The organism is Streptomyces agglomeratus (assembly GCF_001746415.1).
Classification (GTDB): Bacteria; Actinomycetota; Actinomycetes; order Streptomycetales; family Streptomycetaceae; genus Streptomyces; species Streptomyces agglomeratus.
This window is the reverse complement of the sequence record NZ_MEHJ01000001.1, coordinates 5,697,118-5,752,934: the sequence shown is the minus strand read 5'-3', so window position 1 is coordinate 5,752,934 and position 55,817 is coordinate 5,697,118. Positions and strand designations below refer to the sequence as shown.

Below are 55,817 nucleotides of genomic sequence, written 5' to 3'. Positions count from 1 at the left end.
ACTGACCGACCGGATTCTCTTCCTGGACGGCCTGCCGAATTACCAGCGGCTCTTCCATGTGCGGGTGGGGCAGACCGTCACCGAGATGTTCGAGGCCGACCGGCAGATCGAGGTCGAGGCGATCGACCGCCTCAAGCGCGGTATCGAGGTCATGCGGGCCAAGGGTGACATCACCTCGGCGAACATCTTCGAGGACATCCTCAAGGACGAAGAGCACCACATCGACTATCTCGACACCCAGCTGGAGCTGGTCAACAAGCTGGGGGAGTCGCTCTACATCGCCCAGCTGATCGAGCAGCCGGAGAGCTGACCGGGCGGGCCGGTCAGGCCGCTTCGGAGAGGCGTGCCCCGGCGAGGGGTGACGGGTCGGCGAGCGCCGCCGGGTCCAGCGCCGTCTCGCCCTGTTCGATCAGCGCGCGGCGCGGGCACGCGCCGCGGCCGAGAAGCCCCTGGATCGTGCGTACGCAGGAGCCGCAGTCCGTTCCCGCCTTGCTGACCGACGCTATCTGGCGCGGTGTGCAGGCACCGGCGGCAGCGTGCTCCTTGATCTGCTGATCCGTTACGCCGAAGCAGGAACAGACGAACACGCGGCACACCTCCTGACACGGGCGAGGGGGACGACTAATCGGTAAGGTCAACCTAACCTTACCCGCCGTCCCCCGCACGCAAAAGCCCCGGATACGGCTGTGGGGCGCGGATCACATTCGATCCGCGCCCCACAGCCGTTCTGTGCTTCTACGGCTTACTGATCGCGGTACATCTCGGCGACCAGGAACGCCAGGTCCAGCGACTGGCTGCGGTTGAGCCGCGGGTCGCAGGCCGTCTCGTAGCGCTGGTGCAGGTCGTCGACGAAGATCTCGTCACCGCCGCCCACGCACTCCGTGACGTCGTCACCGGTGAGCTCGACGTGGATGCCGCCCGGGTGCGTACCGAGGGCCTTGTGCACCTCGAAGAAGCCCTTGACCTCGTCGAGCACGTCGTCGAAGCGACGCGTCTTGTGGCCGGAGGCGGCCTCGTAGGTGTTGCCGTGCATCGGGTCGGTCACCCACGCCACGGCCGCGCCGGACGCCGTGACCTTCTCGACCAGCTCGGGGAGCTTGTCGCGGACCTTGTCGGCGCCCATGCGGACGACGAAGGTCAGCCGGCCGGGCTCGCGGTCGGGGTCGAGCTTGTCGACATAGCTCAGCGCCTCGTCGACCGTGGTCGTCGGGCCGAGCTTCACGCCGATCGGGTTGCGGATCTTCGAGGCGAACTCGATGTGCGCGCCGTCGAGCTGGCGGGTGCGCTCACCGATCCACAGCATGTGGCCCGATACGTCGTACAGGTGGCCCGTACGCGAGTCGACCCTGGTCAGGGCGGTCTCGTAGTCCATGAGCAGCGCTTCGTGCGAAGCGTAGAACTCGACCGTGCGGAACTCCGCGGGGTCGGTGCCGGCCGCCTTCATGAAGTTCAGCGCGTTGTCGATCTCGCGGGCGAGCTGCTCGTAACGCTGCCCGGAGGGCGACGACTTCACGAAGTCCTGGTTCCAGGCGTGCACCTGGCGCAGGTCCGCGTAACCGCCGGTAGTGAAGGCGCGCACGAGGTTCAGCGTCGAAGCGGACGCGTGGTACATCCGCTTCAGCCGCTCGGGGTCCGGGATCCGGGCCTTCTCGGTGAACTCGAAGCCGTTGACGGAGTCGCCGCGGTAGGTCGGCAGGGTGACGCCGTCACGGGTCTCGGTGTTCTTGGAGCGCGGCTTGGAGTACTGGCCGGCGATCCGGCCCACCTTCACGACGGGCACGGAGGCGGCGTACGTCAGTACCGCGCCCATCTGGAGAAGGGTCTTGAGCTTGTTTCGGATGTGGTCGGCGGACACGGCGTCGAATGCCTCGGCACAGTCGCCGCCCTGCAACAGGAACGCCTCGCCCTTGGCGACGGCTCCCAGTCGGGCGCGCAGCTGGTCGCACTCGCCCGCGAAGACGAGCGGCGGATACGACTCGAGGTCCGCGATCACATCGCGCAGAGCCTCGGTATCGGGGTACTCAGGCTGCTGCGCCGCGGGAAGGTCTCGCCAGGTGTTGCCACCCTCAGGGGTGGTCTTAGCGTTCACGGTCACCCTGACAACATTACGGGGTCAGCCCGCCAGTCCATTCTCTGGCCCACCAGATGAGACGGCACTTCCGGCCAGGGCCCGCTCCCCCGCGCTCGGCGCGGCGAGCGCCAGGCCGCGGTGGGTACGGCGCAGCATGAGGCGGGCCATGAAGGGATGCACCCTGCGGACGACGCCCCAGTAAAGACGCCCGCGCGTGGTGTCGGCCCTGGCCACCGTGCTGAGCGTCACGTACCGGTCGTCGACCAGGATGGACGCCCGCGCTTTGACGCCCGCCGTGTCGACGTTCATCAGCAGTTCGCCGCCCTCGCGCGCCACGACCGGGAAGGCGTCCCGCAGAATGCCCGTCCAGCCGTCCGGATCGCGCGGCATGCCGGGCAGCAGTTCCATCCGGTAGCCGTCCTGGTAGGACGGGCGGTCGAGGGAGGCACGGATCAGCCCGGCGCTCTCGGGGATGTCCACGGCAGCCGCTCTTCCCCAGTTCAGCCGGTGCAGCAGCCGCACCCACGCCGACCACCGCACGGGGCTCTCCACCTTGCCGGCCGCCGCCCGCTCGATGTTGTCGAAGCACTCCTCGACCACCGTGCCGTGGACCGCCTTCACGACCGCCGACCACAGCAGGAGCTGGGCGCCCCGCAGGTCCTGCTCCAGTACGTGCCGCACGACGCAGCGGCCGGGCCCGAGCGGCTCCACCGTCATCTCGTGGAACCCGTTGTCGGGCGGCGCGAAGGTGAAACGGACCCGGCGGCCCGGCTCGTACGCCGAGACGCTGTAGCGGACCGGGCCGTGGCCGCCGGCTGCCCCCACCGCGAGCGGGCCGTCGAAGCGCATGGGCTCCCAGGCCGGCGTGGGGAAGACCGGGTCGTCCGCCGCGGAGAGGCGGTCGAGCAGCGCCCCGACCACCTCGGCGGGGGCCTCGACGGTGCGCTCGTGGACATCGCGGATCTCGCTCATGACGAACCTCCATACGCTTGCGTATGGTCAACCATACGGTACCGTACGGACATGGCACAACGGCAGGACAAGAAGCAGGACAAGAGGGAGAAGAAGGCCCGGCTGAGCGCGCAGGACTGGGCGGACGCCGCGCTCACCGCGATCGGTGAGGGCGGCCTCGCGGCGGTCGCTGTGGAACCGCTGGCCGCTCGGCTCGGCACGACCAAGGGCAGCTTCTACTGGCACTTCACCAATCGGGAGGCGCTCATCGAGGCCGCGCTCGCCCGCTGGGCCGAGACCGCGACCGAGGCGGCGATCACCGAGATCGACACCGAGCCCGACCCGGCCTCCCGCATCCGCAGGCTCTTCACCGAGGCGACCGTGTCGGCCATCGACGACCCGCTGGAGGTCTCCCTGCTCGCCACCGCCTCGCACCCGCAGGTCGCGGCGGCGCTGAGGCGCGTGACCGAGCGCCGCGTCGACTACGTGGCCGGGCTCTTCGCCGATCTGGGCTTCCCGGAGCCGGAGGCACGCCGCCGGGGACTGCTCGCGTACAGCGTCTACCTGGGACACAGCCAGCTGGGGCACGCCGCCCCTTCCGTGCTGCCCGAGGGCGACGAACTCGGCTCGTACCTCGAATCGGCGCTCGACGCGCTGATGCGCCTCTGACCGGATCGCCGGGACGCTCCGGCGCCGCCCGGGTGGCGGGTGCCCGGTGATCGTGGGGGGCCGGCGTGATCGGGTGATCCGGGGATCGACTCGTGAGACACGCATGACGCCGGGCTCCGGGGTCCGCTAGGGTGCGGAGCATGTTCGCGCAGACGACTCAGAACTGGTGGTGGACCGCTCATCCGGCGGCCCACTGACATCGCGCGCACTGAATCGCGAAGGCCGCCCGAGGGGCGGCCTTTGGTGTTTCCAGGGCTGTTCCTCTCCACCCGGAAGGAACCCCACCGATGCTCATCAGCACGCTCCTCGACGACACCCGCCCCTTCGCGCTGCTGCGCCGGCGGACGCCGGGCCGTGACCACGACACCGTCGAGCTGCTGATCGGAGATGTCCACGAGGCCGCGCGCCTGGCCGACATCCCGGCCGGCGCCGACGACCTGCCCGCCCTCGCGCTGGTGCCGTTCCGGCAGATCAGAGAGCGCGGGTTCGACGTGCGCGACGACGGGACGCCCCTGAGCGTGCTGGTCGCCGAAGAGACGTACGCGCTGCCGCTCGACGACGTCCTGGCGCAGCTGCCCGCGCACGACGTCCGCGTCGAGGGCGGGGCCTTCGACATCGCGGACGAGGAGTACGCCGGGGTCGTGCGGCGGGTCGTCGAGGACGAGATCGGGCGCGGCGAGGGCGCGAACTTCGTCATCCGCCGGACCTTCGAGGGCAGCATCCCCGGGTTCTCTCGCGCCGACGCGCTGGCGTTGTTCCGGCGGCTCCTCGCCGGGGAGCGGGGGGCGTACTGGACGTTCGTCGTGCACACCGGGGAGCGCACGCTGGTGGGCGCGAGCCCCGAGGTGCACGTCCGCATGAGCGGCGGGACGGTCGTGATGAACCCGATCAGCGGCACGTACCGCTACCCCTCAGACGGGCCGAGCGCCGAGGGTCTGCTGGACTTCCTCGACGACGGCAAGGAGCGGGCCGAGCTCTCGATGGTCGTCGACGAGGAGCTCAAGATGATGTGCACGGTGGGTGACATGGGCGGCGTCGTCGTCGGCCCCCGGCTCAAGGAGATGGCGCATCTCGCGCACACCGAGTACGAGTTGCGCGGCCGCTCCTCGCTCGACGTGCGGGAAGTCCTCAAGGAGACGATGTTCGCGGCGACCGTCACGGGTTCGCCGGTGCAGAACGCGTGCCGCGTCATCGAGCGGTACGAGCCCGGCGGCCGCGGCTACTACGCGGGCGCGCTGGCGCTGATCGGCCGCGACGCGGGCGGTGCCCAGACCCTGGACTCGCCCATCCTCATCCGTACCGCCGACATCGCGGCCGACGGCCGGCTCCGTGTGCCGGTCGGCGCGACGCTGGTGCGCGACTCGGACCCGCACAGCGAGGTGGCGGAGACGCATGCCAAGGCGGCGGGGGTGCTGGCGGCGCTGGGGGTGCGTCCCGGCAGGCCGGACCACGAGGCCGTACGGCCGAGGCTCGCCGACGATCCGCGCGTACGGGAGGCACTCGACTCGCGGCGGGCGTCCCTCGCGCCGTTCTGGCTGCGGATGCGGGAGCGGTCCCGGTCCCTGGGCGGCCACGCGCTGGTGATCGACGCGGAGGACACCTTCACGGCGATGCTCGCGCATCTGCTGCGCTCGTCGGGGCTGGACGTGACCGTACGGCGGTACGACGAGCCGGGGCTGCGGACGGCCGCGCTCGCGCACGAGGGCCCCGTCGTGCTCGGCCCCGGGCCCGGCGATCCCTCCGGCGCGGGCGACCCGAAGATGCGGTTCCTGCGGGGCCTCACGGCCGAGCTGGTGCGCGGGCACCGGCACGGGCTGCTGGGGGTCTGCCTCGGGCACGAGCTGCTCGCCGCCGAACTCGGCCTGGAGATCGTGCGCAAGCGGGTTCCGTACCAGGGGGCGCAGACACGGATCGAGCTCTTCGGACGGCCGGAGACCGTCGGCTTCTACAACAGCTTCGTGGCTCGCTGCGGTGACGACGAGGCGGCCGAGCTGGCCGCGCACGGGGTCGAGGTCAGCCGCGACCCGGCGACGGGTGAGGTGCACGCGCTGCGGGCGGCGCGGTTCGCCTCCGTGCAGTTCCACCCGGAGTCGGTACTGACGCTGCGCGGCGCGTCCATGGTCACGGACCTGCTGACACCGTCCCTGCTCGGGCAGCGGTAGGCGGGCCGGGAAGGGGCGGGCCGGGAAAAGCCCCGGGCAACGGGCCCGCCCCCTCCCCCGCCCCGCTCAGCCGAAGAAGACGCCGACCTCCGCGTACAGCTCCGGGTCGACCGTCTTCAGCCGCTCCGTCGCCTCCCCCATCGGCACCCGCACGATGTCCGTCCCCCGCAGGGCGACCATCGTGCCGAAGTCCCCGTCGCGCACCGCCTCGATCGCGTGCAGCCCGAACCGCGTGGCGAGCCACCGGTCGAAGGCGCTGGGCGTACCGCCGCGCTGGACGTGGCCCAGGACGGTGGTGCGCGCCTCCTTGCCCGTCCGCTTCTCGATCTCCTTGGCGAGCCACTCACCGACTCCCGAGAGCCGGACATGCCCGAAGGAGTCGAGCGTGCCGTCCTTGAGCACCATCTCGCCGTCCTTGGGCATCGCCCCCTCCGCGACGACGACGATCGGCGCGTACGACGCCTTGAAGCGTGAGGTGATCCAGCCGCAGACCCGCTCGACGTCGAAGCGCTGCTCGGGGATGAGGATGACGTTGGCACCGCCGGCCAGGCCCGAGTGCAGGGCGATCCAGCCCGCGTGCCGCCCCATCACCTCGACGACGAGCACGCGCATGTGCGACTCGGCGGTCGTGTGGAGCCGGTCGATCGCCTCGGTCGCGATGCCGACGGCGGTGTTGAAACCGAAGGTGTAGTCGGTGGCGGACAGGTCGTTGTCGATGGTCTTGGGTACGCCGACACACTTCACGCCGTACTCGTCGGACAGCCGGGTGGCCACGCCGAGCGTGTCCTCGCCGCCTATCACGATGAGCGCGTCGACCTCGCACTTGGCGAGGTTCTCCTTGACCCGGTGGATTCCGTTCTCGCTCTGGAGCGGGTTGGTGCGCGAGGAGCCGAGGATGGTGCCGCCCCTGGGCAGGATGCCGCGTACGGCCGGAATGTCGAGCCGTACGGTGTCGCCTTCCAGCGGTCCGCGCCAGCCGTCGCGGAAGCCGGTGAACTCGTAGCCGTACTCCTGCACGCCCTTGCGGACGACGGCGCGGATGACCGCGTTGAGCCCGGGGCAGTCGCCTCCCCCGGTCAGTACTCCGACCCGCATGACTTCGTCCCTTCGCCACATCCAGCTGTGCCGTGTGGCGGACACGCTAGTGGTGACCCAGGTCACAGCGACATGGGGCGTCGGGGCGCGGAGGGGGTGAACTAGGCGTCGTCGAGGCCGCGTTCGATCGCGTAACGGACGAGTTCCACGCGGTTGTGCAGCTGGAGCTTGCCGAGGGTGTTCTGCACGTGGTTCTGGACGGTGCGGTGCGAGATCACCAGGCGCTCGGCGATCTGCTTGTACGAGAGCCCCTTGGCGACCAGCCGCAGCACCTCGGTCTCGCGGTCGGTGAGCTGCGGCGCCTTCGGCTCGTTCGAGGAGGCGGCGGGCGCCGGGTCGGAGGCCAGCCGGCGGTACTCGCCGAGGACCAGGCCGGCCAGCCCCGGCGTGAAGACCGGGTCGCCGGCGGCCGTGCGCCGGACCGCGTCGATGAGCTCGTCGGGCCCCGCGGACTTCAGCAGATAGCCCGTCGCGCCCGACTTCACCGCTTCCAGTACGTCGGCGTGCTCGCCGCTCGCGGAGAGCACCAGGACGCGCAGCGCCGGGTCCGCGCCGACCAGCTCCTTGCAGACCTGAACGCCGGGCATGCCCGGCAGGTTGAGGTCGAGGACCAGGACCTGGGGTTTGACGGCCAGGGCGCGGCGCACGGCCTGCGGGCCGTCGCCCGCCGTCGCCACCACGTCGAAGCCCGCCGCGTCGAGGTCGCGGGCGACCGCGTCCCGCCACATCGGGTGGTCGTCGACCACCATCACTCTGATCGCCTGCTGTTCGCCGCTCATCGCGCCTGTCCTGCCTTCCCCCGTGGAACCTTCAGTTCTACTTCCGTGCCCTGCCCCGGTACCGAGATCAGCTCGGCCGTTCCGCCGATGTCCCGCAGCCGCCCCCGGATCGACAGGGCGACGCCGAGCCGCCCCTCCCCCTCCGCCTGCGCGAGCCGGCCCTCCGGGATGCCGGGGCCGTCGTCCCGTACCGTCACGATTACTTCTTCCGGCCAGTCCTCGACCAGGATCCACGCCTGGGCGTCGTCCCCGGCGTGCCTGCGCACATTGTCCAGTGCGGCACTGACAGCCGCCGCCAGCTCCCTCGCGGCCGCCGCCTCCAGCAGGACCGGGGCGCCGGGCTCGGCGAAGCTGACCTTCGACCCGGCGTGCGGGGCGAGCAGCGAACGCAGGTCGCAGGGGCGGGTGTCCCGCCCGGGGCCGCCCTCGTCCTCGTCCACCTCGACCGTACGGACGACCGCACCCATCGCGGCGTCCTCCGAGGCGCGCGTCGCCGGCACGAGGCCGCTGGAGACCAGGGTGCGCAGGGCGACTTCCTGCTCGCCGGCCATCCTGCCGAGCTCGGCCGCCTCGCCGCCGAGCGCGGTGCCCCGCCGCTGCACCATGGCGAGCACCTGGAGCACGCTGTCGTGGATGTCGCGGGCGAGGCGCTCCCGTTCGCGGGTGGCCGCCTCGATCTCCAGGGCGCGGGCGAGGGTGCGCTCGGAAGCGCGGGCGACCTCGACGACGTAACCGATCGCGATGGAGGCGACCCACACCAGCAGGACGTTGTGGAACGTGTCCCGGCTGGGCTCGCCGCGCTCGACGATGTTCGCGGCGGCGACGAAGGAGGAGGCGAAGGCGGCCCAGCGCCAGCCGCCCTTGATGGCGAACGCGAGGACGGAACCCGCGGTCCATATCGACGGCAGGGTGGCGCCGTCGATCTGCTGCGCGTGCGCGTCGGCGAGCGGGGTGAGCATGATGCCGGTGAGGGCGACGGCGAGGTCGGCGACGAGGAAGCGCTTGGTGCAGCTCGCCGCGTTCGCCACCTTGGGGAGCGTGATGAGCGTCCAGACGGACATCACCGCGAGGAACGCGACGGCCACGGCGGGACGCTCGAACTTGTCCCGCGTGAAGACGAACAGCAGCACCGCGTAGAGCATCGTCAGCACGCGGTAGGCGGTGAGCGCACGCCACAGCGGCTGCTCGACCGACATGCGCACGACACGTTCGCGCTGAGCCCTGGCCATCATCCCCACCCCTGGACGGACGCTGTTACGCGCCGGACCGTTCCGCCTTGCCGGCCTGCGCGGCCTTCTCGGCCTTCTCCAGCTCCGCCTTCTCCGCCTTGGCGGCCTTCTCCGCGTCGGCGATCTGCCGCTTCGCCGCCGTCGCGTAGATGTCGACGTACTCCTGGCCCGAGAGCTTCATGATCTCGTACATGACCTCGTCGGTCACCGAGCGCAGGATGAACCGGTCGCCGTCCATGCCGTGGTAGCGGCTGAAGTCCAGCGGCTTGCCGATCCTGATGCCCGGCCGCATCAGCTTGGGCACGACCTTGCCGGGCGGCTGGATCTTCTCGGTGTCGATCATGGCGACCGGGATGACGGGGGCGCCGGTGGCGAGCGCCACACGGGCGAGGCCGCCCGGCTTGCCCCGGTACAGACGGCCGTCCGGCGAACGGGTGCCCTCCGGATAGATGCCGAAGAGGCCGCCGCCCTTGATCACGTCGATACCGGCCTTGATCGCCGCCTCACCGGCGCCGCGCGCGCCCGAGCGGTCCACGGGGAGCTGGCCGACGCCCTTGAAGAAGGCGGCGGTGAGCTTTCCCTTCACACCGGGCGAGGTGAAGTACTCGGCCTTGGCGATGAAGGTGACCTTGCGGTCGAGGACCGCCGGCAGGAAGAAGGAGTCCGAGAAGGACAGGTGGTTGCTCGCCAGGATCGCGGGACCCTCGGCGGGAATGTTCTCGAGGCCCTCCACCCAGGGCCTGAAGGCGACCTTCAGTGACCCTCCGATGGAGAACTTCATTGCGCCGTAGATCAACCGAGTGCCTTCCCTTGTCTGTCGAACAGACCATAACCCGTGCCGGGCCTGCGCTCCCGCCCACAAGGCCGCCCGACGGACCTGGTCGGTGTCGGTCCGGTCGCGTACGGTGAAGGGCATCCTGAGACTCCTCTTCGGCAGTCCTCTTTTGCAGTCCTCTTCGCAGTCCAGTTCCCAGACCCACACTCATGAACAGGAGACCCCGGTGCCGGTCCTTCCTGGAGCCGAGCCGTTCCGCCACGAGGGCGGAGAGGTCGGCGTCCTCCTCTGTCACGGCTTCACCGGTTCCCCGCAGTCGCTGCGCCCCTGGGCCGGCCACCTGGCCGAGCGCGGGCTGACTGTCTCCCTGCCGCTGCTGCCCGGGCACGGCACCCGCTGGGAGGACATGCAGCTCACCGGCTGGCAGGACTGGTACGCGGAGGTCGACCGCGAGCTGCGCGTACTGCGCGAGCGGTGCGCACAGGTCTTCGTGTTCGGGCTCTCGATGGGCGGGGCGCTCACGCTGCGCCTCGCCGCGAAGCACGGGGACGCGATCTCCGGCATCGCCGTGGTCAACCCGGCGAACAAGGTGCACGGCCTGTCGGCGTACGCCCTGCCGGTCGCCCGTCATCTCGTACGTACGACGAAGGGTCTGCGCAGTGACATCGCGAAGGCGGGCGTCGAAGAGGTCGGCTACGACCGCGTCCCGCTGCACGCGGCGCACTCCGTGCGGAACTTCTTCCGGCTCGTCGACGCGGAGCTGCCCCAGGTGACCCAGCCGATGCTGCTGCTGCACAGCCCGCAGGACCACGTCGTGCCGGCGGCGGACTCGGCCCGCATCCTCAGCCGGGTCTCGTCGACGGACGTCACCGAGATCCTGCTGGAACAGAGCTACCACGTCGCGACGTTGGACCATGACGCGGAGCGGATCTTCGACGAGAGTTATGCGTTCATCGGCCGCCTCGCTCCGAGTGTCGGGAAGAAGGGGAGCACGACCGGTGGCTGAGCACGACGCGGAGCCCGCGGGCCGCGAAGAGGAGCGGGAGCCGGAGGAGACGGCGGCGGACACGACTGCGGCCGCCGCCGCAGCCGGGGCCGCGTCAGGAGCCGCGTCCGCGGCGAAGCCCGTCGACGAGGACGCGGCGTGGGCCGCGATCGTCGCGGGGTACGGCGAGGAGCCGCCGGACCCGCCGGGCGCCAAGCCGTTCAAGTCGATAGAGGACCTCGCCCTGCCGGAGGGCGACTTCAACAGCGCCGACGGCCAGAGCACCGGCGGTGAACGGCCGGAGAAGTCGCTGAAGAAGGACGCCGAAGGAACGGCCGGGCAGGAAGGGGCCGATCCCGCGGGGCCGGCCACCGAGACCGGCGCCGCGCCGGACGGGGAGAGACCGCTCGGCAGCTCCGTCGTCTTCGCGCCCGGCGTCGGCGGCCCGCGCAACTACTCGCTGGAGGAGCCGGACGACGAGGACCTCGACGAGAGCGACGAGGGCCACTTCGTGCCACCGGAGCCGCCGCCGCTGCCGCCCGCCGACACCACGTCCCGGTTCGCCTGGCTCGCCGTCATCGGCGGCCCGGTGCTGCTGCTCGCCGCGGTGCTGCTCCAGTGGGACATGACGTGGTGGCTGACGACGCTCGGCGTCGGCGGCTTCCTCGGCGGTTTCGCCACGCTCGTGGCACGGATGGCACACGGCGACGACGAGGACGACGACCCGGGCCGCGGCGCCGTGGTCTAGGGGCCGCTGGTGCCACCGCCCTCCCCCGCCGGGGAATGCCGCCCCGGTGGGGAGGACGGAACGGGGTCAGGACGCCGGTACGCGCAGCGCCGCCAGGACCGGGAGGTGGTCCGTGGCCGCGCGTACGTCGGCCTCCGGAAGGCCCAACGGGACGCCGCAGCCCAGGACTTCGATCCCCTCGGTCGCGAAGACCGCGTCGATGCGCTGGTGCGGGTCGTCCGGGGTCGAGGTGTACTCGCCGCCCCACGGCTTCACCGCCCAGCAGTCCTGGAGCTCCCCCGCCAGCCGGCGGAAAGTCCGCCCGTCGGGGCGTTCGTTGAGGTCGCCGCCGGCCACGGCGTGCGGGACGCCCATGGCTTCGAGGCGGTCCAGCAGCATCCCGCCCTGGGCGTACCGCTCCTCGCGCTGGAGGCTGAGGTGGCAGCTCAGTACGCCGAGTCTCGCGCCCCCGATCCGCACCACCGCCGTCGCGAACCCCCGCTGGTGCAGCCCCGGCGTACGCGGCAGCAGGACATCGTCCGTACGCTCCACCGTCACCCGCAGCGAACACAGCAGCAGCGGGCCGGAAGCGGTCGCTCCACCGCCGAGCGTCACCAGGTCGCTGTGGGCGGCGAGCCACGCGGCGTGCTTGCGCCAGCGGAAGAAGCGCGGCGCCTCCTGAATGAGGACCAGGTCGGGCTCGCAGGCACCGATGACCCGGGCCAGCGCCTCCCGGTCGTCGCGCATCGAGCGGATGTTGTAGCTGAGCACACGGATGACGGCCGAACCGTCGGCCTCGGTGCGGGACTCGGGCAGCGTACTGATCGGGCTCGTCGCCATGTCGATCACGATACGGAAATGCCCGCCGCACCCCAAGGGGGCACGGCGGGCACGGGCAACGGCGTCAGCCCTGGCGCGCCAGGTCCGCCGCGCCGACCAGGCCGGCCTTGCCGCCCAGCTGAGCGGCGAGCACCTGCGCGTGCGGACGCCACTGGCCGCCGATCAGCCAGCGCCGGAATGACTTGCGGATCGGGTCGAGCACCAGCTCGCCCTCGTCCGAGACACCGCCGCCGACGATGAACGCCGACGGGTCGAAGAGCGAGGCCAGGTCGGCCAGGCCCGCGCCCGCCCACCGGGCCAGCTCGCGGAACGAGTCCACGGCCACCGGGCAGCCCTGCCGCGCCGCGGCGCTGACGTGCTTGCCCTCGATGCCCGCGGCCGTACCGTCGCCGAGGGCAAGGAGGATCTTCGCGTTCTCGGGGGTGGCGTTGGCGCGCTGCTTGGCGTACCGGACGAGGGCCCGCCCGGACGCGTACTGCTCCCAGCAGCCCTGGCTGCCGCAGCCGCACAGCAGGCCGTCGGGGACGACCCGGATGTGGCCGAACTCGGCGGCCACGCCGAAGCGTCCGCGGCGCAGCTTGTTGCCGATGATGATGCCGCCGCCGAGGCCGGTGCCGAGGGTGATGCAGATGACGTCCTCGTGGCCCTTGCCCGCTCCGAACCGGTACTCGCCCCAGGCGGCGGCGTTCGCGTCGTTCTCCACGACGACGGGCAGGCCGACGCGCTGCTCGACCTTGTCCTTCAGCGGCTCGTGCCGCCAGTGGATGTTGGGCGCGAACAGGACGGTGGCGCGCTTGTCGTCGACGTAACCCGCGGCCCCGATGCCGACCGCGTCGATCTGGTGGCCCTTGCCCGCCTCGGAGACGGCCGCGCAGATCGCGTCGACGATGCCTTCGGCGGTCGGCGGCGTCGGCACCTTGTGCGTGTCGAGAATGGTGCCCTCTTCGTCGACCACGCCTGCCGCGATCTTCGTGCCGCCGATGTCGACGCCGATGGTGAGTCCCATGTGTCCCTCAGTTTTCGGTCGAGCCCCGCTAAGGGCAACCGTACCCGAGTGGCAGCTCAGTCCAGGTCGATGTGCTTGCTCGACGAAGGGCCTTCGGGACCGTCGTCTCCGTCGTTTCCGTCGTACTTCCCGTCCTCGCGGTCCGCCGGCCGCGCGGGCCCGCGGGTCCAGCGGCCCTCCTGGCCCTGGACGGCCGAGCGGTAGGCGGCCAGCAGCTCGTTTCCGGCCGCGGCCAGGTGGTCGAAGACCTCCGGGTTGCGCTCTATGACGGGCTCGACGGCGGACTTCGCCTGGTTGATGAGCTGGCTGACCGTGCCCTGCGCGGCCATGCCGGGCAGCGACGACTGGAGCGAGGTGACCTTGTCGGCGACGGCGTCGAGGAGCTTGCGCAGTTCCTCGCCCGCGGACCCCGGCTGCGCCCCGCCGGTGTCGGCGCGGCGGCGGGCCCGCTCGGCGGCGAGGTCCTCGGCGCAAGCCTTCGCCCACGCGTCGGCTTCGGGGGCCTCGGCGGCTTCTGGACGCTCGGTGGCATCGCTCATGGCGGACTCCTGCGGCAGGCGGCGGCCCGTACGGTACGCAGGCCTCGTACCCCCGACGTTACCCGAACGGTGGCAGGCGGTTCACTTCGTCCGGGGCCACAGCCGGGGGTCGGGCGTGAAGCGCACCTTCAGTACGCCGTCGGTCAGGCCCGCGCCCGAGACGTCACAGCGGCGCAGGGCGGAGGGCAGGGGCAGCACGCGGCGGAACGGGCCCACGTCCAGGACGAGTTCGTCGCCCCGGCGGACCAGGCCGAGCTCCTCCTTGACGGCCCCGGGCAGCGGCAGGTGCCAGACGAGGAAGCCGTCCTCGGCGATCCGGTCCTCCACGGACCGGGGCTCGTCCGCGTCCTCGCGCGCCGGTTCCACCGCCAGCGTCCCGTCCGCCGCCAGCGCGTCGAGGTCGTCCAGACCGCGCGGGTCGGCGCCCAGGTGGCGGACCTCGCGGACCGGAGCCACCGGCCGCCACGCGTCGGACCACTCGGCCAGGCACTTGTGCTGCTGGGCGGCGAGCGACGCGAACCAGGTGTCCGGGGAGTCGCGCGGCAGCGTCCGGTTCGCCGTCACCGCCTCGACGCGCAGGCCGAAGAGGGCCAGGCCGGTGCGTGCGGTGCGCAGCGCGTCGGCTCCCGCCGGTCCCGGCTCGGCCACCAGCCGTACCGTCGTGTCCGCGTGCGCGAGCAGCGCCTCGACGGCGGCCAGTTCCCCGTCCCAGCGGGCGGCCGTCTCGTACAGCCACTGCGCCGGCATCGGGACCCCGGCGAGCTGGGCGATCATGGGCCGCAGAGCGCGGGCCGCCTGCCGCTCGGCCGGAAGCAGCCGGCGCAGGTAACGGCGCAGCTGCTCGGGGAGCGCGAGAGTGGCGAGGGCTGCGTGCAGCGGCGGCAGGTCGACGACCACGAGGTCGTACGCCGGACCGGACGCCGGCGCCTGAGCGCACAGCCGCAGGGCGCGCAGCAGGGCGAACTGTTCGCTGCCCGGGAGCTCGGTCAGTTCCTCGGCGGCCAGGCGGTTCGCCCCGAGCAGGTCGAGTACGGAGGCCGCGCGCTCCTGGAGAGCGACGAGTTCGGCGCGGAACTGGGCGCCGGAGTCGGCCCGCGCGGCCCACAGGCCCGGCGCGGCCTCGGCGGGCACGGGTCCGGTGGCTATGCCCAGGGCGGCCCCGAGGGTGTCCGCCGGGTCGCTGGAGAGGATCAGCACGCGCTGCCCGTCCCGCGCGGCCGCCAGGGCGGTGGCCGCGGCGACGGTGGTGCGGCCCGCGCCGCCGGGACCGGTGACGAGGACCGTACGCATCAGGGCTTCAGACCTTCGGGTGGCTCGGGTTGCTCTCGACGCGCTTCTTGAGGCCGGCCAGAGCGCGGTCGATGATGACCTTCTCGGCCTTGCGCTTGATCATGCCGAGCATGGGGATCTTGACGTCGACGGTCAGCTGGTAGGTGACCTCGGTACGGTCGCCGCCGCCCGCCGGGGCGAGGGTGTACGAGCCGTCGAGGGCGCGCAGCATCTGCGACTTGACCAGCGTCCAGCTGACCTGGTTCTCGCCGGTCCAGGTGTACGCGAGGGTGTGGTCGTCCTTGATCGCGCCGGCGTCGAGGAGCAGGCGTACCTGCTCGGCGCGGCCCTTGGCGTCGGTGGCGAGGACCTCGGCCTCCTTCACCTCGCCGGTCCACTCGGGGTAGCGGGCGAAGTCGGCGATCACGCCCATCACGTCGGCCGGTGCCGCCTCGATCGTGATGCTCGAGCTGGTGTGTTCCGCCATCGCTGTGGCTCCTCCAGTGCGGTTCCGGTCAGGGGGCAGGTGCGCGGGGGGCATGGACCCGGTGGCATGTGCTCGGGGGCATGCACCGCGTGAAGGCTACCGCGACCGGCCGGCCCGCCCTTCACCGCTCCGCGCTCACCACTCCATGGCCCAGGGCCGGCCGGAGGAGGCGAAGTGGCCGACGTTGACGCATTCCGTGGCTCCGACGCGCATGCGCTGGACCTGCGGCTGGTGGACATGGCCGAAGAGCGCGTACCTGGGACGGGTCCTGCGGATCGCCGCGAGCAGCGCCCGGCTGCCGCGCTCGAACCGGCGGGCGACGGTGTCGTACACCAGCTCGGGGACCTCCGGCGGGATGTGCGAGCACAGCACGTCGACCTCGCCCAGCGCCTCGACCTTGGCCGCGTACTCCTCGTCGTCGATCTCGTAGGGCGTGCGCATCGGTGTCGTGAGCCCGCCGCCGACGAAGCCGAACACGCGGCCGCCGATCTCGACTCGCTCGCCGTCGAGGACCGTGGTGCCCGCCTGGGCGTACTCCGGCCACAGCCGCGGGAGGTCGACGTTGCCGTACGTGGCGTACGTCGGCGTGGGGAACGCGGCGAAGAGCTCTGCGTACTGCTTGCGGACCGCCTTCTCGATGGCGGCCGAGCGGTCGACGTCCGCCCAGAGCCGGCGGGCGAGCTCCCGGGCCTCCTCGAAGCGGCGGGCGGTGCGCAGCTCGACGATGAGGTCCGCGTTCCCGGTGCCGAAGAGTTCGGGGAAGATACCTCGGGAGTGATCGGCGTAATCGAGGAAGAGCACCAGGTCACCGAGGCAGACGAGCGCGTCGGCCCCGTCTCCCGCCCTGGCCAGGTCCCTGGCGTTCCCGTGTACGTCGCTGACCACATGCACTCGCATGACGATCACCCTAGGACGCCCGCCCCTCGCCTGGGTAGAGGGGGCCGGACCTGCGGTTACTACCGGGTTTCCGCGTGGTTGGACTAGTCTGCCCGGAGCACCGCCATCGCGTGTGACGCAGCGAACATCTGGCCGGAACCCCCTATCGGGAACCGACTACTGATGGGTAACGTCCGGGCAGTCCAACCGTGCTCACCCCACTGAGCACCTGCCCGGTCTTGGACCGGAACCGACGCGCACATTGACGTGGCGCCGGCGCCCGATGAGGAGCAGCAGTCTTGCGCGAGTTCAGCCTTCCGGCCCTGTACGAGGTCCCCTCGGACGGCAACCTGACAGATCTCATCCGCCGCAACGCCACGCAGCATCCCGATGTGGCCGTCATGAGCCGCAAGGTCGCGGGCGTCTGGACGGATGTCACCGCCACCGAGTTCCTCGCCGAGGTCCGCGCCGCCGCCAAGGGCCTGATCGCCGCGGGCGTCCAGCCCGGCGACCGGGTCGCCCTGATGTCCCGCACCCGCTACGAGTGGGTGCAGATGGACTTCGCGATCTGGAGCGCGGGCGCGGTGACCGTGCCGGTGTACGAGACCAGCTCCGCCGAGCAGGTGCAGTGGATCCTGGGCGACTCCGGCGCGGTCGCCGTGATCGTCGAGAGCGACGGGCACACCGCCGCCGTCGAGTCCGTACGCGACCGGCTGCCCGCCCTCAAGCACGTCTGGCAGATCGACCGGGACGGCGTGCAGCAGCTGCGCGACTCGGGCGCCGACGTCACGGACGAGACGGTCGACGAGCGCAGCGCGAGCGCCAAGGCCGACGACCCGGCGACGATCGTCTACACCTCCGGCACCACCGGCCGCCCCAAGGGCTGCGTACTCAGCCACCGCAGCTTCTTCGCGGAGTGCGGGAACGCGGTGGAGCGCCTGAAGCCGCTGTTCCGTACCGGCGAGTGTTCGGTGCTGCTGTTCCTGCCCGCCGCGCACGTCTTCGGCCGACTGGTCGAGATCGCCGCGGTGATGGCGCCGATCAAGCTCGGCTGCGTACCGGACATCAAGAACCTCACCGACGAACTGGCCTCCTTCCGGCCGACGCTGATCCTCGGTGTGCCGCGCGTCTTCGAGAAGGTCTACAACTCGGCGCGGGCCAAGGCGCAGGCGGACGGCAAGGGCAAGATCTTCGACAAGGCCGCGGACACCGCGATCGCGTACAGCCGGGCGATCGGCACGCCGCAGGGCCCGTCGCTCGGCCTCAAGCTCAAGCACAAGCTCTTCGACAAGCTGGTCTACAGCAAGCTGCGCGCGGTGCTGGGCGGGCGGGGCGAGTACGCGATCTCCGGCGGCGCCCCGCTCGGCGAGCGCCTCGGCCACTTCTTCCGGGGCATCGGCTTCACGGTCCTGGAGGGCTACGGCCTGACCGAGTCGTGCGCCGCGACCGCCTTCAACCCGTGGGACCGCCAGAAGATCGGTACGGTCGGCCAGCCGCTGCCCGGGTCGGTCGTGCGCATCGCCGACGACGGCGAGGTGCTGCTGCACGGCGAGCACCTCTTCTCGGGCTACTGGAACAACGAGGCGGCCACCGCCGAGGCGCTGACCGACGGCTGGTTCCACACCGGTGACATCGGCACGCTCGACGAAGACGGCTACCTCGCCATCACCGGCCGCAAGAAGGAGATCATCGTCACGGCCGGCGGCAAGAACGTCGCCCCCGCGGTGATCGAGGACCGCATCCGGGCGCACGCCCTGGTCGCCGAGTGCATGGTGGTGGGCGACGGGCGTCCGTTCGTCGGCGCACTGGTCACCCTCGACGAGGAGTTCCTGGGCCGCTGGGCCGCCGAGCAGGGCAAGCCGGCCGGTTCGACGGCGGCGTCGCTGCGCGACGACGCGGAGCTGCTGGCGGTCGTCCAGCAGGCGGTGAACGAGGGCAACGCGGCGGTGTCGAAGGCGGAGTCGGTGCGCAAGTTCCGTGTCCTGCCCAGCCAGTTCACCGAGGAGGCCGGTCACATCACGCCCTCACTGAAGCTCAAGCGCAACGTGGTCGCGAAGGACTTCGCGGACGAGATCGAGGCGCTCTACCGGGGCTGACCCTCCGTGTGAACGACGGCGGCCCCCGGGAAGCATCCGGGGGCCGCCGCGCTGTCCCGCGCGGCGGGCGCGGGTGTCAGAGCAGCGTCTTGAGCTTCTCCGCGAGCAGGTCCCAGCGCCACTTCTCCTCGACCCACTCGCGGCCACGCTCCCCCATCCGGCGCCGCAGTTCGGGGTCCCCCAGCAGCGTGACTATCCGGTCGGCCGACTCGTCGGCGGCGACGGCGGCGGGCCCGCCGCGCACGACCCACCCGGTCTCCCCGTCGAGTACGGCGTCGGGCGCCCCGCCCGAGTCGCCCGCCACCACGGGCAGTCCGGTCGCCGACGCCTCCAGGTAGACGATGCCGAGCCCTTCGACGTCGAGCCCGCCCCGGCGCGTACGGCACGGCATCGCGAAGACGTCACCCGCGCCGAAGTGCGCCGGAAGCTCCGCCCAGGGCACGGGGCCGGTGAAGCGCACGGAGTCCGCGACGCCCGTCTCGGCGGTCAGCTTCCTCAGCTCCCCGGCGTACGGTCCGCCGCCGACGACCAGCAGCACCGCGTCCGGCACCTCGCGCAGGATGCGGGGCATCGCCAGGATCAGCGTGTCCTGGCCCTTGCGGGGCACCAGCCGGGACACGCACACCACCACGGGGCGGTCGGTGAGCCCGAGCCGCTCACGCACGGCGTCGCCGCCCGAGCCGGGGTGGAAGGTCTTCTCGTCGACGCCCGGCGGCAGTTGGACCATGCGCGCGGCGGCCTGCGGGGTGAGCGCCGCCGCGATCCGCGAGCGGGTGTACTCACCGAGATAGGTGATCGTGTCCGTGCCCTCGCCGATCCTGCGCAGCAGCTGCCGGGAGGCGGGCAGCTGGGCCCAGCCCGCCTCGTGGCCGTGCGTGGTGGCGACGATCCGCTTCGCGCCCGCCCTGCGCAGTGCCGGTGCCATCAGCCCGAGCGGCGCGGCCGCCCCGAACCACACGGACGTACAGCCGTGTTCGCGCAGCAGCCCGGCCGCGCGGCGGCTGACGCGCGGCGTCGGCAGCAGCATGGTCGTCCGGTCGCGTACGACGGTGAACGGCTGCTCGGCGTCGAAGTCCGCGGTCGCCTGCGCGCCCTCGCTGCCGCGCTTCCAGGTGGAGGCGTAGACGACGAGCCGCTCGGGGTCCAGGCGCAGCGCCATGTTGTGCAGGAACGCCTGGATGCCGCCGGGGCGGGGCGGAAAGTCATTGGTCACGATCAGGGTCTTGTCCATCGCCGCCGACAGTACCGAACGGCCCAGCTCCTTGGCTCGCACAGTCCGGCCCTGCATCATGACTCCCTCAGTCACGCAGGAAACGGACGAGGGTGGTCATGACGGGCGCAGCCAGTACAAAGCCCATCACGGTGGGGATGCCGGTCGCGGTGTGGGTGCTCACCCGGACCGTGCTGCTGCTGTGCGTCTTCAAGGTGCTCGCCGTGCCCGGCCCCGACGTGACGAGTGACGTCTCGGTGATCTACCAGGGCTGGTACGAGATCCTGCGCACCGGGACCTTCCCCCTGGACGACATCACCTGGCAGTACCCGCCCGCCGCCGCCCTCCCGGTCCTCTCCCCCGCCCTGCTGCCCTTCCTCGGCTACGCGACGGCCTTCTTCGTCCTGGTCTGCCTGGCGGACGCCCTGGTCACCGGCCTGCTGCTGTACGCCGGGCGACGCCCCGGCAAGCGGCTCGCGGGCGCGTGGGTGTGGGTGGCCGGTGTGCCGCTGCTCGGCCCGACGGCGTACGCCCGGTACGACGTGATGGTCACCGCCGTCGCCGTGGCTGCCCTGCTGGCGGGCGCGCGCCATCCGCGCGTCCTGGGGGCGCTCGCGGGCCTCGGCGCGCTGTTGAAGGTGTGGCCGGTGCTGCTGCTCGCGGGCACGGCACGGGGGCGCGCGACCCGCTCGGCCTGGACGGCCGCGGCCGGGGCGGGGGCGGTTCTGGTGGTGGCGTTCTGCGCGACGATGCCGGGCGCCCTCGCCTTCCTCACCTTCCAGCGCGACCGGGGCACCGAGGTCGAGTCGGTCGGGGCTCTCGTGTTCCATGTGGCCCGGCACTTCGGCTGGCGGGGCGAGGTCCTGCTGAACTACGGCTCGGTGGAGTTCGTCGGCCCGTACGTGCCTGTCGTCAGCTCGGCCGCGATGGGACTGACTGCGCTCGCCTTCGCGTGGCTGCTGGTGTGGCGGCTGCGGGCGGGCCGGTTCCGGGCGTCGACGCCCTGCGACGCCGCCTTCGCCTCGGTCCTGCTGTTCACCGCGACGAGCCGGGTGATCAGTCCGCAGTACCTGGTGTGGCTGGTGGGGCTCGCCGCGGCGTGCCTCGTCTTCCGGGGCAGCCGGATGGGGCGGCCGGCGCTGCTGGTGCTGGCCGCGACCGGGGTGACGTTCCTGGAGTTCCCGGTGTGGTTCTCGCACGTGGTGACGAGTGACGCGCTGGGTGTACTGCTGCTTCTCGTACGCAACGGACTGCTGGTGGCGGCGACCCTCATCGCCTGCCGCCGGCTGTGGCGGGACACGGTGCCCGAGCCGCGCGGCGGCGACACCGGCGCGCTGCCGGCGCAGCGCGCGGGCGTGGTGGACCGGGACCCCGCCGCCCCCGGCTCCGCTCCCCGGACGCAGGACGGGCCGGGCACCGCCGAGCTGCGGCGCTTCCTCAGGCCAGCCGACTGCGCAGGTACTCCCGCCATCGCACCGTGAAGTCCTCCGGGGTCGTCTCCAGCACCTCGTGCATCGCCTTCTCGACCGCGCCCTCGCGCCGGCCGTGCCCGCCCACCGCGCGATAGAAGGCGGTCAGCCGCTCCTCGCCCCACTCACGTGCGATCAGCTCGCAGGCCAGCCAGCCGCCCTCGTACGCCCGCGCCAGCGCCCCCGCGTCCCCGGCGAAGCCGAAGTCCTTGTCCGCCGGCAGAGCGGCGGGCACGTCGGCGGCCCGTACCGACCGCTGGAGCTCCGGCGCCGCCTGGCCCGCCGTGCGTCCGGTCCCGCGGTACGCCGCCCAGTCGGCGAAGCCCTCCGAGAGCCACATCGGGGTGGCGGCGGAGGTGTGGGCGCGGGTGGCGACGTGCGTCGCCTCGTGGGTGAGTACGATCCGCCGGCCGAAGTCGCCGAGCAGCCCGTACGCCTCCGGGTTGACGATGACCCGGTCCGCCGACGAAGCGGCGCCCGGACCCCCCGCCGACCCCGTGGTCACCGCCGCGATCCCCCGGTACCCCGCCGCCGGGGCACCCAGCAGCGCGCCCATCCCGTCGAGCGAGGCCGGCACCAGGACCACCAGCCGGCGGGACCACCGGCCCGGCCAGGCCCGCCCGGCCGCCGGCACCGCGCGGTCCGCGGTACGCGCCATGGAGCGCAGCAGCTCCGTGTCCTGGCCGACGCCGAGGACCAGGCTGCGTTCGCCCCGTACGGCGGTGACCTCGCCCTGTTCCCAGAGCCGCGCCCCGCCGCGCTCCGGCGGGCGCTCGGCGGCGACGTACCAGCGTCCGTCCCGCCGCGTCAGGTCCAGCCGCTCGGCCACCTTCACGGGGACCTCGTCGTACTCCGCGAGCCGGTACCGCAGCTCCACCCGCGCGGTGGCGCGCCCCGTGCCCGTACGGTCGAGGCCGGTCAGCCGGTACTCCCAGGAGCGCAGCGGCACCTGCGCGAGGTTCCGGAACTCCTCGCGCTCCGCCGCCCTCAGCCGCGTCGCGGCGGGGTCGAGCGGCGCCAGGTACGCCGCCTCGTCGCGGGAGACCACGGCCGCCGCCCTGCGGTCCAGCGTCCGCTGGATGTCCCGGGCCGCGACGTCCGCCGGTTCCCGCGGCGTCGCGCACGCGGACACGAGCAGCATAACGAGGGCGACGACGGGGCCGGGGCCCGTCCACCGCCGCCGGGTCCCGCGCCGTCTGTCCGCCACCCCGCCGATCGTACGGGGAAGGCGGCGGGTTCAGGCCGGGCGCGTCAGACCCGGGTCACCGACGCGACGGGCATCATGCCGACCGGGTCGTAGCGCACCGGGGCGCCGGGGTAGGGCGCGTGCACCACCTGGCCGTTGCCCACGTACATCCCGACGTGGCTCGCGTCGTCGCGGTACGTCACGAGGTCCCCGGGCTGCGCCTGGTCGAGGGGAACCTGCCGCCCTGCGTACCGCTGCGCCTGCGACGTCCGCGGCAGGGAGACGCCGGCCTGTGCGTACGACCACTGGGTGAGGCCCGAGCAGTCGAAACCGGAGGGACCGTTGGCGCCCCACACGTACGGCTTGCCCACGGCCCGCTGCGCCGCCAGCACGGCGGCCGAGGCACGCGAGGACGCGGGCGCCCCGGCCGGGCCGGACGACGGGGCGACGCCCCGGTCGCCGGAACGCGAGGAACGGCCCTCGAACTCCTCCCGCTCCTGCGTCGGCAGCGAGTTGAGCAGCCGCCGCGCCTCGGCGAGCTTGCCCTCGACCGTGCGCTTGTGGCGGGCGACGGCGGCCCGGCTGCGCTCCAGCTCCCCGAGGGTCACGGAGGCTTCCGCGCGCTGCTGCGCCAGTTTGCGCTGCGCGGCCTTGAGTTCGCTCAGGGCGCTGACCTGCCGGGCGCCGACGCGGTCGAGTGCCGCGGCCTGGGAGAGGTAGCTGTCGGGGTTCGCGGACAGCAGCAGGGCGAGGGCCGGGTCCAGGCCGCCCGCCCGGTACTGGGCGCCCGCGACCGCACCGAGGGCGCCCCGCATGCGGTTGATGCGCTCCTGGCCGCGTGCGGCCGTGTCCCGGGCCCGGCCGACCTCTTCGCGCAGCCGGTCCGCGCGTTCGTCGGCCCTGTTGAACCGCTCGGTCGCCCGCTCCGCCTGCTCGAACAGCCGGTCCACCCGCGCCCGGGTGGCCGTGACGGCGGCGGAGGAAGCCGGGGCAGCGGCCGACGACGTGTCGTGGGGGTCGGCGCTCGCCGGGGACGCGACGAGCGCTGCCGCCGCCGTCGCCGCGGCAGCGGACAGAACCGTGACCCGGGCGCTCTGCGTGAGGCCGGACTGTGAGGGACGCCGGTGGGTCGCCACAGGAAGCCGCACTCCTTCCGCTGCGGGCAGCCCCCTGCCGCCCGGACGGGCGGACCAATGGACCGGGGAGCTGCGCGAGCAGACAGTAGCGGTGCGATCACACAGCGGCCAAAGACCTCGCCGGGCGGCTGCCGGGCACAAACAGCGACGCCCCGCCGGAGAACCAGGTCACCGGCGGGGCGGGCGGTCAGCGGGAGTCACCTGAAATTCGCCCGAATGGGCGGTGTGGGCAACGGCCGTTGTGTTTGGCGTTTGTCAGACACGCACGCCGAACTGGAAGGTGCCCATGTAGTCCATCGACTCGTAACGCACGTTGGCGCCGGGCTTCGGGGCGTGCAGGACCTGGTTGTTGCCGGCGTAGAAGCCTACGTGCGCCAGGTTGTTGAAGAACACCATGTCGCCCGGCTTGAGCTGGCTCTTGCTGTAGATCTTCGTGCCGTCGTTGTGCTGGGTGAACGTGGTCCGGGAGATGGAGACACCGGCCTGGGCGAAAGCCCACTGGGTCAGCCCGGAGCAGTCGTACGCGTTGGGGCCGGTCGCGCCGGAGATGTACGGCTTGCCGATCTGGGTGGCAGCGGCGCTCAGCGCGGCGGCGCCCCGGCCGGAGGCCGGCTTCTCGTTGCCGAGTTCCACGCGCTCGCTGGAGGCGCGGCTGGCCCGCTGCTCCTTCTCCCGCATCTCTTCGCGCTCGGCGGCGGTCAGCGTGTTCAGCAGCCGCTGCGCCTCGGCGAGCTTGCCCTGGAACTTCTTCTTCTTGTCGCCGAGTTCCTGGCGTACGTCCTCGAGGTCGGCGAGCTTGTCCGTCGCCTCGGCCCGCTGCTGGGCGAGGGTGCGCTGCTTCGCCTGGATCTTCTGGAGCGACTCGGCCTGCTTGGCGCTCAACTGGTCGATCGCGCCGGCCTTGTCGAGGTAGCTGTCCGGGTCGGCGGAGAGGAAGAGCTGCACGGAGGGGTCGATGCCACCCGAGCGGTACTGCGCGCTGGCGACCGAACCGAGTTCGCCCCGCAGGTCGTTGAGGTCCTCCTGGCCGCGGGCGACCTTGTCCTGGAGGTTGTCGACCTCTTCCTTGAGCTTGTCCTGCCGCTCCTTGGACTGGTTGTACTTCTCCGTCGCGGCTTCGGCCTCGTGGTAGAGCTTGTCGACCTTGGCCTTGACCTCGCTCTTGGTCGGCTTGGGGTCGGCCTGAGCGGTCTGGGACGTGAGAGCGACGGCTGCGGCTGCGGTCGCGGTGAGCACGGTCACACGAGTGCGGCTCGGCTGCTTGGGACGACGGTGGGACGCCACGAAGGCGAGCTCCTTCTTCCTCGAGCCGCCTACCGGGGTCGGGGACGTGATCCCCGGCTCCACGCTTCGGCTCCCCCGCGGAAATAGACCGAATTGCATGGACTCGGCGGTACCTTCGCAGACACCCCGGATGGGTGGTCTACCGTTCGAAGGTTCGAGGGCAGACCTTAGTGACCTTCTTGTGATCAGTTCAAATCCTCAGGTGTAAAAACTCACCCGCTGGTCACAATCTTTACTTACATCACACTGGCAGTAATGGCCAATTGACGGTGCGTTTCCCGAATTCGGGCATTACGCCGAGAAGTCACTAGACGCGCGAAAGCCTCTTCAGCAACAAGGCGGACGCAACGGGCCTCGCGCCCGACTTGGCGACTCCGTCGGCCACTTCACGGTCGGTCGAGGCCACCACGACGGGCCGGCCCGGCGGTTCCGCCCGTACGAGCTGCCTGATGAGTTCGTCCGCCGTCACCCCCGGCTTGCTGAACAGCACCCGCACCCCGCGCGGCGGCGCGAGCAGTACCGGCGCGACCAGTTCGGCACCGTCGAAGACGCACGTCACCTCGGCGCCCGTCTGCGCGGCGAGCATCGACAGGCCGCCGAGGAGCCGCAGCCGCTGCTTGTCGAGCGGCATCTGCGGATAGCCCGTCTTGGTGACGTTGTAACCGTCCACGACCAGGTGACACTGCGGCAGTTCGAGAAGCTGGTCGAGCAGCGCCGGGTCGGTCTCGGAGAGCGCCCTGGCGGCGATGTCCTTGGGGGTCATACGTCCGGGCTCCACGGCGTCCACCGTGTCCGCGGGGTGCACGGACGCGGGCGGCAGGGCCAGTTCACGGCGCAGCCCCTGAGCGGCGTCCAGCACCGTGTCGAGCAGCAGCCGCACCCGCATGTCCTCGATACTGCGGCCCTCGCGCACGGCTCTGCGGCTCGCCTCGGCGGACGCCTCGGCCTCCCCCAGCCGGGTCCGCAGCCGCCGCGTCTCGCTCTCGGCGGCGGCGACCCGGGCGGCGGCGTCGGACTTGAGTGTCTCGGTCTCGGCGTTCGTACGGCGCAGGGCCGCCTCGCCGCGCTTCACGTCGCTCAGCGCGCTGCGCAGCTTGCGGCTGAGCACGTCGGCCTCCTTGCGGGCGGCCTCCAGCTCCGTACGCAGCCGTTCGGTCTCGCTCTTCGTCTGCTCGCGCGCGTGCGCGAGCTCCCCGCGCAGCCGTTCCAGCTCGCGCTGGGCGGCCTCGTCGGCCCGCTCGGCGTCCGCCCGCAGGGCCTCCTCGCCCGCGGCGGCCACCAGCTTGACCCAGCCGACGGGGCGCAGGACGTACGCCGCGGCCGCCACGTCGAGGGGGTCGGCGGCGGCCGGCGGAGACCCGGACTCCAGGGCGCGGGCGAGCTCGGGCTGCGCCTCGCGCAGCCGCTCGCCGATGCGCCGGCGGAACTCCGGGTCGCCCTCCAGCGCCGCCGCCATCGCGTTGCCCGCGAACTTGGCGCGCCGGGACGGCGTGAACCGGGCGTACTGCCTCAGCTGGGACGGGAGCTCGGCGACGGTGAGCCCGCCGAAGGCGTCCGAGACCAGTGCGACGACCTTGTGCCGTACGCCTTCGGGCAGCGGGCGGTCGAGCACCTCGGCGGCGTCCCCGGCCGAGCCGGCCGGTTCACCGCCGCTTGCATGCTCCACAATCCGTCACCCCACTACTCTCGGGCCGGTCCTCTCAGGAGCCGGCGCCCGGCCTGTCCACCAGTTCGATCTGGTCCACCGCGTTGCACCAGCGGCAGCGCACGGACTCGATGGTCTCACTGACCACCTCGCGTTCCTCGACCTTCGGCTCTCCGGCCAGGTCGAGATGGACGTACTCGATCACCTTCGACGAGCGGGTCACATCGAAACGGGTGAGGTTGCCGCACAGGGCGCAGCGCCACCGGGTCTCGGCAGTCGGCAGGGGAACCGTCGTCATCGTGCGTCCACGTCCTCTTTCATCGTGCCTACTGCCCGTAACCCTACGGCCTCACGCGTACCCCGTGCGGCGGACCGTCCACGCTCCGGGACGGGGCCCGGCGAGGCGCTCTGTCCTGGCCAGTCCTGTTACGGGATGATCTGGCCATGATCAATTGGCGGGAAGCGGCCCGGGGACCCGTGGTGACGTACGGCGCGATCGGCCTCTGCTGTCTGATCTTCGTCATCGGCCCCCTGTCCGGACTCAATCCGGTCTACGGCACGGGCGACTTCCTCCTCGCCGCGCAGAGCGGATACTTCGAGCGCTGGGGCGTGATCCCGGACGAGCTGCTGAGCGGCGACCCGTCCCTGCTCACGACCCCGCTCACCGCCCTGTTCGTACACGGCAGCTGGCTTCACCTGCTGGGCAACATGCTCTTCCTGTTCGTCTTCGGCGCGATGGCCGAGGAGCGCATGGGCCGCGTCCAGTTCGCCCTGTTCTACGTGGGCTGCGGGTACCTCGCACTAGTCACCTACGCCGTGGTCCACGCCGACTCGGAGCAGACGCTGGTGGGGGCTTCGGGCGCGATCTCGGCGGTGCTGGGCGCCTTCCTCTACCTCTTCCCCAGGGCGCGGGTCACGAGCCTGTTCCCCTTCCTCTTCTTCCTCCCGCTGCGCTTCCCCGCCTGGCTCGTCCTGATCTTCTGGTTCGCCCTCCAGTGGGTGGCGGCGCAGCGCGCGGGACCGGGCCCGGGGGTGGCCTATCTCGCGCACGTGGCGGGGTTCTGCGCGGGCTTCCTCTACGCCTGGGGGCGTAGTCGGCGTACGGATAGAGTGAGGTCATCAGCGCCGGCCACCGAGGGAGAAAGCCAACCGTGATCACCGCGATCGTGCTCATCAAGACCAGCGTGGACCGGATCCCCGAGATCGCCGAGTCGATCGCCGCGCTGGACAGCGTCAGCGAGGTCTTCTCGGTCACCGGTACGTACGACCTGATCGCCATGGTGCGGGTGGCCAGGCACGACGATCTGGCCGATGTCATCCCCGGCCGGATCAGCAAGATCCCCGGCGTCGAGGGCACCGACACCCATGTCGCGTTCCGTACGTACTCGCAGCACGACCTGGAAGCGGCCTTCGCGATCGGCCTCGACGCGTAGCAGCCGCCGACGCGGGCGCCCGGCCGCGGCGGCGGGCTTCTCACCGATGCGACCGGGCGGGAGCCCGCGGACGGTCCTGCCGCGGGCCGGGAGCTGTCAGACCGCCGGGACGCAGCGGCCTTCCTCGGTGCGGTAGTTCCACTTCGCGCCGTCCCGGACGAGCTCCCCGACCGCGCCGATGAACCGCTCGACGTGCTCGTCGGGCGTACCGGCGCCGAAGCTCACGCGGATCGCGTTCAGCGAGCGCTCGCCCGGCTCGGCCTCCGGCGCGCCGCACTCGCCCGGGTCCTGCGGGTCGCTGCCGAGCAGCGTGCGGACCAGCGGGTGGGCGCAGAACAGGCCGTCCCGTACGCCGATCCCGTACTCGGCGGACAGCGCGGCGGCGAAGTGCGAGCTGTTCCAGCCGTCGACGACGAAGGAGATGACGCCGACGCGCGGGGCGTCGTCACCGAAGAGGGAGAGCACCCGCACGGCGTCGACGTCGGCCAGGCCCTCCAGCACCTTCGTCACGAGCCGCTGCTCGCGCTCCACGAGCGAGTCGAAGCCGGCCTCCGTCAGGGCCTTGCAGGCGGAGGCGATGGAGTACACGCCGATGACGTTGGGCGAACCGGCCTCGTGCCGGGCGGCCGTGGTGTGCCACTCGACGTCCACGCCGCCGTCGGCGCGGCGGGCCACCTTGCGGGAGGCGCCGCCGCCGGCGAGGTACGGCTCGGCGCTCTGGAGCCAGTCGGCGCGGCCCGCGAGCACGCCCGAGCCGAACGGGGCGTACAGCTTGTGCCCGGAGAAGGCGACCCAGTCGACGTCCAGCTCGGCGATGTCCAGCGGGTGGTGGGGCGCGAGCTGCGCGGCGTCGAGCACGATGCGCGCGCCGTGGGCGTGGGCGGCCGCGGCGAGTTCCTTCACGGGCCACAGCTCACCGGTGACGTTCGACGCGCCGGTGACGCACACCAGGGCCGGGCCGTAGGGGTCGCGGGCGGCCAGCGCGCGCTCCAGGGTCTCGACGGCCTGGGCCGGAGTCCGGGGCGCGTTCAGGAAGTTGACCCGCGCGTCGCGCCAGGGCAGGAGCGAGGCGTGGTGCTCGGTCTCGAAGACGAACACCTGGCAGTCGGCGGGCAGGGCCGCCGCCAGCAGGTTCAGCGAGTCGGTCGTGGAGCGGGTGAAGACGACCTGGTCGCTGTCGCGGCAGCCGAGGAACTCGGCGACGGTGGCACGGCTGTTCTCGAACAGGTCCGTCGACAGCTGCGAGAGGTATCCGGCGCCGCGGTGCACGCTGCCGTAGTACGGGGCGTACGCCGCCACGTCGTCCCACACACGCTGGAGGGCCGGGGCGCTGGCGGCGTAGTCGAGGGCGGCGTAGGTGACCTCACCGCCGGTCACGAGCGGCACGCGGACATCCCGCCCGAGAACGGGCAGCGGAGTACAAAGCGACTGGTCGGCGGCAGCGGTGGAGACAGACATGGCGAACTCCCGAAGAAGGCAGGCGAATTCCTCGCGCCGGCGGGTACGCGGCAGCGCTGGAGGAGAAAAGAAAGAGGGGTGTGCGAAGAAGGGGCGACAGGCCCTATCGCATTCGCTTGCTCACAAGAGGCTCCCTGAGAACCAGGACCCCAAGTCTTCGAGGGGTCCGCGCTTGCCGTGGACCTTTCTGTCCACGACCTGGTCTTCACCCGGGGCACCCCGCCACGGACGGAGGGTTGCCGGACAGCAAGCCGGGGCCAAAACGCTGTCACTCATGACCTGCCAAGCATCCTGCCACACGATCAAGAAGACGCAAGGCGCAGTCCAGACTCTGGACCACGCCTCGCGTCACACTCACCCGCCGCTCAGCTGTTGCTGGCCGCCACCCAGCGCTCGAGGGCGGCACGCGCCGCGCCCGAGTCGATCGACTCGGCCGCCTTGGCGATCCCGGCCGCGAGCTGCTCCTCCAGGGACGCGCCGGACGGGTCCAGGGCGACCAGCGCCGCCGCCGTGTTCAGCAGCACCGCGTCCCGCACCGGCCCGGTCTCGCCGGCCAGGAGCCGCCGGGCGACATCCGCGTTGTACGACGCGTCCGCGCCGCGCAGCGCTTCGACGGGCACGATCTCCAGGCCCACGTCACGCGGGTCGAAGGCATGCTCCGTGACCGCTCCGTCCCGTACGGCCCACACCCGCGAGGTCGCCGTCGTCGTCAGCTCGTCGAGGCCGTCGTCGCCGCGGAAGACCAGCGCGGAATTCCCCCGTTCGGCGAGCACACCCGCCACGATGGGGGCCATCCGGGCGTCCGCGACACCGACCGCCTGCGCCTTCACCCGCGCCGGGTTCGTCAGCGGGCCGAGGATGTTGAACGTCGTCTGCGCGCCCAGTTCCTTGCGTGCCTTCGCGGCGTACCGCAGAGCGGGGTGGAACTTCACCGCGAAGCAGAAGGTGATGCCGGCTTCCTCCGCCACCTCGGCGACACGCCGGGGCGTCAGCTCCAGGTTGACGCCCAGCTTCTCCAGGACGTCCGAGGCGCCGCTCGCGGACGAGGCGGCCCGGTTGCCGTGCTTGACGACTTTGGCGCCGGTTCCGGCGACGACGATCGCGGACATCGTGGAGATGTTGACCGTCTTGGCCAGGTCACCGCCCGTGCCGACGATGTCGACCGTACGGCCGGGCACCTCGATGGTGTTGGCGTGCGCGTACATGGCCCGGACGAGGCCGGTGACCTCGCCGACCGTCTCGCCCTTGGCGCGCAAAGCGACGGCGAAGCCGGCGATCTGGGCGTCGGTCGCCTCGCCGCTCATGATCTGGTCCATGGCCCAGGCCGTGTCGTCGGCGGAGAGGTCCTTGCCGCGCAGCAGGGCGTTCAGGACACCCGGCCAGGAGCCGGCCGCCACGCTGTCGCCGCCAACCGGGGTCACCACGTTCATGGTCCGCTCCAGGGTCCACAGCCAGTAAGGATGGTTCCACCCTATCCAGCCGGGCGGACAGCGAAGAGCCCCGTCCGGCGAATGGACGGGGCTCCTGCTGTGGCGACCTTGTCAGGCCGGAGATCAGAGATCAGTGGTGGCCGTGGCCGCTGGTGATCTCCTTGTACTCGTCGGCGGTCGGCTTGGGGATCTGGTTCCCCTCGCCGTAGTAGCCCTTGCTCAGCTTGGCCCTGAGCTTCTGGCCGCGCGTCACCTTGCGCTCGACACCGTTCTCGTCGACCGACGGACCGATCTCGGCCGGCGCGTACTGCTCGTGTGCCGTGAGGCTGTGCAGCTGCTCCTGGTTGAGCGGCTCGTGGACCTCGACGAACTCACCGTGCGGCAGGCGCTTGATGATGCCGGACTCGCGTCCGTGCAGCACCTTGTCCTTGTCGCGACGCTGAAGGCCGAGGCAGATGCGCCGGGTGATGATGAACGCCAGGACCGGTCCCACGAAGTAGGAGATCCGCACGAACCACGTGATCGAGTTGATCGACAGGTGGAAGTGGGTGGCGAAGATGTCGTTGCCGCCACCGAGCAGCATGATCACGTAGCCGGTGACCCAGGCGACGCCGAGCGCGGTCCGGGTCGGCGCGTTGCGCGGGCGGTCCAGGATGTGGTGCTCGCGCTTGTCGCCGGTGACCCACGACTCGATGAACGGGTAGACCGCCAGCGCCACGAGCACCAGACCGAAGACCACCAGCGGGATGAACACACCCAGGGCGAGCGTGTGGCCCCACAGGTTGATCTCCCAGCCCGGCATCACACGGACGAGTCCCTCGGCGAAGCCCATGTACCAGTCGGGCTGGGCGCCGGTGGACACCTGGTCCGGACGGTACGGGCCGAGCGCCCAGACCGGGTTGATCGTGAACAGTCCCGCGATGGCCGCGATGACACCGAAGACCAGGAAGAAGAAGCCTCCGGCCTTGGCCATGTAGACCGGCAGCAGCGGCATGCCGACGACGTTCTTGTTCGTACGGCCGGGACCCGCGAACTGCGTGTGCTTGTGGTAGAAGACCAGGATCAGGTGGGCCACCACGAGGCCGAGCATGATGCCCGGCAGCAGCAGGATGTGGATCGAGTAGAACCGCGCCACCATGTCGTGGCCGGGGAACTCGCCGCCGAACAGGAAGAACGAGATGTACGTGCCGACGACGGGCGTCGCCAGGATCGCGCCCTGCGTGAAGCGGACACCGGTGCCGGAGAGCAGGTCGTCCGGGAGCGAGTAGCCGGTGAAACCGGTGAACATGCCCAGGACGAACAGCAGGAAGCCGAACAGCCAGTTGATCTCGCGCGGCTTGCGGAACGCGCCCGTGAAGAACACGCGCATCATGTGCACGAACATCGCCGCGAGGAAGATCAGCGCGGCCCAGTGGTGGATCTGCCGGATGAGCAGACCGCCACGGACGTCGAAGCTGATCTCCAGGGTCGACGCGTAGGCCTCCGTCATCCGGATGCCCTGCATCGGCACGTACGAGCCGTGGTACACGACCTCGTTCATGCTCGGGTGGAAGAACAGCGTCAGGTACACACCCGTGAGGATGATGATGATGAAGCTGTAGAGCGCGATCTCACCGAGCATGAAGGACCAGTGGTCCGGGAAGATCTTGCGCATGTTGGCCTTGGCGAGGCTGTAGATCCCCAGCCGGCCGTCCGCCCAGTCGGCTACCCGCTCACCGGCGGGTGCCTTGCGCTTGTCGTCGGTCACGGTGCTCATCCGCGCTCCCAGAAACTAGGACCGACGGGCTCTTCGAAGTCGCTGAGCGCCTCGAGGAATCCTTCGTCATTCACACCGATCCGCAGCTGCGGGAGGGCGTGACCGGCCGGGCCGAAGATGACGCGGGCACCGTCGGAGAGGTCGAAGGTGGACTGGTGGCACGGGCAGAGCACGTGATGCGTCTGCTGCTCGTACAGGCTGATCGGGCATCCGACGTGGGTGCAGATCTTCGAGAACGCCACGATGCCCTCGTGGGACCAGTCGAGTTCGCGCTTGTCCTTGATGTCCTGCGGCTGGAGCCGGACGATCATCAGGGCGGCCTTGGCGATCTCGTTGTTGAACTCGTGGTTGTCCTCTTCCAGGCCCTGCGGCTTGGCGAAGGTCAGCGAACCGACCGCGACGTCCTCGGGACGCAGCGGCTCGTTCGTGTTCATGTTGATGAGCTGCTTGCCCTTGCCCCACAGCGTGTGGCGCAGCTTGTCCTCGGGCAGCGGGCCCAGGTCGCGCAGCAGGACCACACCGGAGAGCGGCACCATGGCCAGCGCGCCGAACATCGTGGTGCGGATCAGCTTGCGGCGGCCGATCGCGGACTCCTCGGCGCCGGCCTTGAAGTCGGCCATGACCTTGGCCTTGACCTCGGGCTCGGCCGAGATGGCGTGCCGGTCGTCGGCGACCTCCACGTCGGACATCAGGGTGCGGGCCCAGTGGACCGCGCCCGCGCCGATGCAGAAGAGCGCGAGACCGAGGGTCACGCCCAGCGAGAGGTTCAGCGCACTGACGTGGCCGAGCGGCCAGACGTACACGATCTTCTCGACGGGGAACGCCACGAACGAGGCGATGAAGCCGATCGTCGACAGCATCGACAGCGTGAACAGCAGGGCGACCGTGCGCTCGGAGCGCTTGGCGGCCCGCTCGTCGATGTCCTGGATACGCGGCTTGTGGGGCGGCAGCCCCGGGTCCGCGAACGGGTCTTCCGCCACGGCTACCGCGCCGTGCGCGGTGTCCTGCTCACTGGGCAGGTTCTTCTCTGGAATCTCTTGGCTACTCATGACTTCTTGGCCTTAGCGGTGTGGGCCGCGACCCAGACGGCGACGGCGATCAGCGAACCCAGACCGAAGATCCAGCCGAACAGACCCTCGCTGACGGGGCCGAGGCCGCCCAGCGCGAAGCCTCCCGGCGTCTCCGTCTCCTCGCCGTTCACCGTCTTGACGTACGCGATGATGTCCTTCTTCTGCTGCTCCGGCATCGTGGTGTCGGGGAAGGACGGCATGTTCTGCGGGCCGGTCTGCATGGCCTCGTAGAGGTGCTTCGGGCTCACATCTTCGAGACTCGGGGCGTACTTGCCGTTCGTCAGGGCACCGCCCTCGCCCGTGAAGTTGTGGCACTGGGCGCAGTTGGTACGGAACAGGTCGCCACCCTTGGCGATGTCCGCACCCTCAGGGTTGTACTGCTCCTCGGTCGGCGTGATCGGGCCGGCGCCGAGGGAAGCGATGTACGCGGCGAGCTGGTCGATCTCGGCCTGCGAGTAGATCTTCTTCTTCTCCGGCACCTGGGCGCCGGGCTGCTGCGCCGGCATACGGCCGGTGCCGACCTGGAAGTCCACTGCGGCCGAGCCGACGCCCACGAGGGACGGACCGTCCGAGCCGCCCTGACCGCCGGTGCCGTGGCAGCTGGAGCAGCCAGTGGCGTAGAGCTTCTTGCCCTCCTCGATGGCGAGGGACTGGGCGGTTTCTTCGGCCTGGGCCTTGCCCGCGGGCGCGAACGCGGCGTACAGCCCCCCGGTGGCCGCCAGCGCGAGGAGTAGTACGACGACCGCCGCCAGCGGATGGCGTCGTCGTGCGGAGAGCTTTTTCACGGATTACCCCGGTGTCAGGATCTTCTGCGTCGATGGAGCTGGATGTGGGCCGGGTTTCGGACCCGACCTACTTGATCATGTAGATCGTGGCGAAGAGGCCGATCCAGACGACATCGACGAAGTGCCAGTAGTAGGACACGACGATGGCGGCGGTTGCCTGCTCGTGGGTGAATCTCTTGGCCGCGTATGTACGGCCGAGGACCAGCAGGAAGGCGATGAGTCCGCCCGTCACATGCAGTCCGTGGAAGCCGGTCGTCAGGTAGAACACCGAGCCGTACGGGTCGGACGAGAGCGAGAGGCCCGCGTCCTTCACCAGCTCGGTGTACTCGAGGACCTGGCCTCCGATGAAGATCGCACCCATCACGAACGTGATGATGAACCACGCCCGGAGCTTCTTCACGTCCCCGCGCTCGGCGGCGAAGACGCCGAGCTGGCAGGTGAGGGAGGAGAGCACCAGGATGGTGGTGTTCGTCGCCGAGAACGGGAAGTTCAGGTGTTCCGCCTGCTGCTTCCAGAACTCGGGACCCGTCACCGATCGCAGGGTGAAGTACATCGCGAATAGGGCCGCGAAGAACATCAGCTCGGAACTCAGCCAGATGATGGTTCCGACGCTGGTGAGGTTCGGTCGATTGACCGACGGGTGCGCGTGCCCGGTATCTACTGTCGTTGCTGTCGCCACGACCGACATTATGTCGGTCGCTTATCCCGCCCTCACTCCCGGGGGTGCCATTCGGTGTGTCCATGCTCTGGGAAGGCCCTGTGACCTGAGCCGAACGGCCCATCGGAGGTACCTTCGAAGGCAGATACGAACGCCTGCTGAGCGGCTGTCGGACGGAGTAGCATCCGCGCATCGGTTCCTGATCCAACACCGAGCCTCCGAGGGCTCCTCGATGCATGGAGGAACAATGACCGCCACGGTCCTGGTCTACAGCGACAACGCCAACACCCGCGAACAGGTGCGGCTGGCAGCGGGTCGCAGGCCCGCCGCGGACGTGCCGCCGGTCGAGTTCCTGGAGTGCGCCACGCTGCCTGCCGTCCTCAAGGCGCTGGACGAGGGCGGCGTCGACGTCTGCGTGCTGGACGGCGAGGCGGTGCCCGCGGGCGGCATGGGCGTGTGCCGGCAGATCAAGGACGAGATCTTCAACTGCCCGCCCGTACTGCTGCTGATCGGGCGTCCGCAGGACTCCTGGCTGGCCACCTGGAGCCGCGCGGAGAGCGCTGTCACTCTTCCGGTCGATCCGGTCGAGTTCGCGGACGCCCTGGCGGCGCTGCTGCGGGGAAGGCTCGCCGTCGAGGCGTGACACCCGCGCGGGGCCCCGTCAGACCTCCGGCCGCAGTCTGGCCGCGTCGACGGGGCTTCCGCCCTCCCCGAGGCCGGCCAGCAGTGCGCTGCCCTTGCGCCACTTGTCCCAGGGGACGTTCCAGTCGCCGAAGCCGTTGCCGAACGGGTCCATGGTGTTGCCGGCGCTGTTGACGACCTTGACGATGTCGCCCTCACGGACGGTCTTGAAGAACCAGGCGGCATTGGACGTGCTCATGCCGGTGCAGCCGTGGCTGACGTTGGCGGAGCCCTGCGAGCCGACCGACCAGGGCGCGGCATGGACGTACTCGCCGCTCCAGGTGACGCGTGTCGCGTAGTAGACGGGCAGGTCGTACGAGTCGGCCGTGCCCTCCGCGATGCCGACGGTCGTACCGCGCATCCGTACGAAGTACTCCTTGCCCAGTACGACCTTGACGCCGTTGCGGGTGGAGAAGCCCGGCTTGCCGGTGGTCACCGGAATGGTGTTGATCACCTTTCCGTTGCGCAGGACCGTCATCTGGTGGGAGCCGGCGTCCGTGATGGCCTCGATGCGGTCCCCGGTGGACAGCCGCAGCGGCTTCGCCGGGCCGCCGTAGAGCCGGTCGGCCACCTTGATGCCCTCCAGGGTGCTCCGCACCGTGATCCGGGCGTTGGCGGGCCAGTACTCCTTCGGACGGAAGTGCAGCTTCTTGTCGTCCACCCAGTGCCAGGAACCCTGCACCGCGGGCTCGGAGCGTACCTTCAGGGCGCGCTCGACGACCGCTCTGGCCGCCTCCCCCTTGACGGGGACGCTGAGTTCGGCGGTGACCGGCTGGCCGACGCCGTACGTGCCCGCCTTGGGGCCGAAGGTGACCATCAGGCGCTTCCGCGGGGGGACCGAGGTCTCGAAGGTGAGGGTGCGCGCACCGGGCGCGCCGTCCTCGTCCTCGGTGGCGACCTTGACCGTGTAGCGCGCTCCGGCCGCCAGCGGGGCGGTGCTGTGCCACCGTGAGCCGTCGGCGGAGAGCTCGCCCGCCAGGTAGCGCCCTGCGGCGTCGGAGGCCGTCACGTCCGTGATCCGGCCGTCCTTGTTCCTGGCGGTGATCTCCAAGGGCTTCTCGGGGTCCGCCTTGGACGTGCCGGTGGCCGCGTTGAAGGAGACCTGGTCCGCCGCGTCGTACGGCGCCGCGGACAGCGGATGGCCGTCACCGGACCCGCTGCACGCCGTCCCGGCTGCCGCGAGGGACGCGATCAGCAGGGAGCAGCTCAGAACCGTCCGGAGTCGAGGTGAATGGGTCATGATCACACATTAAGAACATTTCACGTGTACGGCGCGCCGAGAGATGCCAAACGAGGGGCCCGCCCACCTGATGTGCAGGTGAACGGGCCCCTCGGGCGTGTCGCGGGTGCTTCTACTGGTTCTGGCTCTCGCCGCGGTAGTACTCGAAGACCCAGCCGAAGAGGCCGATCAGGAGCAGGGGAACGGAGAAGAACACCAGCCACCAGCCCATGGCGACGCCCAGGAAGGCGAAGGCGCCACCGAGGGCGAGCGAGAGCGGCTGCCAGCTGTGCGGGGAGAAGAAGCCGACGTCGCCGGCCTCGTCCGCCACATCGGCCTCTTTGTTGTCCTGAGCCATGGCGTCCACACGCTTGGCCGTGAAGGCCAGGTAGTAGCCGATCATGATGCTCAGGCCGAAGGCCAGGAAGAGCGCCGTGGTTCCGGCCGGCTCCTTCGACCACACGCCATAGACGATTGCCATGGCGAGGATGAAGATGCTCAACCAGATGAACATCTTGCCCTGGATCTTCACTTGCCGACCTCCTTGCCGCCGAACAGCGCGGTGTCCTTCTGTCCGTGGTTCTCGAGCTGTTCGAGAGCGGCGATCTCAGGGTGGTGCAGGTCGAACGCCGGGGATTCGGAACGAATACGCGGCAGGGTGAGGAAGTTGTGCCGCGGTGGCGGGCAGGACGTCGCCCACTCCAGCGAACGGCCGTAGCCCCAGGGGTCGTCGACCTCGACCTTCTTGCCGTACTTCGCGGTCTTCCAGACGTTGTAGAAGAACGGGAGCATCGACAGGCCCAGCAGGAACGAGGCGATCGTGGAGATCGTGTTCAGCAGGGTGAAGCCGTCGGCGGCGAGGTAGTCCGCGTAACGACGCGGCATGCCCTCGGCGCCCAGCCAGTGCTGCACCAGGAACGTGCCGTGGAAGCCCACGAACAGCGTCCAGAAGGTGATCTTGCCGAGGCGCTCGTCCAGCATCTTGCCGGTGAACTTCGGCCACCAGAAGTGGAATCCGGAGAACATCGCGAAGACCACGGTGCCGAAGATGACGTAGTGGAAGTGCGCGACGACGAAGTACGAGTCGGAGACGTGGAAGTCCATCGGGGGCGAGGCCAGGATGACGCCGGTCAGACCACCGAAGGTGAAGGTGATCAGGAAGCCGACGGCCCAGAGCATCGGGGTCTCGAAGGACAGCGAGCCCTTCCACATGGTGCCGATCCAGTTGAAGAACTTCACACCGGTCGGTACCGCGATCAGGAAGGTCATGAACGAGAAGAACGGCAAGAGCACGCCGCCCGTGACGTACATGTGGTGCGCCCACACCGTGACCGAGAGGCCGGCGATGGCGATCGTCGCGCCGATCAGGCCGATGTAGCCGAACATCGGCTTGCGGCTGAAGACCGGGATGACCTCGGAGATGATTCCGAAGAACGGCAGCGCGATGATGTACACCTCTGGGTGTCCGAAGAACCAGAAGAGGTGCTGCCACAGAAGCGATCCGCCGTTGGCCGCGTCGAAGATGTGCGCACCGAACTTGCGGTCCGCCTCCAGCGCGAAGAGAGCCGCGGCGAGCACCGGGAAGGCGAGCAGGACCAGCACACCGGTCAGCAGCACGTTCCAGGTGAAGATCGGCATCCGGAACATCGTCATGCCGGGCGCGCGCATGCAGATGATCGTGGTGATGAAGTTGACCGAGCCGAGGATCGTGCCGAAGCCGGAGAAGGCCAGACCCATGATCCACATGTCGGCGCCGACACCCGGCGACCGGACCGCGTCCGACAGCGGGGCGTAGGCGAACCAGCCGAAGTCGGCCGCACCCTGCGGGGTGAGGAAGCCGGCCACCGCGATGATCGAGCCGAAGAGGTAGAGCCAGTACGCGAACATGTTCAGCCGCGGGAACGCCACGTCGGGCGCGCCGATCTGAAGCGGCATGATCCAGTTCGCGAATCCGGCGAACAGCGGCGTCGCGAACATCAGCAGCATGATCGTGCCGTGCATCGTGAACGCCTGGTTGAACTGCTCGTTCGACATGATCTGCGTGCCGGGACGGGCCAGTTCGGCGCGCATGAAGAGCGCCATCACGCCGCCGACGCAGAAGAACACGAACGACGTGATCAGGTAGAGCGAGCCGATGGTCTTGTGGTCAGTGGTGGTCAGCCACTTGATGACGACATTTCCCGGCTGCTTGCGCCGTACCGGCAGTTCGTTCTCGTAGGACGAGCCGTCTGCCGCCGCGGCACCCTTGGGTTCGTTGAGGATGCTCACAGTTTGTTCGTCTCCGCATTCCTGGCCGGGTCGGTCTGCTCGATACCGGACGGGATGTAGCCGGTCTGGCCCTTCTCCGCCAGCTCCTTGAGGTGCTGCTGGTACCGCTCCGGGGAGACGACCTTCACGTTGAAGAGCATCCGGGAGTGGTCGACACCGCAGAGCTCGGCGCACTTGCCCCGGAAGGTGCCCTCACGCGTGGGGGTCACCTCGAAGGCGTTGGTGTGGCCCGGGATGACGTCCAGCTTCATGAGGAACGGCACCACCCAGAAGGAGTGGATGACGTCGCGCGAGGTCAGGACGAAGCGGACCTTCTCGCCCTTCGGCAGCCACAGGGTCGGACCCGGGTTGCCGTTCTGCGGGTTCCGCTCGCCCGGAGTGCCGACCGCGTAGACGCCTTCGGCACCCGCGGGGAACTCGTCGACGTAGCGCTTCGGGATGGCGTTGAGCTGCTTGGGCAGCTTCGTGCCCGTGGCGGCGTCGCCGTCCACGTTCTCGACGTAGTTGAAGCCCCAGCTCCACTGGAAGCCGACCACGTTGACGGTGTGGGCCGGCTTGTCCTCGAGCGCGAGGAGCTTCGACTCGTCGCGCGCGGTGAAGTAGAAGAGGACCGAGACGATGATGAGCGGGACCACGGTGTACAGCGCCTCGATGGGCATGTTGTACCGGGTCTGCGGAGGTACTTCTACCTTGGTGCGGCTACGCCGGTGGAAGAAGACGCTCCACAGAATCAGTCCCCACACCAGGACGCCCGTGACGAGCGCTGCCGCCCACGAGCCCTGCCAGAGGGACAGAATAATGGGAGCCTCTTCGGTGACCGGGGTAGGCATCCCGAGGCGGGGGAAGTCTTCCCATGTGTACGAGCAACCAGAGGCGGTCGCCAGGACCACGCCCGCGGTCAGCACCTGGAGCAGCTTCCGCCGCATCGGGCGCCGCGACGAGCGGTCGGAGCCGTTGGGACTCACGTAGCGCCTTCCCGAGAGTCTCGCCCGCGCGGTTGGTTGCGGCCGTCTCGCTGGTCGGTCGCCGGCCCTGACGCGGGCAGGGGTTTGGATGTTTATGCGGACCAAACCCTACTGGACGCCATTTGGGGTCGCGCGGGGAGGGTGCCCAACGCGCCGTGCGCCTCCACGAAGGGGTGGCTTCTCGGTGGAATCCCGGCCTCCGCCCGCCATCTGACCGGGCATCCGGCCCCCCGTACGACCGGCCGGCGACGGCCCCTCCCCGGTAGCGGGGCGCGGACCCGCGGGGCCAAGGATTAGCGTGGCGGTGTGCCCTACTTCGACGCCGCGTCCTCCGCCCCGCTGCACCCCGTCGCCCGGCAGGCCCTGCTGGCCTCGCTCGACGAGGGCTGGGCCGACCCGTCCCGCCTCTACCGCGAGGGGCGGCGCGCCCGGATGCTCCTCGACGCGGCCCGCGAGGCGGCCGCGGAGGCCGTGGGCTGCCGCCCCGACGAGCTCGTATTCACCTCTTCGGGCACCCACGCCGTGCACACCGGGATCTCCGGCGCGCTCGCCGCGCGTCGGCGTGTCGGCCGGCACCTGGCCGTCTCGGCCGTGGAGCACTCCTCGGTGCTCCATTCGGCCGCCGCGCACGAGGCCGCGGGCGGCACGACGACACAGGTGGCGGTGGACCGGGCGGGCCGGGTGGACCCGGCGGCGTTCGCCGCGGCGCTGCGGGAGGACACCGCGCTGGCGTGTCTCCAGTCCGCCAACCACGAGGTCGGTACCGAGCAGCCGGTGGCCGAAATCGCACAGCAGTGCCGGGCGGTGGGTGTGCCGCTGCTGGTGGACGCGGCGCAGTCGCTGGGGTGGGGGCCGGTGGAGGGCGACTGGTCGCTGCTCGCGGCAAGTGCGCACAAATGGGGCGGCCCGGCGGGGGTCGGACTGCTAGTGGTGCGCAAGGGGGTGCGGTTCGCCGCCCAAGGACCCGCCGACGAGCGGGAGTCCGGCCGGGCGGCCGGTTTCGAGAACCTGCCGGCGATCGTGGCGGCCGCGGCGTCGCTCCGGGCCGTACGGGCCGGGGTGGCCGGGGAGGCGGAAAAACTGCGGGCACTGGTGGACCGGATCCGGTCCGCGGTGCCGGAGGTCGTACCGGATGTCGAAGTGGTGGGCGATCCGGTGCGCCGGCTGCCGCACGTCGTCACCTTCTCGTGCCTGTACGTCGACGGCGAGGCGCTGCTGCACGAGCTGGACCGGGCCGGTTTCTCCGTATCGTCCGGTTCGTCCTGCACGAGCAGCACGCTCACGCCCAGCCATGTGCTGAAGGCGATGGGGGTGCTGACGGAGGGCAACGTCCGGGTCTCGCTGCCGCCGGGGACGGCGGCGGCGGACGTGGACCGCTTCCTGGAGGTGCTGCCGGGGGCAGTGGCCGGCGTGCGGGAGCGGCTGGGGGCGCCGGTCGCCGCGTCCGGGCCGGCCGGCGTGGAGTCGCTCGTCGTGGACTCGCTCGGCAAGCGGTGTCCGATCCCGGTGATCGAACTGGCCAAGGTGATCGGGGACGTGCCGGTCGGCGGGACGGTGACGGTGCTCTCGGACGACGAGGCGGCGCGGCTGGACATCCCCGCGTGGTGCGGGATGCGGGGACAGGAGTACGTCGGGGAGCGCCCGGCCGAGCGGGGCGTCGCGTACGTGGTGCGGCGCGTGAGCTGACGGAGGCGGAGCCCGGGGCTACGGCCCCCGGCCCCGCTCCTCCACCACCGGAGGGGCCGGGTCCGGTAGTGACGACCGTCCGGCCCGTCCGGCTGCGTGTCCCGGGATCAGGACAGGTGGGCGCGGACCTCTTCCGCCGCCGGGTGGCCGTACGCCTTCGTGAAGCGGTCCATGAAGTTCGCGCGGCGCAGCGTGTACTCCTGCGTGCCCAGCGTCTCGATCACCAGCGTCGCCAGCATGCACCCGATCTGCGCGGCGCGCTCCAGGCCGACGCCCCAGGCCAGACCGGACAGGAAGCCCGCACGGAAGGCGTCGCCCACGCCGGTCGGGTCGACCTTGCCCTCCTCCTCGGGACAGCCGACGACCACCGGCTCGTCCCCGACGCGCTCGATGCGTACACCGCGCGACCCGAGCGTCGTGACGCGGTGTCCGACCCTGCCGAGGATCTCCTCGTCGGTCCAGCCGGTCTTGGACTCGATGAGGCCCTTCTCGTACTCATTGGAGAAGAGGTACGTCGCGCCGTCGAGCAGCGTGCGGATGTCCTCCCCCGACATGCGGGCGATCTGCTGCGAGAAGTCCGCCGCGAACGGGATCGAGCGCGTCTTGCACTCCTCCGTGTGGCGCAGCATCGCCTCGGGGTCGTCCGCGCCGATCAGGACGAGGTCCAGTCCGCCGACGCGCTCGGCGACCGCCTGGAGCTCGATCTGGCGGGCCTCGCTCATCGCGCCCGTGTAGAAGGAGCCGATCTGGTTGTGGTCGGCGTCGGTCGTGCACACGAAGCGGGCGGTGTGCAGGACCTCGGAGATGCGCACCGAGCCGGTGTCCACGCCGTGCCGGTCGAGCCACGCGCGGTACTCGTCGAAGTCCGAGCCGGCGGCGCCGACCAGGATCGGGGCCGTGCCAAGCTGGCCCATGCCGAAGCAGATGTTGGCGCCGACACCGCCCCGGCGTACGTCGAGGTTGTCGACCAGGAAGGAGAGGGAGACCGTGTGCAGCTGATCCGCGACCAACTGGTCGGCGAACCGGCCGGGGAAGGTCATGAGGTGGTCGGTGGCGATGGAGCCGGTGACTGCGATACGCACGACGAGGACGCTCCTGCGGGCGGTGAGTGAGGACAGTCCACGCTACCCGGTCGTAGCCCTCTCGCACTAAGCGGCAAAACTACCCGATAGTAGGGCTTTTTTCGTGACGTCCCAGCTGCCTACGGTGCCAGCATCAGGGGCCGCGGCGTGGCGGTCCCCAGAGCCTCGGGAGCATCCCGCATGCAGAAGCACAGCGTTACGTCGTCCGCCCGGCGCGATCAGGACGGGGGCCTGGAGGAACTGCGCGGGGACTGCGCCCGCATGGTCCCGCACTGGGCCGTGCCCGTCGCGGCCGCGCCCGCTCCTGTTCCGGCCTCGCTCATCCACGGCATCACGGTGCCGCCCGCGTCGGCCCGCATGGTGGGCGGGATGTCCGAGTACGGGGGCTGACGCCGGCTCCTGGGCCGCCCGGGGGAAGCGCGGGGGGAACCGCGCGCTCCCCCGTTCCGTCCCACCTGTGTCTCCCCGTGGAGCGGGTACGACATAGGGCACAGGACGGCGAGCAGCCGAAGGAGCGATGCGGTGAGCACCGAGCGACCGGAAGAGGACGCGGGCGTCCCCAGGCGGCGTTCCCCGCTGGTGGCCGCCTCAGTGGCCGCGGCGGTGCTGCTGGCCGGGGGCGGCGGCGCGTACTGGGCGTCGACCGCCTCGGGCGGCGGCAGCGGTACGGGCAGCGGCGCGGGGGCGGGGGCGGGCGACGGCAGTCCGCCGCCGCTGAACCTCGACGCCCACACGGACGGCGACGCGCCGGGCGTCGCGCCCGGCGAGCCCGACCCCAACGGCGGGGTGACGTACCGCGCCGAGGGAAAGCTGCCCCAGGGGCCCCGCTCGGCCCACGTGTACAGGGCGTCGGGCACCGTCACCGCGGCCGAGGTGGCACGGCTGGCCGAGGCCCTCGGCGTACCGGGCAAGCCGCGCGCCGAGGGCGAGGTCTGGAAGGCCGGCGGTACCAAGGACGGCTCGGGGCCGGTGCTCCAGGTCAACAAGCAGGCGCCGGGCACGTGGACGTTCGCGAAGTACGGACCGCACGGCGGCGACAACTGCGCCAAGCCCGACACGTGCCCGGGCACCTCGCACCAGCCCGGCGGGGAGGGGCCCGCGGTGAGCGAGAAGGCCGCGAAAGAGGCCGCCGCGCCCGTGCTCAAGGCGCTGCGGCAGGACGACGCCGCGCTGGACGCCCGCCAGCTGATGGGCGCGGTACGGGTGGTGAACGCCGACCCGGAGGTGGGCGGGCTGCCGACGTACGGCTGGGCGACCGGTATCCAGATCGGCCCGGACGGTGAACCGGTCGGTGGCAGTGGCCGGTTGAAGAGCCTGACCAAGGGTGCCGAGTATCCGGTGATCAGCGCGCAGGAGACGCTGAAGGAGCTGAACAAGTCCGGTCAGGGCGCCGGCAGGACCGGGATCGGCGGTTGCGCCACGCCCGTACCGCACGGCGACGGGAGCGGCGCGGGCGACGAGGACGCATCGCCCTGCGAGCCGGGCGCGCGGCCACCGGCCGCGCCGGAGCCCGTGACCGTGGGCGGGGCGGTCTTCGGACTGGCCGCGCAGTACGTCGACGGGCGCCAGGCCCTCGTACCGTCGTGGCTCTTCGAGGTGAAGCCCGGCGGCGGCGCGCAGCCGTTCACCATCACGCACCCCGCCGTGGATCCCGACCACCTGGCGAAGCCGCCCGCCTCGCCGGCTCCGTCCGAGAGCGGCGAGCCCCCGGCGGAGCCGCGGCAGGTCACGTCGTACGGCGCTGACGGACGCCGGCTCACCCTGCACTTCTGGGGCGGCGTGTGCAGCGAGTACGCCGCGAAGGCGAGCGAGAAGAACGGGACGGTGGAGGTGGAGATCACCGAGAGCAACCCGGATCCCGGGCGGGTCTGCATCATGGTCGCCAAGGAGCTGAAGGAGACGGTGACGCTCGACAAGCCGCTGGACGGCCGCAAGGTCGTCGACGCGCGGAGCGGCGAGACGGTGCCGCGCGTGTAGGTCCCCCGGGTACGCCGGAAGGCGGCTGCCCCCGTTCGGGGCCGCCGCCTTCTCATACGCGGTTCAGGTCTAGCTGAACGAGTCGCCGCAGGCGCAGGAGCCCGTGGCGTTCGGGTTGTCGATCGTGAAGCCCTGCTTCTCGATGGTGTCGACGAAGTCGATGGAGGCACCGCCCAGGTACGGGGCGCTCATGCGGTCGGTGACGACCTTCACACCGTCGAAGTCCTTGACGACGTCGCCGTCGAGCGAGCGCTCGTCGAAGAAGAGCTGGTACCGCAGGCCGGAGCAGCCACCGGGCTGGACGGCGACGCGCAAGGCGAGGTCCTCCCGGCCTTCCTGGTCCAGCAGGGCCTTGACCTTGGAGGCGGCGGCGTCGGACAGGAGAATGCCGTCGCTCACGGTGGTCTTGTCGTCCTGAACGGACATCTACATCTCTCCCGGGTTGTACGGACTGCTTGCCGACGTTTGCAACCGGCGCGGCCGCGGATTCATTCCGGACCTGAGCGCTTGTCTTCTCATTCATGCTCGCACACCCGGTTCCGCTGGGGGACGCGGCAGGCGTGCGGCGGCAATTCGTCACATCGACGACATCGGCATCGTCAAAGTGACATGAAGCGGTTATGATAGATAACGTCAAATCGACGAAAAGCGTGTTCGCAGACAAGAAAGGGTGCGTGTCGTGACCACCGCCCAGCCACTGGATGTCCAGCCGTCGCCGCTCGCTCTGCTGCTGCTCGGCCGCGAGGCCGACGCCAGGAGCGAGCGGGGTGTCGACTGCCCCGGCGACCTGCCCTCGCCCTCCGACCCGGACCTGGTGGAGCGCGCCCGCGCCGCCAAGGAAAAGCTCGGGGACAAGGTCTTCATCCTCGGTCACCACTACCAGCGTGACGAGGTCATCCAGTTCGCCGACGTCACCGGGGACTCCTTCAAGCTGGCCAAGGACGCGGCCGCCAGGCCGGAGGCCGAGTACATCGTCTTCTGCGGTGTCCACTTCATGGCCGAGTCCGCGGACATCCTGACGTCCGACGACCAGAAGGTGGTCCTGCCCGACCTCGCGGCCGGCTGCTCGATGGCCGACATGGCCACCGCCGAGCAGGTCGCCGAGTGCTGGGACGTGCTGACCGAGGCCGGCGTGGCCGAGCAGGTCGTGCCCGTCTCGTACATGAACTCGTCGGCCGACATCAAGGCGTTCACCGGCAAGCACGGCGGCACGATCTGTACGTCGTCGAACGCGAAGCGGGCGCTGGACTGGGCCTTCGAGCAGGGCGAGAAGGTACTTTTCCTTCCCGACCAGCACCTGGGGCGCAACACCGCCGTGCGGGACATGGGCATGTCGCTGGACGACTGCGTGCTCTACAACCCGCACAAGCCGAACGGCGGCCTGACCGCCGAGGAGCTGCGGAACGCCAAGATGATCCTGTGGCGCGGGCACTGCTCGGTGCACGGGCGCTTCTCGGTCGAGTCCGTCAACGACGTCCGCGAGCGCATCCCGGGTGTCAACGTCCTCGTGCACCCCGAGTGCAAGCACGAGGTCGTGGCGGCCGCCGACTACGTCGGCTCGACGGAGTACATCATCAAGATGCTGGAGGCGGCGCCGGCCGGCTCCAAGTGGGCCATCGGCACCGAGCTGAACCTGGTGCAGCGGCTCGCCAACCGGTTCGCGGCGCAGGGCAAGGAGGTCGTCTTCCTCGACAAGACGGTCTGCTTCTGCTCGACCATGAACCGCATCGACCTGCCGCACCTGGTGTGGACGCTGGAGTCGCTGGCCGAGGGCAACCTGGTCAACCGCATCGAGGTCGACCGTGAGACCGAGCAGTTCGCGAAGCTCGCGCTCGAGCGGATGCTGGCCCTGCCGTAGGGCCGGCGGCTCTTCCCCGTACGCGACCACGCACCCCCTGACGCCGCCGTGTCAGGGGGTGCGGTGGTTCCTCGCACCTGCCACCGTGGAAGCGAGGGAAGGGTGAAGACCATGGAGTACATGATCCAGATGAACGTGCCCGCCGACGAGTGGGACGGGTTGATGTCGTCGTTCTCCAAGGAAGACATGCTCGCGATGTTCGCGCACATGGACGCGCTCAACCAGGAGATCGGCGCGGCGGGCGAGCTGGTCGAGGCCCGCGGTCTCGGCGGGCCCGGGCTGGTCAAGACGGTACGGGCGACGGACGACGGACGCGCGAAGGTGACCGACGGCCCCGCGGAGCCCGGACGCATCCTGGCCGGTTACTGGGTGGTCGACGTCAAGAACGAGGAGCGGGCCCTGGAGATCGCCGCCCGGGCCTCCGCCTGCCCCGGGCCCGGGGGCAAGCCCGGGAACGATCCGGTCGAGGTGCACGCCATCCCCGAGGGCCCGCCCGAGGTCCCCGAAGCCTGAGAGCGGCCGGCAACGGGGCGAGCCCCGGCCCCTCCTCGCGGGGGGGGGTGCCGGGGCTCGCCGTTGTGCGACGGACGTGGTGACGTCGGTCAGACCTTCGCCGGCTCGGTGTCCTCCGCCGTCGGCGAGGGCTCGGAGCCGTCCGGGCCCCCGGCCTTCGCCGCGCGCCTGGCCGCCTTCTTCTTGGCGCGGCGCTCCTTGCGCAGCTCCACCATCGCGTACAGCGTCGGCACCAGGAGCAGCGTCAGCAGCGTCGAGGTGATCAGGCCGCCGATCACCACGATCGCCAGCGGCTTCGAGATGAAGCCGCCCTCGCCGGTGATGCCCAGCGCCATCGGCAACAGCGCGAAGATCGTCGCCAGTGCCGTCATCAGGATCGGCCGCAGGCGGTGACGCCCGCCCTCCAGGACCGCCTCGACGACGCCCAGACCCTGCGCCCGGTACTGGTTGATGAGGTCGATCAGGACAATCGCGTTGGTGACCACGATGCCGATGAGCATCAGCATGCCGATCATCGCCGGGACACCCAGGGGCGTACCGGTGACGAGCAGCAGGCCGATCGCGCCGGTCGCCGCGAACGGGATGGAGACCAGCAGGATCAGCGGCTGGACGAGCGAGCGGAACGTCGCGACCAGCAGCATGAAGACGATCGCGATGGCCGCCAGCATGGCCAGGCCGAGCTGGGCGAACGCCTCGTTCTGGTCGGAGGAGACGCCACCGATCTCGACGCTCGCGCCCGCCGGCAGCTCCTTCTTCAGCTCGGTGATCTTCGTCTGGAGCGCGGCGGTCACCGCGCCCGTGTTGTCGGCGGTCGGCTTGGCCGTGATCGTCGCCGCGCGGGCGCCGTCGATCCGGGTCTTGGAGACCGGCCCGGCGACGAGCTTCACGTCGGCGATGTCGCCGAGCTTCACCCGGCCGAGGTTCAGCTTCTTCAGCTCGTCCATCGTGGTGGCCGGCCGGGCCGACTTCACGACGACGTCGCGCTCGGTGTCGTCGATGATCGCCTTGCCCGAGGTGGTGCCGCGCACCGCCTGGGTGACGGCCGCGCCGAGCGTGGCCTGGTCGAAGCCCGCCCCGGCCGCCTTGTCGTTGGCCTGGACGGAGATCCGCGGCACGCTCTGGGCCAGGTCGCTCTGTACGTCGGTGACGTCGTCGAGCTTGGCGATCGCGTCACGTACCTGCTCGGACGCCTTTTTCAGCACGTCGCCGTCACCGGCCTTGACCACGACGCTCAGGTCCTGGCTGCCGAAGCCGCCGCCCGCGCCGATGGTCGTGTCGCCGATGCCGTCGAGCTTGCCCAGCTCCTCGTCGATCCGCTTCTGGGTGGCCTCGGAGTCGGAGGCGTCCTTGAGGGTGAGCTGGTACGTCGCCTGGTTGGCGCCCGTGCCTCCGCCGAAGGCGGCCGCGAAGCCCGAGGAGCCGACCGTGACCTGGTAGTCCTTGATCGTGTCGATCGAGTCGAGCGCCTTCTCGACCTTCAGGGCGGCCTGGTCGGCCGCCTCCAGGCTGGTGCCCGCCTTCAGCTCCTGGGTGACGGACAGGGTGTCCTGCTCGCCCTCGTCGAGGAAGTTGGTCTTCAGCAGCGGCGCCATGGCGAACGTACCGACAAGGACGACGATCGCGATGGCCAGGCTCATGAGGCGGCGGCGGGTCGCGAAGCGCAGGACCGGGACGTACCCCGCTGGAGCGCGCTGCGCGCCTCCTTCTCCTCCGCCTTGCGGCGCAGCTCGGCCGGGTCCACGCCCTCGGAGCCCTTGGGCGGGCGCAGGAACCAGTACGAGAAGACCGGCACCACGGTCAGGGACACCAGCAGCGAGGCGAGCAGGGCCGCGGTGACGGTGAGGGAGAACGAACCGAACAGCTGGCCCACCATGCCGCCGACCAGGCCGATCGGCAGGAACACCGCGACGGTGGTCAGGGTCGAGGCGGTGACCGCGCCGGCCACCTCCTTGACGGCCGTGATGATCGCCGAGTGGCGCTCCTCGCCGTACGCGAGGTGCCGCTTGATGTTCTCCAGGACGACGATCGAGTCGTCTACGACGCGGCCGATCGCGATGGTCAGCGCGCCGAGCGTGAGGACGTTGAGCGACAGGTCGCGGGTCCACAGCACGATGAGCGCGAGGACGACCGACAGCGGGATGGAGACGGCGGTGACCAGTGTCGAGCGGACCGACGCGAGGAACACCAGGATGACGATGACGGCGAAGACCAGGCCGAGGGCGCCCTCGGTGGTCAGGCCGGAGATCGACTTGGAGACGGCCGGACCCTGGTCGAAGACGACCGCGATCCGGCTGCCGGAGCCGAGGGTGTCGCGCAGGCCGGGGAGCTTGTCCTTGACCGCGTCGGAGATGGCGACGGCGCTGCCGTCCTGGTCCATGGTGATCGCCAGGGACAGGCTCGGCCTGCCATTGGTACGGGTGATGGAGACCGCGGTGGCGGGCTGCTCCTTGACGGTGGCCACGTCACCGAGGCGCACCGGCTTCGGCGGCTTGCCCTCACCCGTGGGCGGCGCGGTGACGCGCAGGTCCTCGATCTGCTTCAGCGACGTGTAACCGCCGCCGACCTGGACCGTGCGGCTCTTGCCGTCCTCGGCGAAGGAACCGGCCGGGACGGTCGCGCCGCCCGCCTGGAGGGCCTGGCCGAGGGCGGCGGCGTTCAGGCCGGCCGCCGCGAGCTTCCTGTCGTCGGGGGTGACGGCGACCTGGAGGTCGCGCACACCGTCGAGGGTGACCTGGCCGACGCCGTCGATGTCCTTCAGTACGGGGACGACGGAGTTCTCCAGCCGGTCGGCGAGCGCCTGCTGGTCCTGGCCGGAGGTCACCGCGAGCAGGACGGTCGGGATGTCGTCCGTGGAGCCGGCCACGACCTGCGGGTCGACGTCGTCGGGGAGCTGGGCGCGGGAGCGGTTCACGGCCTGCTGGACGTCGGCGACGAGCTGCTTGGTGTCGTTGCCGTAGTCGAACTGGGCCATGATCACGGCGTTGCCCTCGCTCGCCGTGGAGGTGACGCCGGTGATGCCGTCGACTGCCTTGATGGTGCCTTCGAGCGGCTCGACGACCTGCTTCTCGACCACATCGGGGGACGCGCCCTGGTAGGGCGCCAGCACGGACACCATCGGGAACTCGATGGTAGGCAGCAGCTGTTGCTTGAGCTGCGGTATCGCGATGGCGCCGAAGACGATCGCGATGATCGACATCAGACCGATCAGCGCCCGCTGAGCGAGGCTGAATCTGGACAGCCAGGACATGGGTGGGTCTCTCTTCCGTGGCGTGCAAGGCAGTGAGGCAGTCGAGCACAACGGCCCGCTTATACGATCAGCCATGCGAAGAGGGCGAACTCTCGCTCCCAAGTCCCTTTCTTATGCGGCGCATACCGCAGCTGGAGTACGCGCGGCTACGCCTTCACTCCACCCTCGGCCGTACGAGTCCCGTTTCGTACGCGATTACCACCAATTGCGCGCGGTCGCGGGCGCCGAGCTTCGCCATCGCCCTGTTCACGTGGGTCTTGACGGTGAGCGGGCTGACCACGAGCCGCTCGGCGATCTCGTCGTTGGAGTGGCCGCCCGCGACCTGGCCGAGGACCTCGCGCTCGCGCACGGTCAGTGCCGAGAGCCGCTCGGTGCGGGCCGCCGCGGCCTCGTCGTCGTCCGAAGTACTGCCCTGGGCGAGGAACTTGGCGATCAGGCCCTTGGTCGCCACGGGCGAGAGCAGCGCCTCGCCGGCCGCCGCGATGCGGATGGCGTTGAGCAGTTCGTCCGGTTCGGCGCCCTTGCCGAGGAACCCGGAGGCGCCGGCGCGCAGCGCCTGGACGACGTACTCGTCGACTTCGAAGGTCGTGAGCATCACCACGCGCACACCGGCCAGTTCCGGGTCCTCGCTGATCATCCGGGTGGCGGCGAGGCCGTCCGTACCGGGCATGCGGATGTCCATCAGGACGACGTCGGCGCGCAGCGAGCGGGCGAGCTCGACCGCCTCGGCGCCGTCGGCCGCCTCGCCGACGACCTCCATGTCGGGCTCGGAGTCGACGAGGACCCGGAACGCGCTGCGCAGCAGTGCCTGGTCGTCGGCGAGCAGGACCCGGATCGCGGCCGTGTCCGCCGTCATGCGTTCTCCACCGTCTTCTCCCCCGTACGCACCTGGAACGGCAGGATCGCATGTACGCGAAATCCGCCGCCGTACCGGGGCCCCGCGGTCAGGGTCCCGCCGAGGGCCGTGACGCGCTCGCGCATGCCGGTGAGACCGTGCCCGCCGCCGTCCCGCGGACGGTCGTCCGCGCTCCGCGTGCCCCCGCCGTTGTCGATCACGGTGATCTCCACGGACGAGCCGACGCAGACCACGCTGACCTCGGCCTTCGCGTGCGCGCCCGCGTGCTTCTGCACGTTGGTCAGGGCCTCCTGGATGATCCGGTACGCCGCGAGGTCGACGGCGGCCGGCAGCGGCGCGGCCACTCCCCGGTCCGGCCTGGCCACCTCCACCGGGAGGCCGGCGTTCCGGAAGGTGTCGAGGAGCTGGTCGAGCACACCGAGGCCGGGGGCGGGCTCGGTCGGCGCCTCGGGGTCGCCCGACTGGCGGAGCAGCCCCACGGTGGCGCGCAGCTCGTTCAGGGCCGAGCGGCTGGCCTCCCGTACGTGCGCGAGGGCTTCCTTGGCCTGGTCGGGACGCTTGTCCATGACGTGCGCCGCGACGCCGGCCTGGACATTGACCAGCGCGATGTGGTGCGCGACGACGTCGTGGAGGTCGCGGGCGATGCGCAGCCGCTCCTCCGCGACCCGGCGGCGGGCCTCTTCCTCACGGGTCCGCTCGGCCCGTTCGGCGCGCTCGCGGATGGCGTCGACGAACGCGCGGCGGCTGCGCACGGCGTCTCCGGCGCTCGCCCCGATGCCGGTCCAGGCGAAGATCCCCAGGTTCTCCTGGGAGTACCAGGGGCCGTCGCCGAAGCACATGGCCGCGGCGGTCAGGCCGGTCATCGTCAGCAGCCCGACGCGCCAGGTGGTGGGGCGGTCGGTGCGGGACGCGACCGTGTAGAGCGCGATGACGGCGCTCATGGCGACGGGGGCCGGCGGGTCGCCCGAGACGAGCTCCGCGAGCGTGACCACGCCGGTGAAGGCGAGCACGGCCAGCGGCCTGCGGCGGCGGAAGACCAGGGCGCCGGAGGAGAGCAGCATCAGTACGAGGCTGAGCACGCCCGGGGTGCGCGTGCCGAAGGTCGGGCCGTTGGGGCCGCCGTGCGGGTCGGCGAAGGAGCCGATCACCATCGTCACCAGCACGGCGAGCGCCAGGGCGGCGTCCAGGGCCGGCGGGTGGGCGCGGAACCAGCACCGGGACCGGGTGAATCCCGTACCGAGGGCAGTCATGTCACGCAACGGTACGGCGTCCGGGCGCGGACGTGGTCCGCTGCGCGGGCCGTCCGCCCGCCCCTTTCCCGCGATGGGGGCTCAGTCCGGTGTGCCGGAGGGGATGAGGCCGTCGTCGGACAGCATCGCCCGTACGTCCTCCAGGGTCGCGTCCGCCGACGGGAGGATCAGCTCGGACGGTTCGAGGGAGTCGTCCGCGAGTGGCTCCCCGAGACGGCGTACCGCTTCGAGGAGCGCACCGAGCGTGCGCCGGAAGCCGGGCCCGTCGCCGCTCTCCATTTCGGCGAGCAGTTCGTCGTCGAGCCTGTTGAGTTCGGTGAGGTGGCTGTCGGCCACCCTCACCTGGCCCTCCCCCATGATCCGTACGATCACGACGTGCTCCTTCGCGCGGAGTGCGGAGTGCGGCGGCCTACTGCTTGTCGAACTTGTGCCGGTCCTGCGGCGCCTGGGCGCCGTCCTGCGCGCCGCCTTCGAGTGCCTGCTGCTGCGCCGTCGAGCCGCCCGCCAGCTCGGCCTTCATGCGCTGGAGCTCCAGCTCTACGTCTGTACCACCGGAGATGCGGTCCAGCTCGGCGGCGATGTCGTCCTTCGCCATCCCGGACGGGTCGTCCAGGGCGCCGGACGCCAGCAGCTCGTCGATCGCGCCGGCCCGCGCCTGAAGCTGCGCGGTCTTGTCCTCGGCCCGCTGGATCGCCAGGCCGACGTCGCCCATCTCCTCGGAGATGCCCGAGAACGCCTCACCGATCCGGGTCTGCGCCTGCGCGGCGGTGTAGGTGGCCTTGATGGTCTCCTTCTTCGTACGGAAGGCGTCGACCTTGGCCTGGAGGCGCTGCGCGGCGAGCGTCAGCTTCTCCTCCTCGCCCTGGAGCGTCTGGTGCTGCGTCTCCAGGTCGGTCACCTGCTGCTGCAACGCGGCCCGGCGGGACAGCGCCTCGCGGGCGAGGTCCTCCCGGCCGAGCGCGAGCGCCTTGCGGCCCTGGTCCTCCAGCTTGGAGGACTGTCCCTGCAACTGGTTCAGCTGCAATTCGAGCCGCTTGCGCGAGGTCGCCACGTCGGCGACTCCGCGGCGTACCTTCTGAAGCAGCTCCAGCTGTTTCTGGTACGAGTAATCGAGGGTCTCGCGCGGATCCTCGGCCCGGTCAAGGGCCTTGTTTGCCTTCGCGCGGAAGATCATCCCCATACGCTTCATGACACCGCTCATGGGCTTCGCGCGCCCCCTTCTGACGGACTACGGAACCAGCTCCAGCACTTGAACCCACACTACGGGCCCTGCGTCCATTACCGCACTGTTCGCGGGCCGATGCGCTCCTCCTCCAGGACGACTGCGGCCCGCCGGGCTCCAGCTCAGGGAGTAGGTGAAGGCCGGGGAAACCGACCGTTGCGGGATCGTTCCCCTCCGGGCTGGGGTCCATGCGCCGTACCCCGTACCCTTGGGCTTTGTGTTCCGTAGCCGTTCCTCCAAGGAAGAGAAGGCCCCCACCGACAAGGTGCAGGTGGACCTCTCCAAAGCGTCCCGTGACCCGCAGGCCCCCAAGGGCCGCCCCACCCCGAAGCGCGCTGTCGCACAGTCGCAGCGCCGCAACGGTGCGGTGGCTCCGTCGAACCGCAAGGAGGCGATGAAGCGTCAGCGCGAGGCCCGCCGTGCGGACCTGGCAAGGCAGCGGGAGGCACTGGCGAGCGGAGACGAGCGCTACCTGCCGGCCCGCGACAAGGGCCCCGTCCGCCGCTTCGTGCGCGACTTCGTCGACTCCCGCTTCTGTGTGGCCGAGTTCTTCCTGCCGCTGGCCGTGGTGATCCTCGTCCTCAGCATGGTCCGGATCAGCAACATCCAGAACATCGCGCTGCTGCTGTGGCTCGGTGTGATCGTGATGATCGTCATCGACTCGATCGGGCTGACGTTCCGGCTCAGGAAGCAGCTGAACGAGCGCTTCCCGAACGAGCCGAAGCGCGGCGCCGTCGCCTACGCCCTGATGCGGACGCTCCAGATGCGCCGCCTGCGTCTGCCGAAGCCCCAGGTCAAGCGCGGGGAACGGCCCTGAGCGCGGACGACGTCACGGGGATCTCCCGGTTCGAGGGCGCGGCGGCCGACTGGCTGAAGGGTGTCGGCACTTTGCGTGACACCGTCCGCCAGGAACTGGTCGCCCGCCAGCTGGAGGAGCAGATATCCGCGCGCTTCCCGGTGGGCCGCCGGCTCGCCGTGCTGGACGTCGGGATGGGCCAGGGCACGCAGGCCCTGCGCCTGGCGCGGGCCGGGCACAAGGTGACCGGTCTGGAGTCCGACCCCGACATGCTGGTCGCGGCGCGCGAGGCGCTCGCGGGCGAGCCGGAAGGCATCCGCGAACGGATGTGCCTGGTCGAGGGCGACGGCCTGGAGACCGGGGTGCACTTCCTGCCGGGCAGCTTCGACGTGGTGCTGTGCCACGGGGTGCTGATGTACGTCGAGGAGCCCGACGCCATGGTGGCGGGCCTCGGCAGGATGCTGGCGCCCGGCGGGCTGCTGTCGCTGCTCGTACGGAACGCTGACGCGCTCGCCATGCGGCCGGGGCTGTCCGGGGACTGGGCCGGGGCGCTGGCCGCGTTCGACTCGGACGCGTACACCAGCCGGCTGGGCCTGCGGGTGCGGGCCGACCGGCTCGACGCCCTGAGGTCGACCCTCGCGGGGATCGCCGCTCCGCTGCACGCCTGGTACGGCGTGCGTGTCTTCACCGACACCGTCGAGGGCGAGGCCAACGACGCGTCGCGGCTGCCGGCCGAGGAGCTGGAGCGGATCGTGGCCCTGGAGGAACGCGCGGGGCGGACCGACCCCTACCGCGGGGTCGCGGCGCTGCTGCACCTGTGCGGCGTACGGGGCTGATCGCGGTCTGCCGCCGGCCCCGGACGCCGCTCCGATGGACGTGCTCCACGGGCCCTGGATTCCCTCGAAAGGGACACTCCAGGCATGGACGGATCACGTAACCACGGTCGTGTGCTTTCCAGCCGTGTGCTTTCCGGCCGTGCGCGTCGCCGGCTTCCGGTCGCCCTGACCACCGCCGTCTGCGGGGCCGTGCTGCTCACGCTGAGCGGCTGTTCCGGCTCCGGCGGGGTCTCCGCCGCACCGAAGGCCACCGCGGAGGCGGGGGCGCCCGTGGCGCGACAGGAC

The 55,817-nt window shown here is 70.8% G+C and carries 54 protein-coding genes, 1 pseudogene and 1 riboswitch (2 of these 56 only partly in view); of the genes and pseudogenes, 19 read left to right on the top strand and 36 right to left on the bottom strand.

The window, feature by feature from the left end; translation table 11 throughout:
- A protein-coding gene (bfr, locus tag AS594_RS25090; RefSeq protein WP_069929125.1) for a bacterioferritin crosses the window boundary here: on the top strand, nt 1–310 show its 3' portion. The gene continues 170 nt to the left of window position 1, outside the view; 310 of the gene's 480 nt are visible here — the last part of the coding sequence; the start codon falls outside the window, past its left edge; it ends in the stop codon at nt 308–310.
- A 13-nt stretch (nt 311–323) separates the two neighbouring features.
- On the opposite strand, the gene AS594_RS25085 is transcribed toward bfr, so the two are convergent.
- The 3 genes from AS594_RS25085 to AS594_RS25075 form a co-directional block, all read right to left on the bottom strand.
- Nucleotides 324–596: a (2Fe-2S)-binding protein gene (locus AS594_RS25085; RefSeq protein ID WP_069929124.1), complete on the bottom strand. Its 273-nt coding sequence runs from the start codon at nt 594–596 to the stop codon at nt 324–326.
- A 146-nt stretch (nt 597–742) separates the two neighbouring features.
- Nucleotides 743–2,095, bottom strand: coding sequence for a class II 3-deoxy-7-phosphoheptulonate synthase (locus AS594_RS25080; protein ID WP_079144417.1), 1,353 nt, complete (start codon nt 2,093–2,095; stop codon nt 743–745).
- A gap of 18 nt (nt 2,096–2,113) precedes the next feature.
- Nucleotides 2,114–3,043, bottom strand: a complete 930-nt coding sequence (locus tag AS594_RS25075; protein WP_069929123.1) for an SRPBCC family protein — start codon at nt 3,041–3,043, stop codon at nt 2,114–2,116.
- Nucleotides 3,044–3,094: 51 nt separating this feature from the next.
- Here AS594_RS25075 and AS594_RS25070 point away from each other — a divergent pair, with 51 nt between their 5' ends.
- The 3 genes from AS594_RS25070 (at nt 3,095) to AS594_RS25065 (ending at nt 5,853) form a co-directional block, all read left to right on the top strand.
- Entirely contained in the window at nt 3,095–3,691 is a 597-nt protein-coding gene (locus AS594_RS25070) for a TetR/AcrR family transcriptional regulator (protein ID WP_069932202.1), read from the top strand.
- Between the two features lie 140 nt (nt 3,692–3,831).
- Nucleotides 3,832–3,888 (top strand): trp operon leader peptide, encoded by a 57-nt coding sequence (locus tag AS594_RS47955; RefSeq protein ID WP_078513512.1) that lies wholly within the window; start codon nt 3,832–3,834, stop codon nt 3,886–3,888.
- 90 nt (nt 3,889–3,978) lie between these two features.
- Entirely contained in the window at nt 3,979–5,853 is a 1,875-nt protein-coding gene (locus tag AS594_RS25065; RefSeq protein WP_069929121.1) for an anthranilate synthase family protein, read from the top strand.
- 66 nt (nt 5,854–5,919) lie between these two features.
- Here the strand turns inward: AS594_RS25065 and AS594_RS25060 are convergent, their stop codons facing one another.
- From AS594_RS25060 to AS594_RS25045, 4 genes are all read right to left on the bottom strand, one after another.
- Nucleotides 5,920–6,948: a 6-phosphofructokinase gene (locus tag AS594_RS25060; protein ID WP_069929120.1), complete on the bottom strand. Its 1,029-nt coding sequence runs from the start codon at nt 6,946–6,948 to the stop codon at nt 5,920–5,922.
- A gap of 101 nt (nt 6,949–7,049) precedes the next feature.
- The gene (locus AS594_RS25055; protein ID WP_069929119.1) at nt 7,050–7,727 is read right to left on the bottom strand and encodes a response regulator; all 678 of its coding nucleotides are present in this window, start codon (nt 7,725–7,727) and stop codon (nt 7,050–7,052) included.
- The gene (macS, locus tag AS594_RS25050; RefSeq protein ID WP_420877836.1) at nt 7,724–8,959 is read right to left on the bottom strand and encodes a MacS family sensor histidine kinase; all 1,236 of its coding nucleotides are present in this window, start codon (nt 8,957–8,959) and stop codon (nt 7,724–7,726) included. Before macS ends, AS594_RS25055 begins: the two co-directional genes overlap by 4 nt.
- Nucleotides 8,960–8,981: 22 nt before the next feature.
- A complete protein-coding gene (locus AS594_RS25045; protein ID WP_069929118.1) occupies nt 8,982–9,737 on the bottom strand; it encodes a lysophospholipid acyltransferase family protein in 756 nt (251 codons plus the stop codon).
- A 220-nt stretch (nt 9,738–9,957) separates the two neighbouring features.
- Between AS594_RS25045 and AS594_RS25040 the strand changes: the two genes are divergently transcribed.
- Both AS594_RS25040 and AS594_RS25035 read left to right on the top strand, forming a co-directional pair.
- A complete protein-coding gene (locus AS594_RS25040; protein WP_069929117.1) occupies nt 9,958–10,737 on the top strand; it encodes an alpha/beta hydrolase in 780 nt (259 codons plus the stop codon).
- Nucleotides 10,730–11,464, top strand: coding sequence for a hypothetical protein (locus AS594_RS25035; RefSeq protein ID WP_069929116.1), 735 nt, complete (start codon nt 10,730–10,732; stop codon nt 11,462–11,464). Before AS594_RS25040 ends, AS594_RS25035 begins: the two co-directional genes overlap by 8 nt.
- 66 nt (nt 11,465–11,530) lie before the next feature.
- Here AS594_RS25035 and AS594_RS25030 read toward each other — a convergent pair whose 3' ends face one another.
- The 6 genes from AS594_RS25030 to AS594_RS25005 all read right to left on the bottom strand — a co-directional run bounded on the left by AS594_RS25030 (nt 11,531) and on the right by AS594_RS25005 (nt 16,469).
- Nucleotides 11,531–12,283 (bottom strand): endonuclease/exonuclease/phosphatase family protein, encoded by a 753-nt coding sequence (locus tag AS594_RS25030; protein ID WP_069929115.1) that lies wholly within the window; start codon nt 12,281–12,283, stop codon nt 11,531–11,533.
- 64 nt (nt 12,284–12,347) lie between these two features.
- The gene (locus AS594_RS25025; protein WP_069929114.1) at nt 12,348–13,289 is read right to left on the bottom strand and encodes an ROK family glucokinase; all 942 of its coding nucleotides are present in this window, start codon (nt 13,287–13,289) and stop codon (nt 12,348–12,350) included.
- 56 nt (nt 13,290–13,345) lie between these two features.
- The gene (locus AS594_RS25020; protein ID WP_069929113.1) at nt 13,346–13,828 is read right to left on the bottom strand and encodes a DUF5304 domain-containing protein; all 483 of its coding nucleotides are present in this window, start codon (nt 13,826–13,828) and stop codon (nt 13,346–13,348) included.
- Between the two features lie 81 nt (nt 13,829–13,909).
- Complete coding sequence (locus AS594_RS25015; protein WP_069929112.1) at nt 13,910–15,118, bottom strand: ArsA family ATPase; 1,209 nt, start codon at nt 15,116–15,118, stop codon at nt 13,910–13,912.
- A 7-nt stretch (nt 15,119–15,125) separates the two neighbouring features.
- Complete coding sequence (locus tag AS594_RS25010; RefSeq protein WP_069929111.1) at nt 15,126–15,584, bottom strand: SRPBCC family protein; 459 nt, start codon at nt 15,582–15,584, stop codon at nt 15,126–15,128.
- 135 nt (nt 15,585–15,719) lie between these two features.
- On the bottom strand, nt 15,720–16,469 hold the full coding sequence (locus tag AS594_RS25005) for a metallophosphoesterase family protein (protein ID WP_069929110.1): 750 nt from the start codon (nt 16,467–16,469) through the stop codon (nt 15,720–15,722).
- A gap of 290 nt (nt 16,470–16,759) precedes the next feature.
- Here AS594_RS25005 and AS594_RS25000 point away from each other — a divergent pair, with 290 nt between their 5' ends.
- The gene (locus tag AS594_RS25000) at nt 16,760–18,556 is read left to right on the top strand and encodes an AMP-dependent synthetase/ligase (RefSeq protein ID WP_069929109.1); all 1,797 of its coding nucleotides are present in this window, start codon (nt 16,760–16,762) and stop codon (nt 18,554–18,556) included.
- A gap of 76 nt (nt 18,557–18,632) precedes the next feature.
- Here the strand turns inward: AS594_RS25000 and AS594_RS24995 are convergent, their stop codons facing one another.
- A complete protein-coding gene (locus AS594_RS24995) occupies nt 18,633–19,787 on the bottom strand; it encodes a glycosyltransferase family 4 protein (protein WP_069930771.1) in 1,155 nt (384 codons plus the stop codon).
- A 98-nt stretch (nt 19,788–19,885) separates the two neighbouring features.
- On the opposite strand from AS594_RS24995, the gene AS594_RS24990 reads away from it, so the two are divergent.
- Nucleotides 19,886–21,247 carry a glycosyltransferase 87 family protein gene (locus tag AS594_RS24990; RefSeq protein WP_079144827.1) on the top strand — a complete coding sequence of 454 codons (1,362 nt, stop codon included), beginning with the start codon at nt 19,886–19,888 and terminating at the stop codon, nt 21,245–21,247.
- Here AS594_RS24990 and AS594_RS24985 read toward each other — a convergent pair.
- The 5 genes from AS594_RS24985 to AS594_RS24965 all read right to left on the bottom strand — a co-directional run bounded on the left by AS594_RS24985 (nt 21,204) and on the right by AS594_RS24965 (nt 26,784).
- Nucleotides 21,204–22,376, bottom strand: coding sequence for a hypothetical protein (locus tag AS594_RS24985; protein ID WP_107364855.1), 1,173 nt, complete (start codon nt 22,374–22,376; stop codon nt 21,204–21,206). The two genes, AS594_RS24990 and AS594_RS24985, sit on opposite strands and share 44 nt — an antisense overlap.
- Before the next feature lie 110 nt (nt 22,377–22,486).
- Nucleotides 22,487–23,557: a C40 family peptidase gene (locus tag AS594_RS24980; RefSeq protein WP_069929107.1), complete on the bottom strand. Its 1,071-nt coding sequence runs from the start codon at nt 23,555–23,557 to the stop codon at nt 22,487–22,489.
- A gap of 255 nt (nt 23,558–23,812) precedes the next feature.
- Complete coding sequence (locus AS594_RS24975) at nt 23,813–24,841, bottom strand: C40 family peptidase (protein ID WP_069930770.1); 1,029 nt, start codon at nt 24,839–24,841, stop codon at nt 23,813–23,815.
- Between the two features lie 307 nt (nt 24,842–25,148).
- Nucleotides 25,149–26,507 carry an NYN domain-containing protein gene (locus AS594_RS24970; protein ID WP_107364796.1) on the bottom strand — a complete coding sequence of 453 codons (1,359 nt, stop codon included), beginning with the start codon at nt 26,505–26,507 and terminating at the stop codon, nt 25,149–25,151.
- Nucleotides 26,508–26,541: 34 nt separating this feature from the next.
- A complete protein-coding gene (locus tag AS594_RS24965; RefSeq protein WP_069929105.1) occupies nt 26,542–26,784 on the bottom strand; it encodes a hypothetical protein in 243 nt (80 codons plus the stop codon).
- Nucleotides 26,785–26,930: 146 nt separating this feature from the next.
- Here AS594_RS24965 and AS594_RS24960 point away from each other — a divergent pair, with 146 nt between their 5' ends.
- Nucleotides 26,931–27,641 carry a rhomboid family intramembrane serine protease gene (locus AS594_RS24960; protein ID WP_069929104.1) on the top strand — a complete coding sequence of 237 codons (711 nt, stop codon included), beginning with the start codon at nt 26,931–26,933 and terminating at the stop codon, nt 27,639–27,641.
- Complete coding sequence (locus tag AS594_RS24955) at nt 27,638–27,919, top strand: Lrp/AsnC family transcriptional regulator (RefSeq protein WP_065488891.1); 282 nt, start codon at nt 27,638–27,640, stop codon at nt 27,917–27,919. Before AS594_RS24960 ends, AS594_RS24955 begins: the two co-directional genes overlap by 4 nt.
- A 96-nt stretch (nt 27,920–28,015) precedes the next feature.
- On the opposite strand, the gene AS594_RS24950 is transcribed toward AS594_RS24955, so the two are convergent.
- The 6 genes from AS594_RS24950 to ctaE form a co-directional block, all read right to left on the bottom strand.
- Nucleotides 28,016–29,377 carry an aminotransferase class V-fold PLP-dependent enzyme gene (locus tag AS594_RS24950; RefSeq protein ID WP_069929103.1) on the bottom strand — a complete coding sequence of 454 codons (1,362 nt, stop codon included), beginning with the start codon at nt 29,375–29,377 and terminating at the stop codon, nt 28,016–28,018.
- 163 nt (nt 29,378–29,540) lie between these two features.
- Nucleotides 29,541–29,657: riboswitch (SAM riboswitch) on the bottom strand.
- An 85-nt stretch (nt 29,658–29,742) separates the two neighbouring features.
- Entirely contained in the window at nt 29,743–30,807 is a 1,065-nt protein-coding gene (gene trpD / locus AS594_RS24945) for an anthranilate phosphoribosyltransferase (RefSeq protein WP_069929102.1), read from the bottom strand.
- 130 nt (nt 30,808–30,937) lie between these two features.
- The gene (gene qcrB, locus AS594_RS24940; RefSeq protein WP_069929101.1) at nt 30,938–32,563 is read right to left on the bottom strand and encodes a cytochrome bc1 complex cytochrome b subunit; all 1,626 of its coding nucleotides are present in this window, start codon (nt 32,561–32,563) and stop codon (nt 30,938–30,940) included.
- Nucleotides 32,560–33,612 carry a cytochrome bc1 complex Rieske iron-sulfur subunit gene (gene qcrA / locus AS594_RS24935; protein ID WP_069929100.1) on the bottom strand — a complete coding sequence of 351 codons (1,053 nt, stop codon included), beginning with the start codon at nt 33,610–33,612 and terminating at the stop codon, nt 32,560–32,562. Before qcrA ends, qcrB begins: the two co-directional genes overlap by 4 nt.
- Entirely contained in the window at nt 33,609–34,418 is an 810-nt protein-coding gene (qcrC, locus tag AS594_RS24930) for a cytochrome bc1 complex diheme cytochrome c subunit (protein ID WP_069929099.1), read from the bottom strand. Before qcrC ends, qcrA begins: the two co-directional genes overlap by 4 nt.
- Nucleotides 34,419–34,485: 67 nt before the next feature.
- Nucleotides 34,486–35,106, bottom strand: a complete 621-nt coding sequence (ctaE, locus tag AS594_RS24925) for an aa3-type cytochrome oxidase subunit III (protein ID WP_069929098.1) — start codon at nt 35,104–35,106, stop codon at nt 34,486–34,488.
- A gap of 217 nt (nt 35,107–35,323) precedes the next feature.
- Between ctaE and AS594_RS24920 the strand changes: the two genes are divergently transcribed.
- Nucleotides 35,324–35,719 (top strand): DNA-binding transcriptional response regulator, encoded by a 396-nt coding sequence (locus tag AS594_RS24920; RefSeq protein WP_069929097.1) that lies wholly within the window; start codon nt 35,324–35,326, stop codon nt 35,717–35,719.
- A gap of 18 nt (nt 35,720–35,737) precedes the next feature.
- Here the strand turns inward: AS594_RS24920 and AS594_RS24915 are convergent, their stop codons facing one another.
- The 4 genes from AS594_RS24915 to ctaC form a co-directional block, all read right to left on the bottom strand.
- Nucleotides 35,738–36,997: a L,D-transpeptidase gene (locus AS594_RS24915; RefSeq protein ID WP_069930769.1), complete on the bottom strand. Its 1,260-nt coding sequence runs from the start codon at nt 36,995–36,997 to the stop codon at nt 35,738–35,740.
- A 112-nt stretch (nt 36,998–37,109) separates the two neighbouring features.
- Nucleotides 37,110–37,508: a cytochrome c oxidase subunit 4 gene (locus AS594_RS24910; RefSeq protein ID WP_069929096.1), complete on the bottom strand. Its 399-nt coding sequence runs from the start codon at nt 37,506–37,508 to the stop codon at nt 37,110–37,112.
- Nucleotides 37,505–39,244, bottom strand: a complete 1,740-nt coding sequence (ctaD, locus tag AS594_RS24905) for an aa3-type cytochrome oxidase subunit I (RefSeq protein ID WP_069932208.1) — start codon at nt 39,242–39,244, stop codon at nt 37,505–37,507. Before ctaD ends, AS594_RS24910 begins: the two co-directional genes overlap by 4 nt.
- Nucleotides 39,241–40,209, bottom strand: coding sequence for an aa3-type cytochrome oxidase subunit II (ctaC, locus tag AS594_RS24900; protein WP_069929094.1), 969 nt, complete (start codon nt 40,207–40,209; stop codon nt 39,241–39,243). The genes ctaD and ctaC overlap by 4 nt, the downstream gene beginning before the upstream one ends.
- Nucleotides 40,210–40,515: 306 nt before the next feature.
- Between ctaC and AS594_RS24895 the strand changes: the two genes are divergently transcribed.
- Nucleotides 40,516–41,895, top strand: coding sequence for a cysteine desulfurase/sulfurtransferase TusA family protein (locus AS594_RS24895; RefSeq protein WP_069929093.1), 1,380 nt, complete (start codon nt 40,516–40,518; stop codon nt 41,893–41,895).
- Nucleotides 41,896–42,002: 107 nt separating this feature from the next.
- Here AS594_RS24895 and AS594_RS24890 read toward each other — a convergent pair whose 3' ends face one another.
- Complete coding sequence (locus AS594_RS24890) at nt 42,003–42,977, bottom strand: carbohydrate kinase family protein (RefSeq protein WP_069929092.1); 975 nt, start codon at nt 42,975–42,977, stop codon at nt 42,003–42,005.
- Between the two features lie 180 nt (nt 42,978–43,157).
- Here AS594_RS24890 and AS594_RS24885 point away from each other — a divergent pair, with 180 nt between their 5' ends.
- Together AS594_RS24885 and AS594_RS24880 are read left to right on the top strand one after the other, a co-directional pair.
- The gene (locus tag AS594_RS24885) at nt 43,158–43,367 is read left to right on the top strand and encodes a hypothetical protein (protein ID WP_069929091.1); all 210 of its coding nucleotides are present in this window, start codon (nt 43,158–43,160) and stop codon (nt 43,365–43,367) included.
- Between the two features lie 132 nt (nt 43,368–43,499).
- Nucleotides 43,500–44,954, top strand: a complete 1,455-nt coding sequence (locus AS594_RS24880; RefSeq protein ID WP_069929090.1) for a hypothetical protein — start codon at nt 43,500–43,502, stop codon at nt 44,952–44,954.
- A gap of 69 nt (nt 44,955–45,023) precedes the next feature.
- On the opposite strand, the gene AS594_RS24875 is transcribed toward AS594_RS24880, so the two are convergent.
- Nucleotides 45,024–45,380 carry a HesB/IscA family protein gene (locus AS594_RS24875; RefSeq protein WP_069929089.1) on the bottom strand — a complete coding sequence of 119 codons (357 nt, stop codon included), beginning with the start codon at nt 45,378–45,380 and terminating at the stop codon, nt 45,024–45,026.
- 244 nt (nt 45,381–45,624) lie between these two features.
- On the opposite strand from AS594_RS24875, the gene nadA reads away from it, so the two are divergent.
- Both nadA and AS594_RS24865 read left to right on the top strand, forming a co-directional pair.
- A complete protein-coding gene (gene nadA, locus AS594_RS24870; protein WP_069929088.1) occupies nt 45,625–46,812 on the top strand; it encodes a quinolinate synthase NadA in 1,188 nt (395 codons plus the stop codon).
- Nucleotides 46,813–46,923: 111 nt separating this feature from the next.
- A complete protein-coding gene (locus AS594_RS24865) occupies nt 46,924–47,325 on the top strand; it encodes a YciI family protein (RefSeq protein WP_069930768.1) in 402 nt (133 codons plus the stop codon).
- An 89-nt stretch (nt 47,326–47,414) separates the two neighbouring features.
- On the opposite strand, the pseudogene AS594_RS24860 reads toward AS594_RS24865, so the two are convergent.
- The 5 genes and pseudogenes from AS594_RS24860 to AS594_RS24840 all read right to left on the bottom strand — a co-directional run bounded on the left by AS594_RS24860 (nt 47,415) and on the right by AS594_RS24840 (nt 53,867).
- Nucleotides 47,415–50,572 (bottom strand): annotated as a pseudogene (locus AS594_RS24860) (efflux RND transporter permease subunit).
- A 154-nt stretch (nt 50,573–50,726) separates the two neighbouring features.
- On the bottom strand, nt 50,727–51,428 hold the full coding sequence (locus AS594_RS24855) for a response regulator (protein ID WP_069929086.1): 702 nt from the start codon (nt 51,426–51,428) through the stop codon (nt 50,727–50,729).
- Entirely contained in the window at nt 51,425–52,678 is a 1,254-nt protein-coding gene (locus tag AS594_RS24850; RefSeq protein ID WP_069929085.1) for a sensor histidine kinase, read from the bottom strand. Before AS594_RS24850 ends, AS594_RS24855 begins: the two co-directional genes overlap by 4 nt.
- An 81-nt stretch (nt 52,679–52,759) precedes the next feature.
- Nucleotides 52,760–53,050: a PspA-associated protein PspAA gene (gene pspAA / locus AS594_RS24845; protein WP_069929084.1), complete on the bottom strand. Its 291-nt coding sequence runs from the start codon at nt 53,048–53,050 to the stop codon at nt 52,760–52,762.
- Nucleotides 53,051–53,087: 37 nt separating this feature from the next.
- Nucleotides 53,088–53,867, bottom strand: coding sequence for a PspA/IM30 family protein (locus tag AS594_RS24840; RefSeq protein ID WP_069929083.1), 780 nt, complete (start codon nt 53,865–53,867; stop codon nt 53,088–53,090).
- A gap of 250 nt (nt 53,868–54,117) precedes the next feature.
- Here AS594_RS24840 and AS594_RS24835 point away from each other — a divergent pair, with 250 nt between their 5' ends.
- The 3 genes from AS594_RS24835 to AS594_RS24825 all read left to right on the top strand — a co-directional run.
- Entirely contained in the window at nt 54,118–54,717 is a 600-nt protein-coding gene (locus AS594_RS24835; protein ID WP_069930766.1) for a DUF3043 domain-containing protein, read from the top strand.
- Between the two features lie 71 nt (nt 54,718–54,788).
- The gene (locus AS594_RS24830; RefSeq protein WP_240509087.1) at nt 54,789–55,532 is read left to right on the top strand and encodes a class I SAM-dependent methyltransferase; all 744 of its coding nucleotides are present in this window, start codon (nt 54,789–54,791) and stop codon (nt 55,530–55,532) included.
- 84 nt (nt 55,533–55,616) lie between these two features.
- Nucleotides 55,617–55,817: the beginning of a S1C family serine protease gene (locus tag AS594_RS24825; RefSeq protein WP_069929082.1), read on the top strand. Its footprint extends 915 nt past the window's final position; only the first 201 of its 1,116 coding nucleotides appear in the window; its start codon is at nt 55,617–55,619; the stop codon falls past the right edge of the window.

What these genes read in the sequence shown, in the direction of transcription:
- AS594_RS25075 (WP_069929123.1), bottom strand. Translation starts at nt 3,043, where the DNA reads ATGAGCGAGATCCGCGATGTCCACGAGCGCACCGTCGAGGCCCCCGCC.
- AS594_RS25070 (WP_069932202.1), top strand. Translation starts at nt 3,095, where the DNA reads ATGGCACAACGGCAGGACAAGAAGCAGGACAAGAGGGAGAAGAAGGCC.
- AS594_RS25065 (WP_069929121.1), top strand. Translation starts at nt 3,979, where the DNA reads ATGCTCATCAGCACGCTCCTCGACGACACCCGCCCCTTCGCGCTGCTG.
- AS594_RS25060 (WP_069929120.1), bottom strand. Translation starts at nt 6,948, where the DNA reads ATGCGGGTCGGAGTACTGACCGGGGGAGGCGACTGCCCCGGGCTCAAC.
- AS594_RS25055 (WP_069929119.1), bottom strand. Translation starts at nt 7,727, where the DNA reads ATGAGCGGCGAACAGCAGGCGATCAGAGTGATGGTGGTCGACGACCAC.
- macS (WP_420877836.1), bottom strand. Translation starts at nt 8,959, where the DNA reads ATGATGGCCAGGGCTCAGCGCGAACGTGTCGTGCGCATGTCGGTCGAG.
- AS594_RS25045 (WP_069929118.1), bottom strand. Translation starts at nt 9,737, where the DNA reads ATGAAGTTCTCCATCGGAGGGTCACTGAAGGTCGCCTTCAGGCCCTGG.
- AS594_RS25030 (WP_069929115.1), bottom strand. Translation starts at nt 12,283, where the DNA reads ATGGCGACGAGCCCGATCAGTACGCTGCCCGAGTCCCGCACCGAGGCC.
- AS594_RS25025 (WP_069929114.1), bottom strand. Translation starts at nt 13,289, where the DNA reads ATGGGACTCACCATCGGCGTCGACATCGGCGGCACGAAGATCGCGGCA.
- AS594_RS25020 (WP_069929113.1), bottom strand. Translation starts at nt 13,828, where the DNA reads ATGAGCGATGCCACCGAGCGTCCAGAAGCCGCCGAGGCCCCCGAAGCC.
- AS594_RS25015 (WP_069929112.1), bottom strand. Translation starts at nt 15,118, where the DNA reads ATGCGTACGGTCCTCGTCACCGGTCCCGGCGGCGCGGGCCGCACCACC.
- AS594_RS25010 (WP_069929111.1), bottom strand. Translation starts at nt 15,584, where the DNA reads ATGGCGGAACACACCAGCTCGAGCATCACGATCGAGGCGGCACCGGCC.
- AS594_RS24995 (WP_069930771.1), bottom strand. Translation starts at nt 19,787, where the DNA reads ATGGACAAGACCCTGATCGTGACCAATGACTTTCCGCCCCGCCCCGGC.
- AS594_RS24990 (WP_079144827.1), top strand. Translation starts at nt 19,886, where the DNA reads ATGACGGGCGCAGCCAGTACAAAGCCCATCACGGTGGGGATGCCGGTC.
- AS594_RS24985 (WP_107364855.1), bottom strand. Translation starts at nt 22,376, where the DNA reads ATGCTGCTCGTGTCCGCGTGCGCGACGCCGCGGGAACCGGCGGACGTC.
- AS594_RS24965 (WP_069929105.1), bottom strand. Translation starts at nt 26,784, where the DNA reads ATGACGACGGTTCCCCTGCCGACTGCCGAGACCCGGTGGCGCTGCGCC.
- AS594_RS24960 (WP_069929104.1), top strand. Translation starts at nt 26,931, where the DNA reads ATGATCAATTGGCGGGAAGCGGCCCGGGGACCCGTGGTGACGTACGGC.
- AS594_RS24950 (WP_069929103.1), bottom strand. Translation starts at nt 29,377, where the DNA reads ATGTCTGTCTCCACCGCTGCCGCCGACCAGTCGCTTTGTACTCCGCTG.
- trpD (WP_069929102.1), bottom strand. Translation starts at nt 30,807, where the DNA reads ATGAACGTGGTGACCCCGGTTGGCGGCGACAGCGTGGCGGCCGGCTCC.
- qcrB (WP_069929101.1), bottom strand. Translation starts at nt 32,563, where the DNA reads ATGAGCACCGTGACCGACGACAAGCGCAAGGCACCCGCCGGTGAGCGG.
- qcrA (WP_069929100.1), bottom strand. Translation starts at nt 33,612, where the DNA reads ATGAGTAGCCAAGAGATTCCAGAGAAGAACCTGCCCAGTGAGCAGGAC.
- ctaE (WP_069929098.1), bottom strand. Translation starts at nt 35,106, where the DNA reads ATGTCGGTCGTGGCGACAGCAACGACAGTAGATACCGGGCACGCGCAC.
- AS594_RS24920 (WP_069929097.1), top strand. Translation starts at nt 35,324, where the DNA reads ATGACCGCCACGGTCCTGGTCTACAGCGACAACGCCAACACCCGCGAA.
- AS594_RS24915 (WP_069930769.1), bottom strand. Translation starts at nt 36,997, where the DNA reads ATGACCCATTCACCTCGACTCCGGACGGTTCTGAGCTGCTCCCTGCTG.
- AS594_RS24885 (WP_069929091.1), top strand. Translation starts at nt 43,158, where the DNA reads ATGCAGAAGCACAGCGTTACGTCGTCCGCCCGGCGCGATCAGGACGGG.
- AS594_RS24875 (WP_069929089.1), bottom strand. Translation starts at nt 45,380, where the DNA reads ATGTCCGTTCAGGACGACAAGACCACCGTGAGCGACGGCATTCTCCTG.
- AS594_RS24865 (WP_069930768.1), top strand. Translation starts at nt 46,924, where the DNA reads ATGGAGTACATGATCCAGATGAACGTGCCCGCCGACGAGTGGGACGGG.
- AS594_RS24855 (WP_069929086.1), bottom strand. Translation starts at nt 51,428, where the DNA reads ATGACGGCGGACACGGCCGCGATCCGGGTCCTGCTCGCCGACGACCAG.
- AS594_RS24850 (WP_069929085.1), bottom strand. Translation starts at nt 52,678, where the DNA reads ATGACTGCCCTCGGTACGGGATTCACCCGGTCCCGGTGCTGGTTCCGC.
- AS594_RS24840 (WP_069929083.1), bottom strand. Translation starts at nt 53,867, where the DNA reads ATGAAGCGTATGGGGATGATCTTCCGCGCGAAGGCAAACAAGGCCCTT.